36 protein-coding genes are annotated in these 42,604 nt (G+C 60.5%); 11 read left to right on the forward strand and 25 right to left on the reverse strand.

Features of this window, described 5'->3' with window-relative positions:
* Nucleotides 1–71: 71 nt before the first annotated feature.
* Nucleotides 72–812 (forward strand): YciK family oxidoreductase, encoded by a 741-nt coding sequence (locus tag DCO47_RS09520; RefSeq protein WP_116657986.1) that lies wholly within the window; start codon nucleotides 72–74, stop codon nucleotides 810–812.
* Here DCO47_RS09520 and DCO47_RS26915 read toward each other — a convergent pair.
* On the reverse strand, nucleotides 799–1,017 hold the full coding sequence (locus DCO47_RS26915) for a hypothetical protein (protein WP_133247399.1): 219 nt from the start codon (nucleotides 1,015–1,017) through the stop codon (nucleotides 799–801). The two genes, DCO47_RS09520 and DCO47_RS26915, sit on opposite strands and share 14 nt — an antisense overlap.
* A gap of 156 nt (nucleotides 1,018–1,173) precedes the next feature.
* On the opposite strand from DCO47_RS26915, the gene DCO47_RS09525 reads away from it, so the two are divergent.
* Entirely contained in the window at nucleotides 1,174–2,100 is a 927-nt protein-coding gene (locus DCO47_RS09525; RefSeq protein WP_042607945.1) for a GGDEF domain-containing protein, read from the forward strand.
* Between the two features lie 102 nt (nucleotides 2,101–2,202).
* Here the strand turns inward: DCO47_RS09525 and DCO47_RS09530 are convergent, their stop codons facing one another.
* The 7 genes from DCO47_RS09530 to DCO47_RS09565 form a co-directional block, all read right to left on the reverse strand.
* On the reverse strand, nucleotides 2,203–2,964 hold the full coding sequence (locus DCO47_RS09530; RefSeq protein ID WP_371919864.1) for a TenA family transcriptional regulator: 762 nt from the start codon (nucleotides 2,962–2,964) through the stop codon (nucleotides 2,203–2,205).
* Between the two features lie 79 nt (nucleotides 2,965–3,043).
* Entirely contained in the window at nucleotides 3,044–5,503 is a 2,460-nt protein-coding gene (locus DCO47_RS09535) for an EAL domain-containing protein (RefSeq protein WP_116657987.1), read from the reverse strand.
* A gap of 137 nt (nucleotides 5,504–5,640) precedes the next feature.
* The gene (locus tag DCO47_RS09540; protein WP_042607948.1) at nucleotides 5,641–7,458 is read right to left on the reverse strand and encodes an ABC transporter ATP-binding protein; all 1,818 of its coding nucleotides are present in this window, start codon (nucleotides 7,456–7,458) and stop codon (nucleotides 5,641–5,643) included.
* Nucleotides 7,451–8,053 carry a DsbA family protein gene (locus DCO47_RS09545; RefSeq protein WP_177434330.1) on the reverse strand — a complete coding sequence of 201 codons (603 nt, stop codon included), beginning with the start codon at nucleotides 8,051–8,053 and terminating at the stop codon, nucleotides 7,451–7,453. Before DCO47_RS09545 ends, DCO47_RS09540 begins: the two co-directional genes overlap by 8 nt.
* A gap of 35 nt (nucleotides 8,054–8,088) precedes the next feature.
* Entirely contained in the window at nucleotides 8,089–9,030 is a 942-nt protein-coding gene (locus tag DCO47_RS09550) for a rhodanese-related sulfurtransferase (protein ID WP_116657989.1), read from the reverse strand.
* A 272-nt stretch (nucleotides 9,031–9,302) separates the two neighbouring features.
* Nucleotides 9,303–9,602, reverse strand: a complete 300-nt coding sequence (locus DCO47_RS09560) for a BolA family transcriptional regulator (protein ID WP_116657991.1) — start codon at nucleotides 9,600–9,602, stop codon at nucleotides 9,303–9,305.
* A gap of 12 nt (nucleotides 9,603–9,614) precedes the next feature.
* The gene (locus tag DCO47_RS09565) at nucleotides 9,615–10,136 is read right to left on the reverse strand and encodes a DUF2059 domain-containing protein (protein ID WP_039760068.1); all 522 of its coding nucleotides are present in this window, start codon (nucleotides 10,134–10,136) and stop codon (nucleotides 9,615–9,617) included.
* A gap of 191 nt (nucleotides 10,137–10,327) precedes the next feature.
* On the opposite strand from DCO47_RS09565, the gene DCO47_RS09570 reads away from it, so the two are divergent.
* The gene (locus DCO47_RS09570) at nucleotides 10,328–11,722 is read left to right on the forward strand and encodes a class II fumarate hydratase (protein ID WP_042607951.1); all 1,395 of its coding nucleotides are present in this window, start codon (nucleotides 10,328–10,330) and stop codon (nucleotides 11,720–11,722) included.
* A gap of 104 nt (nucleotides 11,723–11,826) precedes the next feature.
* On the opposite strand, the gene DCO47_RS09575 is transcribed toward DCO47_RS09570, so the two are convergent.
* Nucleotides 11,827–12,786, reverse strand: a complete 960-nt coding sequence (locus DCO47_RS09575) for a DMT family transporter (RefSeq protein WP_083352237.1) — start codon at nucleotides 12,784–12,786, stop codon at nucleotides 11,827–11,829.
* Between the two features lie 210 nt (nucleotides 12,787–12,996).
* On the opposite strand from DCO47_RS09575, the gene DCO47_RS09580 reads away from it, so the two are divergent.
* The gene (locus DCO47_RS09580; protein ID WP_042607953.1) at nucleotides 12,997–13,197 is read left to right on the forward strand and encodes a DUF6316 family protein; all 201 of its coding nucleotides are present in this window, start codon (nucleotides 12,997–12,999) and stop codon (nucleotides 13,195–13,197) included.
* 101 nt (nucleotides 13,198–13,298) lie between these two features.
* Here the strand turns inward: DCO47_RS09580 and DCO47_RS09585 are convergent, their stop codons facing one another.
* Complete coding sequence (locus tag DCO47_RS09585) at nucleotides 13,299–14,483, reverse strand: thiolase family protein (protein WP_116657992.1); 1,185 nt, start codon at nucleotides 14,481–14,483, stop codon at nucleotides 13,299–13,301.
* Nucleotides 14,484–14,586: 103 nt separating this feature from the next.
* Complete coding sequence (gene pap, locus DCO47_RS09590) at nucleotides 14,587–16,101, reverse strand: polyphosphate:AMP phosphotransferase (RefSeq protein WP_116657993.1); 1,515 nt, start codon at nucleotides 16,099–16,101, stop codon at nucleotides 14,587–14,589.
* Between the two features lie 172 nt (nucleotides 16,102–16,273).
* Between pap and mnmC the strand changes: the two genes are divergently transcribed.
* Complete coding sequence (mnmC, locus tag DCO47_RS09595; protein ID WP_116657994.1) at nucleotides 16,274–18,253, forward strand: bifunctional tRNA (5-methylaminomethyl-2-thiouridine)(34)-methyltransferase MnmD/FAD-dependent 5-carboxymethylaminomethyl-2-thiouridine(34) oxidoreductase MnmC; 1,980 nt, start codon at nucleotides 16,274–16,276, stop codon at nucleotides 18,251–18,253.
* Nucleotides 18,254–18,256: 3 nt separating this feature from the next.
* Here the strand turns inward: mnmC and DCO47_RS09600 are convergent, their stop codons facing one another.
* On the reverse strand, nucleotides 18,257–23,080 hold the full coding sequence (locus DCO47_RS09600; protein WP_116657995.1) for an NEL-type E3 ubiquitin ligase domain-containing protein: 4,824 nt from the start codon (nucleotides 23,078–23,080) through the stop codon (nucleotides 18,257–18,259).
* 363 nt (nucleotides 23,081–23,443) lie between these two features.
* Here DCO47_RS09600 and DCO47_RS09605 point away from each other — a divergent pair, with 363 nt between their 5' ends.
* The 4 genes from DCO47_RS09605 (at nucleotide 23,444) to DCO47_RS09620 (ending at nucleotide 28,719) form a co-directional block, all read left to right on the forward strand.
* The gene (locus DCO47_RS09605) at nucleotides 23,444–25,216 is read left to right on the forward strand and encodes an N-acetylglutaminylglutamine amidotransferase (RefSeq protein WP_116657996.1); all 1,773 of its coding nucleotides are present in this window, start codon (nucleotides 23,444–23,446) and stop codon (nucleotides 25,214–25,216) included.
* A gap of 3 nt (nucleotides 25,217–25,219) precedes the next feature.
* Entirely contained in the window at nucleotides 25,220–26,968 is a 1,749-nt protein-coding gene (gene ngg, locus DCO47_RS09610) for an N-acetylglutaminylglutamine synthetase (protein WP_116657997.1), read from the forward strand.
* A 158-nt stretch (nucleotides 26,969–27,126) separates the two neighbouring features.
* On the forward strand, nucleotides 27,127–28,323 hold the full coding sequence (locus DCO47_RS09615; protein WP_042607960.1) for an osmoprotectant NAGGN system M42 family peptidase: 1,197 nt from the start codon (nucleotides 27,127–27,129) through the stop codon (nucleotides 28,321–28,323).
* A 168-nt stretch (nucleotides 28,324–28,491) separates the two neighbouring features.
* A complete protein-coding gene (locus tag DCO47_RS09620) occupies nucleotides 28,492–28,719 on the forward strand; it encodes a YheU family protein (RefSeq protein ID WP_003172962.1) in 228 nt (75 codons plus the stop codon).
* Between the two features lie 5 nt (nucleotides 28,720–28,724).
* Here the strand turns inward: DCO47_RS09620 and csrA are convergent, their stop codons facing one another.
* From csrA to DCO47_RS09635, 3 genes are all read right to left on the reverse strand, one after another.
* Nucleotides 28,725–28,910 (reverse strand): carbon storage regulator CsrA, encoded by a 186-nt coding sequence (gene csrA, locus DCO47_RS09625; RefSeq protein ID WP_024013891.1) that lies wholly within the window; start codon nucleotides 28,908–28,910, stop codon nucleotides 28,725–28,727.
* Between the two features lie 133 nt (nucleotides 28,911–29,043).
* Nucleotides 29,044–29,376: a YnfA family protein gene (locus tag DCO47_RS09630; RefSeq protein ID WP_042607961.1), complete on the reverse strand. Its 333-nt coding sequence runs from the start codon at nucleotides 29,374–29,376 to the stop codon at nucleotides 29,044–29,046.
* A 64-nt stretch (nucleotides 29,377–29,440) separates the two neighbouring features.
* The gene (locus tag DCO47_RS09635) at nucleotides 29,441–30,256 is read right to left on the reverse strand and encodes an SDR family oxidoreductase (protein WP_116657998.1); all 816 of its coding nucleotides are present in this window, start codon (nucleotides 30,254–30,256) and stop codon (nucleotides 29,441–29,443) included.
* 331 nt (nucleotides 30,257–30,587) lie between these two features.
* Between DCO47_RS09635 and DCO47_RS09640 the strand changes: the two genes are divergently transcribed.
* Entirely contained in the window at nucleotides 30,588–30,740 is a 153-nt protein-coding gene (locus tag DCO47_RS09640) for a DUF3309 family protein (RefSeq protein ID WP_003183939.1), read from the forward strand.
* Between the two features lie 72 nt (nucleotides 30,741–30,812).
* Here the strand turns inward: DCO47_RS09640 and DCO47_RS09645 are convergent, their stop codons facing one another.
* From DCO47_RS09645 to DCO47_RS09690, 10 genes are all read right to left on the reverse strand, one after another.
* Entirely contained in the window at nucleotides 30,813–32,906 is a 2,094-nt protein-coding gene (locus DCO47_RS09645) for an LTA synthase family protein (RefSeq protein ID WP_116657999.1), read from the reverse strand.
* A 314-nt stretch (nucleotides 32,907–33,220) separates the two neighbouring features.
* Nucleotides 33,221–33,826, reverse strand: coding sequence for an START domain-containing protein (locus tag DCO47_RS09650; protein WP_042610733.1), 606 nt, complete (start codon nucleotides 33,824–33,826; stop codon nucleotides 33,221–33,223).
* Nucleotides 33,827–33,866: 40 nt separating this feature from the next.
* Nucleotides 33,867–34,121 carry a YkgJ family cysteine cluster protein gene (locus DCO47_RS09655; protein WP_083352231.1) on the reverse strand — a complete coding sequence of 85 codons (255 nt, stop codon included), beginning with the start codon at nucleotides 34,119–34,121 and terminating at the stop codon, nucleotides 33,867–33,869.
* 163 nt (nucleotides 34,122–34,284) lie between these two features.
* Nucleotides 34,285–34,758, reverse strand: a complete 474-nt coding sequence (locus tag DCO47_RS09660) for a translation initiation factor 2 (RefSeq protein ID WP_116658000.1) — start codon at nucleotides 34,756–34,758, stop codon at nucleotides 34,285–34,287.
* A gap of 78 nt (nucleotides 34,759–34,836) precedes the next feature.
* Nucleotides 34,837–36,276 carry a PLP-dependent aminotransferase family protein gene (locus DCO47_RS09665; protein ID WP_024013893.1) on the reverse strand — a complete coding sequence of 480 codons (1,440 nt, stop codon included), beginning with the start codon at nucleotides 36,274–36,276 and terminating at the stop codon, nucleotides 34,837–34,839.
* 201 nt (nucleotides 36,277–36,477) lie between these two features.
* Nucleotides 36,478–37,290, reverse strand: a complete 813-nt coding sequence (locus DCO47_RS09670) for an OmpA family protein (RefSeq protein ID WP_064361482.1) — start codon at nucleotides 37,288–37,290, stop codon at nucleotides 36,478–36,480.
* The gene (locus DCO47_RS09675) at nucleotides 37,287–37,649 is read right to left on the reverse strand and encodes a DUF4398 domain-containing protein (protein WP_172667940.1); all 363 of its coding nucleotides are present in this window, start codon (nucleotides 37,647–37,649) and stop codon (nucleotides 37,287–37,289) included. The genes DCO47_RS09670 and DCO47_RS09675 overlap by 4 nt, the downstream gene beginning before the upstream one ends.
* Before the next feature lie 9 nt (nucleotides 37,650–37,658).
* Nucleotides 37,659–38,480, reverse strand: a complete 822-nt coding sequence (locus DCO47_RS09680) for an ABC transporter substrate-binding protein (RefSeq protein WP_116658001.1) — start codon at nucleotides 38,478–38,480, stop codon at nucleotides 37,659–37,661.
* Nucleotides 38,481–38,561: 81 nt separating this feature from the next.
* On the reverse strand, nucleotides 38,562–39,491 hold the full coding sequence (locus tag DCO47_RS09685; RefSeq protein WP_042610727.1) for an electron transfer flavoprotein subunit alpha/FixB family protein: 930 nt from the start codon (nucleotides 39,489–39,491) through the stop codon (nucleotides 38,562–38,564).
* 2 nt (nucleotides 39,492–39,493) lie between these two features.
* Entirely contained in the window at nucleotides 39,494–40,243 is a 750-nt protein-coding gene (locus tag DCO47_RS09690; protein WP_007908338.1) for an electron transfer flavoprotein subunit beta/FixA family protein, read from the reverse strand.
* 549 nt (nucleotides 40,244–40,792) lie between these two features.
* Here DCO47_RS09690 and DCO47_RS09695 point away from each other — a divergent pair.
* A complete protein-coding gene (locus DCO47_RS09695; protein WP_064361479.1) occupies nucleotides 40,793–42,457 on the forward strand; it encodes an electron transfer flavoprotein-ubiquinone oxidoreductase in 1,665 nt (554 codons plus the stop codon).
* Nucleotides 42,458–42,604 lie beyond the last annotated feature (147 nt).

The raw sequence follows: 42,604 nt of genomic DNA on the forward strand, positions 1-42,604 counted from the left end.
TCCTACAGGAGAATGCATACCCATGCAGGAGCTGCCGAAGGCTGCGATCTTTTAAGGACTATGAGGTTTTTATGTTTGATTACACCGCTCGCCCCGAATTGCTCAAGGACCGGGTCATCCTCGTCACGGGTGCCGGTCGTGGCATTGGCGCGGCTGCGGCGAAGACCTATGCCGCACACGGCGCCACCGTGCTGCTGCTGGGCAAGACAGAGGCCAATCTGACCGAGGTCTACGACGAGATCGAAGCGGCCGGTTATCCGCAGCCGGCGGTGATCCCGTTCAACCTTGAGACTGCCCTGCCCCATCAGTACGATGAACTGGCAGCGATGATCGAAACCGAGTTCGGCCACCTCGACGGGCTGCTGCACAACGCCTCGATCATCGGCCCACGCACGCCGATCGAGCAACTGTCCGGCGAAAACTTCATGCGCGTCATGCAGGTCAACGTCAACGCACTGTTCATGCTGACCAGCACCCTGCTGCCGCTGCTCAAGCTGTCCCAGGATGCTTCGGTGGTGTTCACCTCCAGCAGCGTCGGGCGCAAGGGCCGTGCGTATTGGGGCGCCTACGGTGTGTCGAAATTCGCCACCGAAGGCCTGATGCAAACCCTGGCCGACGAAGTCGAAGGCGTGGCGCCGGTGCGCTCCAACAGCATCAACCCCGGCGGCACCCGCACCAGCATGCGTGCGCAGGCGTACCCGGCGGAAAATCCGCTGAACAACCCGACGCCGGAAGAGATCATGCCGGTGTATCTGTACCTGATGGGTCCCGACAGCACAGGCGTCAATGGTCAGGCTTTCAACGCTCAATAACGCCATACGTCGCATTTGTTGCCGCGGCAGAATGCTGTCGCGGCAAATCATTGCCGCTCAGAAGCGTCACAAAGCCGCCAATTACCCAGCGCGGGACGCTGGCACCTTTCAGCAAGTCATTGATTGGAAAAGCTTTAAATAAAATCGAACCGAATGGCACGGGTTTCGCTCTAAATTCCCTCAAAACATGCCGTGTGATGGCCATGGGGCAACGCCGATTTCGATAGCTGACTGATCGTCCTGCGGCAGACTAAACTTACGCCAAACGTCCTACGGGACTGATGGATCAGTACGACGCGCAGCCCATAGCCGCTCTCACCCAGCCTGTAAGACAGACTTACTGCTTAGGGGCTCACGCCATATGAAATCTCCTTCCCAGACCCATGCAATTGACTTTGACAGTGCCAAATTGCAGCGCCTGGGCTTCGGTCAACTACCGGCGCTGATCGAGCGCCCGACCAGCCTGGCGCAATTGCGTCAGCAAATGAGCCTGCAACTGCAAACCAGCCTTGAGCCTCAGCGCATCCTTGGCCTCTTTTTCCGCGAAATCCAGCGCCTGGTGCCGTTGGACGCGCTGAGCTACGTGCATAAGGCCAGTGATCTGCGCCTGGAGTTCGGCGCCCGCGGCCACCATTCGGTCAGCTACACCCTGAGCCACGAAGGCGAGCACATGGGCGAGCTGGTCTTCCGCCGCAATCAGCGTTTCAACGACAAGGAACAGGGCGACCTCGAGTCGCTGCTGTCCTGCCTGCTCTATCCGATGCGCAACGCCCTGCTCTATCGCGCCGCCACCCAAAGTGCCTTGCGCGACCCGTTGACCGGCGCCGGCAATCGCGTGGCGATGGAGCAGACCTTGCAGCGCGAGATCGACATGTCGCGCCGCCATGTGCAGCCGCTATCGGTGCTGATGCTCGACATCGACCACTTCAAACGGGTCAACGACGAACACGGCCACGGCGCCGGGGATGACGTGCTCAAGGCTATCGCAGCGTCGATCAAGGCGCAGCTGCGCAACGTCGACATGGTGTTCCGTTATGGCGGCGAGGAATTTCTGATCCTGCTGTCCAACACCGGCCGTGAAGCGGCGGCGATGGTCGGCGAGCGCCTGCGCCAGGCGACGCAGTCGGAGGAATATTTCGCCGATGGCCAGTTGATCGAGATCACCGTGAGCCTGGGATGCTCGACATTGTTGCCGGGCGAATCGGCGGACAGCTTGCTGCGCCGCGCGGACAGTGCGCTCTATGTCGCAAAGCGCGAGGGGCGTAACCGGCTGGCGATGGCCGGCTAGAAATCATTGTGGGAGCGAGCCTGCTCGCGAAGAGGGAGTGTCAGACAACGATTCGTTGAATGACCCACCGCTTTCGCGAGCAGGCTCGCTCCCACAGTTCTATCAGCTCTCGGTTACGGTCCTGCGCTCGCGGTTGACCAGCAACCGCTCCGACGTTTCAAGCTGCATGCACCGTTCGAGGAACAGATACATGTAGTCGTAGCTCTTGCAGATCGCCTGCCGCAGCTCGGCCTGCAAAGCCTTGGTCGGGTTCAGGCCGGCCAGGGTGCAGATGATTTCCAGCGCTTCCCACGGATGGGCATCATCGTACTGGGCGTGCATCTTCAACCACTTCATCGCGCGCTTGCGGTCCTCTTCCGGGAACGCCGCCGCATAGACCCCGGTCGAGCAGACCACCGCTGACCACTCCCCGGTCGCGCCCTCGATCGCATAGTTGGTCGCGGCGATCGCGACGATCAGCGAATCCGCCGAGCTGGTGTGCCAGCACCAGTGACTCAGGGCGTGCAGCTCCGGTGGCACTTGCTGAGCCTGGAGATCTTCGAGGCTGACGCCATGGGCGCGGCTCCAGTGCATCCAGTAGTCGGCGTGATTGAGTTCGACGCGGATGTTGCGCATCAGCCAGCGCCGCGCCATGTCCTCGCCGGGATGGCGGGCGAAACGGGTCTTGGTGAGGTTCTGCGCCATGTACAAGGCAAACTGCTCGACCACTGGCCAGCCGCCGATCAGGTACTGGCGCATGGTTTTCGCGCTGAGTTTGTTGTCACGCATGCGCTGATAAAGTTCATGTTCGACAACCCGGCGCTTGCTCTCGCTGCAATCCTTGATGAGCTGTTGTGCCCAGGCAGGATAACTTGCAGCTTCCATGAGGGGTCCGGTTCGGTTGAATGTGTCGATCACTGTTCGGCTCCTTTTGAGTTGTGATGGCAAGGATCGGCGAGAGACTTCAACGGAACGTGCCAGGCGCTTTGAACAACAACGGCTGCGGTCTGGCAGGGCGACTTTGCAAACTGTCACAGGTAAACAACTGCGGACGCTCTATGACATAACCCTGAGCGTAATCCACACCTATTTCAAGCAATGCCTGTTCGATCTGGTTAGTTTCAACAAACTCGGCAATTGTCTGCTTACCCATAACATGGCCGATGTGATTGATCACCTCGACCATTGCCCGATTAATCGGGTCGTCCAGCATGTCCTTTACGAAACTCCCGTCGATCTTCAGGAAGTCTACAGGCAAATGTTTCAAGTAAGCGAATGAAGACATTCCGGCACAAAAGTCATCCAGGGAAAAGTGACAACCTAAGCCTTTGAGTTCATTGATAAAACGAATTGCGCTGCCAAGATTGGCGATTGCACTGGTTTCAGTAATTTCAAAACAAATCATTTCAGGCGGTATAGCGTAGTTAACAAACTGTTCGCGCAGGAAGTGCAAAAACGCGTCATCTCCGATAGTAATGCCTGACAGATTAATCGCACACATCGCTAACGGAAGTTCATGTTCCTGCTCAATACACTGAGCAATTACCTTAAACACGTTTTGAACTACCCAGCGATCTAACTGGGTCATCAAACCATAGCGCTCTGCCGCCGGAATAAAGCTGTCCGGCAAAATCATCCGTCCCGACTCATCGTGCAGACGCAGGAGGATCTCGATGTGCCCGGCCTGACCGGGTTGCGGCTTGAGCGGCGCGATCTGTTGGGCATACAGGCAGAAGCGGTTTTCCTCCAGCGCCATGTGCAGCCGTTGCACCCAGGCCATTTCACCGAAGCGCATGGACAGTTCGGAATCGTCGGCGTGGTAGACCTGCACGCGATTGCGACCCTTTTCCTTGGCCATGTAGCAGGCCATGTCCGCCGCCCGCAGCGAGGCCTCAAGGGTGGTCGGATTCTGCGCCACGTGGACCAGGCCGATACTGACCGTGGTCAGAAACGGCCGCCCTTTCCAGACAAAATGCAGGTTCTGCACGGTCTGGCGCAGGCTCTCGGCAATCTTCTCCGCCACCTCCGGCGGGCAGTTCTCCAGCAGGATGCCAAATTCGTCGCCGCCCAGCCGCGCCAGCGTGTCGCCCTCGCGCAGGCCCGATTGCAGCAGCGTGCAGATATGCCGCAACAACTCATCGCCTGCCGCATGGCCGCAGGTGTCGTTGACCAGTTTGAACTGGTCCAGGTCGAGGAACATCAGCGCATGCCGCCCGGGCTGGCGTGTCAGGTTGTGCAAGGCCTGTTCGAGGCGATATTCGAATTCGCGGCGGTTGGCCAGCCCGGTCAGCGCATCATGGGTCGCCTGCCAGGACAGATTGGCGATGTACTGCCGCTCCTGGGTCATGTCGTGCAACACCAGCACGGTGCCGCTGACATTGCCGGCATTGCGGATCGGCGCACCGACCAGGGTCACCGACAACGTGCTGCCATCCAGACGCTGAATCAATTTGGAATGCTCGCTGCCGCCGCTGAGCTGACCGCTGAGAATGTGCTCGATCAAGGTCAGCCCTTCGGTCTGGGCATTCTCGTCGAGCAGGTTGAACAGCGCCGACAGCGGCAGGCCCGCCGCCTGCTCGGCCTTCCAGTGGGTCATGGCTTCGGCGGCCGGGTTCATGTAATCGATCGCGCCGTTGACGTCGGTGGTGATCACGCCATCGCCAATCGACTGCAAGGTGATATGCGCGCGATCCTTCTCCAGTTGCAGTGCCTGGGCAAACTCATGCCGTTGTTTGAGCAGTTTGTGCGTGCGCCACAGCGCCAGCACGATCAGACCCAGCGCGGTGGCCAGGTTGGTGAACAGCAAAATCCGCATGATCACCCGCGACCCTTCGCCCAAGGCATCGCTGAAAGCCCTGGCTGCCGGGGTCACGGCATCGTTGATGGCGAAGATCTGCACTTTCCAGCGCTGCACATCGCCGGGGCTGGCCTGGTTCCGGGCAATGCCCTGATGCATCTCCTGCGCGACTTCGTGCAATCGGTCCAGATAGGCGTCGCCGAGCGTCCAGCGATCGATGGCGGTTTCGAGATAACTGAAGTGACGAAAATTGAGGTACAGCCAGATCAGGCTGGAAACGTCGTCGGGGTGATTGCCGCCCTTGAGTATGCCTTCGCGCGCGGCCTGCAGATCCGGCGGCTGACGATCCAGCGCCAAGCGCAATTCGTGCCCGCCCTGGGGCACGGCGATGGCCGTCAGGTACTTGCGGTAGATCGCCTCGTCACGGCTGTCGGCGTAGAGGTTCAAATAATAGATGGCGTCTTTCTGGCCCTTGGACCACAGGCTTTCTCCAGCCACGTAGCCACGCACGGCCGAAAGCACGTAAAGGCTCACGCCCCCGAGTAATGCCTGGAACACCACGACAGCAATAAAGGGCCAGACGATACCCAACAACCGTGGTGTTCCCAGAGTCTGCTTTTGCTTCATGAGAGTCCTTGCATGAGCACTGCCCGCTCGCCTTCCGGGCGAATTCGCTATGACGAGACTAGGTGGGGTTCTCGTTCAAGGCAAGGCGCGGCCTTACACCGCGCGCAGAACGTCTGACAGGTCGGCGAAGGTTTCGATCAGTGCTGTTGCAAGTTGCCGTAGAGCTTGGCGTACAGACCGCCGTCGGCGATCAGTTGGCGATGGTCGCCGTCCTCGGCGATCTGCCCGCCGTCGAACACCAGCACCCGGTCCGCCTGCTTAACCGCCGAAAGGCGATGGGCAATGATCAATGTGGTGCGACCGTTGAGAAATTTCGCCATCGCCTGATGCAGGTTGTACTCGGTGGCGGCGTCGAGGGCCGAGGTGGCTTCGTCGAGAATGACCACTTTCGGCTCGGCGAGGATCATCCGTGCGATCGCCAGACGTTGGCGCTGGCCGCCGGACAAACGCACGCCGGAACGACCGACGATGCTGTCGAGGCCATCTGGCAGCGCGCGGATGGTCGAGGCCATTTGCGCAATTTCCAGAGCCTGCCAGCAGGCTTCGTCGCTGCGAATCCGGCCCATGGTCAGGTTGGCGCGCACGCTGTCGTTGAACAGTGCCGGATGCTGCAGCACCACCGCGACGTTCTCGCGCACCGTCTCCAGACCGATTTCCTGCTGGGTCGACCCGCCAAAGCGAATGGTCCCGGCCGCTGGCGTGTACAAGCCCAACAGCAGCTGCACCAAAGTACTCTTGCCGCCGCCGCTGGCGCCGACAATCGCAACTTTCTCGCCGGGCAGGATCGACAGGTTCATCTGATCCAGCACCAGCTCGTCGCCATAACCGAAGCTCAGGCCTTGCACCTCGATGCCGACGGTGTCGCGGCCCTTGAACGGATCGACGCCGCCGGGATACTGCGGCTCGTCGGCGCGCGCCAGCAGTTCATTGATCCGCGCCAGTGCGCCGCCCGCCGCGTAGTAGGCGTATTGCAGGTTAAGCAACTGTTCGACCGGGCCGATCATGAACCACAGGTAACTGAACACCGCGAGCATCTGGCCGATCGACAGGTCGGAAAACAGCACGGTGAGCATCGCTGCTGCGCGGAAGATGTCGATGCCGAACTGGAACAGCAAACCACTGGCGCGATTCGAGGCGTCGGTTTTCCACTGCGAGTTGACCGCGTAGTTGCGCACTTCCTGCGCTCGCAACCCGAGGCGCCCGAGGAAATAGCCCTGGCGGTTGCCGGCGCGCACTTCCTGAATCGCATCGAGGGTTTCACTCAGCGCCTGGGTGAAGCGCGAAGTGCTGTCGTTCTCCAGTTTCTTCAGATGTTTGACACGTTTGCCCAACTGCACCGTGGCGTAGATCACCAACGGGTTGAACAGCAGAATCAGCAGCGCCAGCTTCCAGTGCATCCACATCAGGATGCTGGCGGTGCCGACCAGGGTCAGCATGGCCACAAGGAAGCGGCTAAGGGTTTCGCCGACGAATTTATCCAGCGTGTCCAGATCGGTGACCAGATGCGTCGTCACCGTACCGCTGCCAAGGCTTTCGTATTCGCCGAGTGAGATACGCTTGAGCCGTTCGATCAGACGCACGCGAATCCGGTAGACGATGTCCTTGGCCAGCCGCGCGAACAGCCGCGACTGCAAAACACCAAAACACAGGGCGCTGCAACGCAGAGTCAGGGTCACCACCAGCATCAGGCCGATATAACCCGCCGCCTGCTGCCACATGCTCGGCAGGAAATGGTTCATGACTTTCAGTGCCGCATCGCCGTGGCCGAGCAGGACTTCGTCGACCAGCAATGGCAGCAGCAACGGAATCGGCACACTGCACAACGTCGCCAGCACAGCCACGCCGTTGGCGATCCACAGGGATTTCTTGTGATGCAATGCCAGACGTCGGACTTCGGCCCAGCTCAGCCGGTCGACACGCTCTACGGCTGGCGTGTCATCGGCCCGGTCAGACACAGGCCGCGCGCTCCAGCCAGCGGCCGAGCAATGGCGACAGCTCGCTGAGCGGTTGATAGCCGTTGGTCAGCAGCGCCAGTTGACCGTTGCGCTCGGCGAGCAGGGTCGGGAATCCGGCGATGCCCAGATCCTGCACCCAGCTGAAATCGGCCTGGGTCGCCTTGTGCTGCTCGGCATGATCGAACAGCGCGGCGAATTCGATACGCGGCACACCGGCCTGCTCCGCCAGTTCGACCAGCACGCTGGCCTGAGTGACATCGCGACCTTCGGCATAGAACGCCTGCTGGATCAGCCCGACCAACGTCCACGCGCAATCCGGCGCCAGACTGCGCGCGGTCACGATGGCGCGACAGGCCGGTTCGGTGTCGTAGACAAATCCGTCAGGCAACGCGCCGTCGAATTTGAACGGCTGGCCGGTGGCCTCGGTGACCGCTTGCCAGTGCTCAAGAATGTAGCGTCGCGTGGTCGGCTCCAGCGCCGAACCGCTGCCGGTACGCAAACCGCCAACCACCAGATGCAGCTCGACCCCGGCTGCCTGCGCCTGCTCGACCAGTGACTTGGCCACCGGAGCAAATCCCCAGCACCACGAACACATCGGATCCATCACATAGAGCAGGCGCGCAGACATGGTTAAGCCTCGGTGGATGCTTGCTTATAGTTGTAGCCGATCGGGTGCGGCTGGTTGCGCGCCTTGGCCAGTTCGATCTGCTTTTGCCGATCGATGGCGCTGCGCCGGGTCTTCTCGCTGAGCTTGTCCCAGCAATGCGGGCAACTGATGCCGGCGACGTAGTGCTCGGAGGTGCGATCCTCAACGCTGACCGGTGTGCGGCAGGCATGACATTGATCGTAGTCGCCTTCCGTCAGGTCGTGACGCACGGTCACGCGGTTGTCGAAGACGAAGCAGTCGCCGCGCCACTTGGTTTCTTCCTGCGGCACCTCTTCGAGGTACTTCAGGATGCCGCCCTTGAGGTGGTAGACCTCTTCGAAACCTTCGCCGAGCATGTAGCTCGAGGCTTTTTCGCAGCGAATACCGCCGGTGCAGAACATCGCGACCTTCTTGTGCACGGCCGGGTCGAAGTGTTCCTTGATGTAGTCGGGAAACTCGCGAAAACTGGTGGTTTTCGGATCGATGGCGCCTTCGAAGGTGCCGATCGACACTTCGTAATCGTTGCGCGTGTCGATCAGCAGCACTTCCGGGTCGCTGATCAGCGCGTTCCAGTCCTGCGGCTCGACGTAGGTGCCGACCTTCTTGTTCGGGTCAACGCCTTCGACGCCGAGGGTGACGATCTCTTTCTTCAGCTTGACCTTGGTGCGGTAGAACGGCTGCTCGTCGCAGTAGGATTCCTTGTGGTCGATATCGACCATGCGCGGATCGTTCTTCAGCCAGGCGAGCAGACCATCGATACCCTCACGGCTGCCGGAAACCGTGCCGTTGATGCCTTCTTCGGCGATCAACAGGGTGCCTTTGATGCCGTTGTCGACCATCGCTTGCAGCAGGGGCTCGCGCAGGTCAACGTAATCTTCGAGGGTGACGAACTTATACAGTGCCGCCACGACAATCGGTTGTGTCATGGGTATTTCTCCAGGTGGCTACCCTCGCAAAGGGTGAACCGGATTCAAAAAAAACGCGCCGGCTAAGCGGCGCGTTGCGGATTCTAGCAAAAAACACGGTCAATTGACGGTGCACTGATATCTCTGTGGCGAGGGAGCTTGCTCCCGCTTGGCTGCGCAGCAGTCATAAAACCAGCAAGCGCATTCCTTCAGCCCGTGCACCTTTGCAGCCTCGGGAGCGCTGCGCACTCCAGCGGGAGCAAGCTCCCTCGCCACAACAGCCCTCACTATCCTCAGTTTTTGCTACCGCCAGCACAGGTCGGCGACGCCGGGGCGCCATCGAGCTCTGCCCATTCCTGCGGGGTATAGGTGTGCAGCGCCAACGCATGGAACTCGCCCATCAGCTCGCCGAGCGTGCCGTAGACTTTCTGGTGACGCTTGACCCGGTTCAGGCCTTCGAACTGCGTGCTGACAACCACAGCCTTGTAGTGGGTCTGTAACCCGCGACTGTGCATGTGGCTTTCGTCCAGCACTTGCAGGTGCTCAGGCTGTAACAAAGCCAGCGTCGATTCGATGCGTTGTTGCATGGTCATCACGAACTCCGCTTACTTCTTCTTGGCCGGCGCAGCAGCGCCTTTCGGGTCCAGCTCTTTGGTCATGTCGTCGAGCAGCTTGTTGACCACAGGCACCGCGCTTTCCAGTTTGCCCTGGGTCATCTGCGCCGACTGCTGGGTCAGCTGCGGCATTTTTTCGAGGACTTTCTTGCCCAGTGGCGACTGGTAGAAAGCCACCAGATCCTTCAGCTCGGATTCGCTGAAGTTGCTGGTGTAGAGCTTGACCATGTCCGGCTTGAGCTTGTTCCAGCCGATGGCCTGGTCCAGCGCGGCGTTGGCCTTGGCCTGGTAGGTTTCGAGAACGGCTTTCTTCGACTCCGGCGCTTTGGTCTGTTCAAAGCGCTGGGCGAACATTTGCTGCACTTGCATGTACACCGGGGTGCCCAGCTTGTCAGCGTGAGCCAGCGTCAGGAAAGCTTCGGCACTGGCGTTGTGGCTGGCGGTATCGGCAAGCACCTGGCCGCTGGCGCAAACCAGTGCAACCGCGGTACAGATGGCGCGAAGACGAGTCATCGAGTTTCCTTTAAGCAAAGCGAGGTCGAACCCCAAGGGCGACCATTCTGCGCCTAACAATCGCTGTGGCTCAACCCCCGCCCCTTGCCGCGCTTGATTGGCGGGGCTTTGCGGTCAACAATCGAGCCGATGGAACCACCCGGGCCGATGCCGGCCTAAATTGCGCCAACAGACCAACAGGAGTGTGCACGATGAGCCGTATCGAAACCGACAGCCTGGGCCAGATCGAAGTCCCGGACGACGCTTACTGGGGTGCTCAGACGCAACGCTCGCTGATCAACTTCGCCATTGGTCAGGAACGCATGCCGCTACCGGTGCTGCATGCCCTGGCGCTGATCAAGAAAGCCGCCGCGCGGGTCAACGACCGCAACGGCGATCTGCCCGCCGACATCGCCCGCCTGATCGAACAGGCCGCCGATGAAGTCCTCGCCGGCGAGCACGACGAGCAGTTTCCGCTCGTCGTCTGGCAGACCGGCAGCGGCACCCAGAGCAACATGAACGTCAACGAGGTGATTGCCGGCCGCGCCAACGAACTGGCCGGCAACCCGCGCGGCGGCAAGTCGCCGGTGCACCCGAACGATCACGTCAACCGCTCGCAAAGCTCCAACGACTGCTTCCCTACCGCCATGAGCATCGCCACCGCCAAAGCGGTGCAGGAACAGCTGCTGCCGGCGATTGCCGAGTTGTCCGGCGGCCTCGCTGAACTGGCGGCGCGCCATATGAAACTGGTGAAGACCGGGCGCACGCACATGATGGACGCGACGCCGATCACCTTCGGTCAGGAGCTGTCCGGGTTCATCGCGCAACTGGATTATGCCGAGCGCGCGATTCGTGCCGCATTGCCCGCGGTCTGCGAGCTGGCGCAGGGCGGCACTGCGGTCGGCACCGGGCTCAATTCGCCCCACGGCTTCGGTGAGGCGATTGCCGCCGAGCTCGCTGCGCTGTCCGGCTTGCCGTTCGTCACCGCGCCGAACAAATTTGCCGCGCTGGCCGGCCATGAGCCGCTGGTCACCCTGTCCGGTGCGCTGAAAACCCTCGCTGTGGCGCTGATGAAAATTGCCAACGACCTGCGTCTGCTGGGCTCGGGTCCGCGCGCGGGGTTCGCGGAAGTGAAGCTGCCGGCCAACGAACCGGGCAGCTCGATCATGCCCGGCAAGGTCAACCCGACCCAGTGCGAAGCGCTGTCGATGCTCGCCTGTCAGGTGCTCGGCAACGACGTGGCGATCGGTATTGCTGCGAGCCAGGGGCACTTGCAGTTGAACGTGTTCAAACCGGTGATCATCCACAACCTGCTGCAATCGATCCGCTTGCTCGGCGATGGCTGCAGCAACTTCCAGCAGCACTGCATCGCCGGACTCGAGCCGGATGCCGAGGCCATGGCCAAACATCTGGAACGTGGACTGATGCTGGTGACCGCGCTGAACCCGCACATCGGTTATGACAAGTCGGCGGAGATCGCCAAGAAGGCCTACAGCGAAGGGCTGACCCTGCGTGAGGCGGCGTTGCAACTGGGTTATCTGACCGATGAAGAGTTCGATGCGTGGGTGCGGCCGGAGAACATGATCGAAGCGGGCGCCAAGGGTTAGATCTGTAGCGTCTGTTAGTAAGTCATCGCGAGCAGGCTCACTCCTACAGGGGGTACGCATTTCAACTGTAGGAGTGAGCCTGCTCGCGATGAAGATGACGCGGTTTAACTGGCTGCCATCTTCAGCCGCCGCGCCCTGAGCCCGGCAATCAACGATGGCCCCAGCGCCACCAGTGCCGAACCCAGCACCACCAGCACCGCCCCGCCATAGCCCAGGGCATTGATCTGCTCGGCATGCACATACTCGGGCCAGATCCGCGCCGCAATGGCCACCGCAACAAACGTCACCAACGGCGTGATCGCCAGCGTCGCACTGACCCGCGACGCTTCCCAATGCGCCAGCGCTTCGGCGAATGCGCCGTAAGCGATCAAGGTATTCATGCAACACGCCAGCAATAGCCAGCCCTGCAGCGGGCTCAGCGCCAGCGCTTCCAGCGGATGCACCCACGGCGTCAGCAACAGCGCGCAGAACAGGTAGATCACCATCATCACCTGCAACGAATTCCACACCGTCAGCAATTGCTTCTGGCCCAGCGCGTAAAAGGTCCAGACGGTCGACGCCAGCAACACCAACAGCACGCCAGCGGTGTAATCGGACAGCGAGGTCAGCAGTTCGGCCAGGCGCTGATTGAAGAACAGACCAAAGCCTATCAGCAGCACCAGCAAGCCGATGCCCTGGCCGATGCTGAAGCGTTCCCTGAACACGAACAGGCTGGCAATCAGCAACATGATCGGGCCCATTTGCACCACCAGTTGCGCGGTGCCGGGGCTGAGCAGGTTGAGGCCCATCAGGTACAGCACGTAATTGCCGACCAGCCCCAGCACGGCCATCAGCACCAGCCAGCCGCCCTTGGGGCCGAGCACCTTGCGACTCGGCAGGCGTTTGACCGAGGCCAGATAGATGAACAGGCAGCCGCCGGACACCAACAGGCGAAACCAGGTCACCGTGACCGGGTCCATCACCAGCAGCACCTGTTTGAGCTTGATCGGCAGGATGCCCCACAGAAACGCGGTCAGCAGCGCCAGGAACAGTCCGTATACCCAGCGCCCCGATGAAATGTGCATGCGAACCCCAAAAGCCTGCTGACAAGAGCGGTCATTCTAGGCGCCCTGTCCCGTGCAACACAGGGACAGTTGCCGGCAGGCCGCGAATGAAACTGTGCAGGTCGCAGCAGTAAACCGCCGCGCCGCCGTTGATCGGCCGGACAGGCGCGCCAAGTGCTTCAGGCATAAGCTGATTGCAGACTTTTCCACACATTGATCAGGGAGACCGACATGTACGCCATGCGCGCCGAGGACAGCGCCCCCGCCACCCGTTTTCGCAGCGACCGTGTGTGTCGGGTCAATGGCGAGCTGTATTTCAGCACCCGGGAAAATACCCTTGAGGGGCCGTTTGACGGTCAGGTGATTGAGCGGGAGATTCAGGCTTATATCGCGCGGATGCAGCGGCAGGATTCCAATCGGACAACCGGTTGATGCCATCGCGAGCAGGCTCACTCCTACATTTGGAACGCGTTCCCCTGTAGGAGTGAGCCTGCTCGCGATAGCGGTTGATCAATCAACACAATCTTCAGGATTTAGCGCACCGCCTCAAACAACCCGCTCGCCCCCATCCCGCCACCCACACACATGGTGACGATGCCGTAACGCAGATTGCGCCGCTGCAACTCGCGAACCAGATGCCCGACCTGACGCGAACCGGTCATGCCGAACGGGTGGCCGATGGAAATCGAGCCGCCATTGACGTTGTACTTCTCGTTGTCGATCTCCAGCCGGTCGCGGCTGTACAGGCACTGCGAAGCGAACGCCTCGTTCAATTCCCACAGATCGATATCCGCCACTTGCAGGCCCTTGGCCTTGAGCAGTTTCGGCACCGAGAACACCGGGCCGATGCCCATTTCGTCCGGCTCGCAACCGGCCACAGTGAAACCGCGGAAAAACGCTTTGGGTTTGAGCCCCAGCTCCAGGGCTTTGTCCAGACTCATCACCAGCGTCATCGACGCACCGTCGGACAGCTGTGATGAATTGCCCGCCGTCACCGAACCGTCGTCGGCGAATACCGGCTTCAAACCGGCAAGGCTTTCGTAGGTCGTGTCCGGACGGTTGCAGTCGTCGCGCTCGACGACGCCGTCGACAATCTGCACTTCACCGCTGGTCTTGTCCTCGACGCGGTATTTCACCGCCATCGGCACGATTTCGTCATCGAACAGGCCGGCTGCTTGCGCTTGCGCCGTACGCATCTGGCTTTGCAGCGCATAACGATCCTGCGCTTCGCGGCTGACGCCGTAACGGCGCGCCACCACTTCGGCGGTCTGGCCCATGGTGTAGTAGATGCCGGGGGTCTGCTGCTTGAGCAGAGGGTTGATCAGGTGATCGGTGTTGACGCTTTTCAGGGTCAGGCTGATCGACTCGACGCCGCCGGCAACAATGATCTCGCTGCAACCGGAGGCGATCTGGTTGGCGGCGATCGCAATCGCCTGCAGGCCCGACGAGCAGAAGCGGTTGAGGGTCATGCCGGCAGTACCGGTGCCCAATCGTGAGAGCACCGCGACGTTGCGGCCGATGTTGTAGCCCTGCGCGCCTTCGTTGGAGCCGGCGCCAACGATGCAATCCTCGACGCTGGCCGGGTCGATATCGTTGCGTGTCAGCAGCGCATTGACGCAGTGGGCCGCCATGTCATCGGGGCGGGTCTGGTTGAACTTGCCGCGAAAGGATTTGGCCAGGCCGGTCCGCACGCTGTCGACGATCACCACTTCACGCATGGCATACCTCATTGTTGTTGTCGGTTGAAAGTGGACCTGAGCATAAGTCCACCTTCTTGCCGACCGCGAGGATCATTCACCCGGCGTATGCGCGGCCATCGTCTCAGTCCTTGTGCTTCCGGGCCTTCCTGTCGGATTTCTCGAACGCATCTTCCAGCGCACGGTTGATGGTGCGCAGGACTTTCACCCGTGCCCAGCGCTTGTCGTTGGCCTCGACCAGGGTCCACGGCGCGATCTCGGTGCTGGTGCGATCGACCATGTCACCGACCGCCGCACGATAGGCGTCCCATTTTTCCCGATTGCGCCAGTCGTCTTCAGTGATCTTGAAACGCTTGAAGGAAATCTCTTCGCGCTCCTGAAAGCGTTCCATCTGGGTGTCCTTGTCGATGGCCAGCCAGAACTTGACGACGATGACCCCGGCGTCGGTCAGCTGCTCCTCGAAATCATTGATCTCGCCATAGGCGCGCAACCAGTCGGCCTGGGTGCAGAAGCCTTCGACGCGCTCGACCAGCACCCGCCCATACCACGAGCGGTCGAACACGGTGAATTTGCCCCGTGCCGGAATGTGTCGCCAGAACCGCCACAGGTACGGTTGCGCGCGCTCTTCTTCGGTCGGCGCGGCAATCGGCACGATGCTGTACTGACGCGGGTCGAGCGCCGCCGCCACCCGCCGGATCGCGCCGCCCTTGCCGGCCGCGTCGTTGCCTTCGAACACCGCAATCAGCGCATGGCGACGCATGCGTTTATCGCGCATCAGCCCGGACAGGCGCGCTTGCTCGCTGATCAGTTGTTCTTCGTAGTCTTTCTTGTCCAGACGCTGTGTCAGGTCGAGGCTGTCGAGCAGGTTCAACTGATCGACCGGCGCCCCCAACGGCGCGGCGCTCACCTCACGCGGATTGACCTCGGCGCGTTTGAGCGCACTCTGCAGGCCTTCAAGGAGGATCTTGCCCACTGCCAGGCTACGGTAATTGGCGTCGGCGCCTTCAATGATGTGCCACGGCGCGTAATCGCGACTGGTGCGGCGCAACACGCGCTCGCCGTATTTGACGAACTTGTCGTAGGTCTGCGATTGCTGCCAGTCCAGCGGACTGATGCGCCAGCTGTGCAGCGGGTCGTCGGCCAGTGATTTGAGCCGCGCTTTCATCTGCTTTTTGGACAGGTGAAACCAGAACTTGAAGATCAGCGCACCTTCATCGCAGAGCATCTTTTCCAGACGCTCGGCGCCGGCAATCGCCTGATCCAGACGGGGATCCTTGAACAACCCATGAACCCTGCCCTGCAGCATCTGGCTGTACCAGTTGCCGAAGAACACCCCCATCCGCCCCTTGGCCGGCAGCATCCGCCAGTAGCGCCAGGCTGGTGGCCGCGCGAGTTCTTCATCGGTTTGCTGGTCGAAAGTGCGCACTTCGATCAGGCGCGGATCCATCCATTCATTGAGCAGTTTGACCGTCTCGCCCTTGCCCGCCCCTTCGATGCCGTTGATCAGGATGATCACCGGGAAGCGCTTCTGCTGCTGCAACTCGAACTGCGCTTCCAGCAAGGCTTCACGCAGCGCAGGGACCGCCGCCTCATAAGTGTCTTTGTCGATGGCGTGACCGATTTCAGCGGATTCAAACATGGGACGGCTCCTTCCAGGGTTCAGCAAGACTAGCGGATTGGGCACGGGCGCGGCGCAGAAATTCCCTGTGTTCAACGATTGTCCCCGAGCGGTCGATGCTGGACCTTGCGCTGGATCAGGCAGCCCTCGCGCGATCGGCTAGAATGGCCGCCTTGTGTTTGCCGAGCCTGCCATGAAAGCCGAAATACCCCACGCCCAACTCGACTGGGATGACCACGGACGCCCACGTTCGCGGGTGTTCGATGACGTGTATTTTTCCGACCAGTCGGGGCTGGAGGAAACCCGTTACGTGTTCCTCGAACAGAACCGCCTGGCCGAGCGTTTCGCTGCGCTGCCGGCCAATGGGCGCCTGGTCATTGGCGAAACCGGCTTCGGCACCGGGTTGAATTTTCTCTGTGCTTGGCAGCTGTTCGAGCAACACGCAGTGGCGGGCGCGCGCCTGCATTTTGTCAGCGTCGAGAAGTACCCGCTGGCGCCTGCGGACCTGCACCGAGCCTTGGCATTGTGGCCGGAGCTCAAGCCGTTGGCCGATCAGTTACTCAAGCACTACGTAGCGATTCATCCAGGCTTTCAGCGCATCACGCTGGCCGGAGGTCGGGTGACGCTGACCTTGCTGATTGGCGAGGCACTGGAGCAACTGCCGCAACTCGATGCGCAGATCGACGCGTGGTTTCTCGACGGTTTCGCCCCGGCGAAAAACCCCGACATGTGGACGGCTGAACTGTTCGTCGAACTGGCGCGTCTGGCCGCGCCGGGCTCGACCATCAGCACCTTTACCAGCACCGGTTGGGTGCGACGCTTGCTCAATGCTGCCGGGTTCAAGATGAAACGCACGCCGGGCATTGGCCACAAATGGGAAATCCTGCGTGGCGAGTTTCTCGGCTGGCCCGCCGAGGTGGCGGCGCCAGTGCCGGCAAAACCCTGGTTTGCCCGCCCTGCTCCGTTGCGCGGCGAACGCCGGGTGTTGGTGATCGGCGCCGGTCTCGCCGGCTGCGCAACGGCGTCGAGCCTGGCGGCACGTGGCTGGCACGTGAGTCTGCTCGAGCGTCATGCTGAGGTGGCGCAAGAAGCCTCGGGCAATCCGCAAGGCGTGCTCTATCTGAAGCTGTCCGCCCATGGCACCGCGTTGTCGCAGTTGATTGTCAGCGGCTTCGGTTACACCCGGCGACTGCTCGAAACGCTGCAGCGCAGTACTGACTGGGATGACTGCGGCGTGCTGCAATTGGCGTTCAATGCCAAGGAAGCCGAACGTCATGGGCAACTGGCGGCGGCGTTTCCCGAAGATCTTCTGCAATGGCTGGAACAGCCCGAAGCCCAGGCGCGTGCCGGTGTCGGCGTGGCCCATGGGGGTTTGTTCTATCCCGAGGGCGGTTGGGTGCATCCGCCGGCGCTGTGTCAGGCCCAGGCGATGCACGTCAACATCGAACTGCTCAGCCATCACCATGCCCTGGAGCTGCGCAAGGTCGCTGACCAGTGGCAAGCCCTCGACGGCGAACGCCTGCTCGCCAGTGCAGCGGTTGTGGTACTGGCCGGAGCCGCAGACATCAAACGCTTCGCCCAGAGCGCCGAATTGCCGCTCAAGCGCATTCGCGGACAGATCACGCGTCTGGCTGAAACCGCAGAAAGTCATGCCTTGGCGACGGTGGTGTGCGCCGAAGGCTACGTCGCCCCGGCGCGTCTGGGCGAGCACACCCTGGGCGCCAGTTTCGACTTCAACAGCGACGATCTGACGCCCACGACTGCCGAGCATCAAGGCAATCTGGCAATGCTCGAAGAGATCTCCAGCGATCTGCTGGCACGCCTGAACATCAGCGAGCAGCCGCTTGAGCACCTTGAGGGCCGCGCCGCCTTCCGCTGCACCAGCCCGGACTACCTGCCGATCGTCGGCCCGCTCGCCGATCGCGCAGCCTTTGTCCAGACCTACGCGGCCCTGAGCAAGGATGCCCGGCAAGTGCCAGACAATCCCTGCCCATGGCTCGACGGACTCTACGTCAACAGCGGCCACGGTTCTCGCGGACTGATCACCGCGCCGCTGTCCGGCGAACTGCTCGCCGCGTGGCTGGACAACGAGCCGCTGCCGTTGCCACGCAGCGTGGCCGAAGCCTGCCATCCCAACCGTTTCGCATTACGGCAGTTGATTCGCGGCAAGTGAACCTCACGTATCGGGCATCGCGCAGAGGCCGAGGTCCATCAAGCGGATCGATTCTTCGGTCAGGCGCTTGATCACGGCCTCTTGCGCCTGTTCCTTCTCAAGTTTGAGGGCATCCGCCTGACTTACATAGTCGGCACTGAGCAGTGTGTCCGCCTGCTCATCCAGCGCGCTCATTCGCGGGGCGAACGATTCATCGATCAGCGAAAATTTGCGTGTAAACGTACGCTTCAGGTAGTCGCGCCAGAACGTTTGCGCCTGGATGAATTTCAGCCACTGAGGCGAAAGTTCGGCGGTCGTGATGCGGTTTTTTGCGGTTTCCAGATCCGTTGCAGTGACGCCGCTCTGCGCATTGAACAGCATGCTTTGCGGCTGGCCGGGCAGCTCCAGCACTTTGGCCAGCCCGACGCGATACGCCAGATTGACCTCCAACGGATCCGACTTCACAGCCTTGACGGCATGTTCGCGGGCAATCGCGTTCAACCGATCCAGCCGGAACAGGCCGCGCCCCAGATTGAGCAGCGGTTTGGCCGTGACTCTGCCGCCTGCCCCCTTGGTGACCTGATCAACTTCAACGGCGACTTCCAGGTGACTGAAATTGAGCGCCGCGCTGTCAATGCAGTTGATCGGGTTGGCGGCCAGATCGAGCAACTGATCGCACAGAGCACCGTCAGCCTCCGCCGCCTTCAACACTCTCCAGACCCGTCGCTGCATGTCTGCGCTGCCCTTGGTGGCGTCGGCTGTGTCGCCCAGTTGCGCGAGCAAATGAAACAGGCCTTCGGCGCGGGTATCGTCACGAAATGCCGCCCAGATTCGCGCCTGCTCGGCCGAGTCCGCAGCGGACGTTGTGGTCAACCATAGCGATCGCGCGGTTTGCTCGTTGAGGCGGGGAATGTCATCGGCGGAATAGCCCATTCCGATACCGAAATTTTCGCGATAGTCATCGAGATGCGTTTTGCTTGTTTCGTTGAAGGGATTCAGCCCCAGGTCGAGCACGCCGGTGAATCGTCGATTTTTTTCAAACAGCCAGTCGGGCAGTTCCCTGATCTGGTTTTTGCTCAGATCCATCCATTCAATGTGCGCAGCACTGTTGAGGCCTTCGGGCAATTCCGTGATGCCTGTCTCGCGCAGCGTCAATCGACGCAGGTCGGTCATCTGACTGACATCAGGGGTAGCGCCCAACGGATTGCTGTCCAGATTCAGATACCGCACCGTCCGCAGCCGATTCAGTTTCGCCAGTGTCTGCTCGGTCAACTTCAGCTTATTGCCCGACAGACTCAACCGTTTGAGCTTGGGCATATAAGAAAGCACTTCAGGGAGCCGGGTGATTTTATTGTTGTCCAGTTCCAGCGACTCGAGCTGTTTGAAGGATTTGAGGAAGTACACGATATCGTCATCCTGCTCCATGTTTCTCATCGACAGGTGCTGGATATGGGCAAAGCTCAAACCCGTTGGCAGGGTCGGCAGTTTACCGACCCGCATGCCGTCCAGATTGAGGGCGCAGACCCGGTCGCCCTGCTCATCATTGATCCAATTGAATCGACGAAAGCCCTCCTCGATCAGTTCAGCGGCCATTTTGCGGCTGTGTCGCGCCTCTGCCCGATCACCGCCCATGGCCGCCAGGGCGACGCCATCCTCACTCCAGGTAAACAGCGCGTCGCGCAGGGTTTTCACGTCCTCGCGCAAGGCTTTGACCCGGGTTGCGCGGCTCAGCGAATCGTCGCCCAGTTCATCGAGCAATTGGCCGGCCTGGGTGTCGTCCAGGCGTGGAAACAGTTTGCGCACTTTGCGCAGCAGCTTGCGTGAATGAGCTGTCGCGGGGACCTGATCGCCTTGCACACAGGCCGGCTCGACAGCCGATGGTTCAATGCTGTGGCCGAGCAATGTCCGCGCAGTGACCTCGCGTTCGTCGAGGGCAACACTGAGCAGCTTTTTGCGTAACTGTTGCGTACTGACCTGTCCGGCGTCGGCAAATCCGAGCGCTGCCCGCTGACGTGACGGCAGCGCCTTGAGGATGGCCATGTATAACGCGCCGGGGCCGGATTTCACCTTGCCCAGGGATTTCCTGTCGCCGCCAAAGGCTTCATAGCCCTCAGTGGACTTCACCAGATAGCCGGTATTGTCGGAGGTCGCCGACGCATCGCCGACCTCTTCGAGCAACGGTCCGGTCAAGGCCTTGTCGCGTACCTGCAGACGCAGTTGAGCGTCCCATCCGCTGAGGCGCGGCAGCAATTTCACGGCCAGCTTGTCTGTGTCGGCATTGGCCAGTCGCGACCAGTGCAACCCGCTCAGCGCCCGGTCAAGCCGCACCTCGGCCACACCGGCCCGAACCCGCTGCCCCAGGCGCAATGGCACGCGCCCGGTCGAACGCAGGTGCAGGCGCTCGACACTCGGAGCGCGGTCAATCAGCCTTTGGCCAAGGCGCGCCGGAATGTCGGCGAAGACCTTGCGCAATTTGTCCAGATCCTGCGCGTCACTGTGGTCGTAGCGCTTGTACATCCGCTCGAACGCCGCGCGGTAATCCGCCTTGAGCGCAGCAGCCAGTTTTTTCGCCAGCGCAGAAGCCTGGGTGGTTTTCGCGACTTGGCCGCCGAGCATGGCCTCGACTTCATGCGGGTAAAGGCCACCGATCACGGTTTGCAGCAAGCGTCCGAGTGCCAACTGGCCTTGAGTGACCGGCACTTCCAGGGTTTCGTCGAGCGTGCTGTTTGCAGGATAAGTGCTGTCGACGTCGCCTTCATGACCGGCGACCTTGATGTAGCGGTCAGTCGGCCAGCCCGGCAGTTGCGTCAAGGCATGCATCTGTTCCTCGACAGGTTGCCCGGAGTGAAACTCGCCATTGGCCAGCTCCGTCGTCAGCTCCCGCAGCTGCCGCCCGATGCGCACGCGCTCGACGGTATCGCGCAGGCGTACCGGCAACTTCAGATTGTCATTGAACGTGTCGAGCAGGGTCTGCTGCGAGGTGTCGCTCAGCCGGCGCAGCATGTCCAGATCACTGTCGGCAAATTCGCTCAACTGCGGATCGATGCGCTTGAGCGTGTAGGCGGAACTGCCCCATTCTTCGGGCTCCTCGGCAGGGAGCCGCCAGCCGCCTTCGACGTGGCGGATCAGTTCGGGGGCATAGGCTTGTGCGCGGCCGGCGTGTTCCAGGCGCCAGCGCTGGGTGTCGGTATCAAAGTTGCCGGCCAACAGGCGGTGCTCGAGGCGGCCGATGGTCTTGCTGCCAATCTGGTAGAACTCCTTGGAGCCGGCATCGATGGTGAATCCGGCCGGCAGAGAATGCTCGTACGGGCTCAAATCAGCCTTCCACAGGCGTGGCTTGCCGGCCTGACCGAGAATCGCGGTGAACTGCGCGAAGAACTGCGGATGCGCGCGCAGCAGCTTTGTGCCCAGGGTGCCCAGCGCTTTTTGACCGCCGGCAAAGACGCCCATCAATGCGACGTTCTCGACCACGCTGAGCAGATGTGACAGCGCCTGTTGATGATCACCGCGACGCCAGTCCTCGACGCCTTCATACACTTCACCGAGCAATTGCCCGACCGCGACGCCCATCATCAATTGCCCCAGGACCGGCACGAACAGCCCGGCCACCGACGCCACGCTCACCCCGCGCTGAACGAAATCCAACAGACGTTTCTGCCGCGCCGCTTCATCGATATCAGCCGTCGGCACCGCCAGTTTGCGCGCGTCGATCTGCAGCTTGCCGACATGGCTCTGCACCATGAAATCGAAGAGCGGCACGTTGATCGGCCACTGTTCGACCAACCCCAGATCAGGTTTTTCGGCAAGCGACTTGAAGAAGTCGGCCTTGTCATCTTCATCGAGGCTGCCGGCGAAATACCCCTGATATTCGGTGCTCTTGAGTTGTTGCGCGAGGTAGCGCTTGAACGCGTTGAAACTCGGATATTCATACACCGCTCGCTCGGGCTCGCCGGGCATGTACACCATGCATCCGTCCTCAGGGTGTTGCTGCACGGAGCGTTTGGAAAACACGACCACGCCCCACACGCAACTGTCGAGGATTTTGATGCCCTGCATGATCATCGGGTCTTTGCCGTAGCGCAGGTTTTGCGCCGACGCCACGCCCTCGGCCACCATCAGATCCTGCAGCATGCGCAGACCTGCCGTAGTGATATCGCCCTTGAGCGCGGCCAGATGGGCGTCCAGTTCCAGCAGCGATTGCTTCAATGCGGCGATATCGTGGGTCATGGCACTGGTCGCGACGACTTTGCCGCTGTCATCACGCAGACCGAACACCTGCTGCAGATGCTCCTGGTACTTCTTGCCCAGATCCAGCTTGCGGCAAAACGCTGCGAACGCTGCCGGCGTCAGATCTTTCACGCCAGCGGGCGCACTTTTGATGCGCACCAGACTGCCGGCGGGGAAACCGTCGGCCAGTTCCTCGTCTTCGGTGAAATTCTGCATGGCTGCTTGCAACAGGGTCTGGGTTGCGTGTCTGACCAGGTCGATACCGGCCTGATCCGTCGCCGTCGCATCGCAGCCGCAATCGACGCCCGGCAGACTGAGCACATCCTCGCCTGCGTCATAGACCGCTGGCCATTTCGCGCTCAGCGCCGCGTCGAGTTCGCTGATGCAGAAGCTGTGCAAGGGTTTGAGCCGGGTCAATTGCTTATCGACCTTGAGTTGCAGGGTGTGCAGCTCACGATTGATTTCGTCCAGCTTGACCAGCGTGGCCGTGGACGCCTTGAGCAAATACGCCGGCAAGCGTTTTTCCAGGACTTCAGCGGTGTCGAGGTCGCCTGTAGCGTCGTACAGGGTGCTCAGGACCGAGGCCTGAATCGGTGGATTTGTCTTGTCTTGGGTGGGCATGGCAATAGTCCTTTATTGCGATTTGAACCCTCGACCCTAGCGGTGCCGGACGGCCAATAACAGTCCAAATTCCTGGGCCGAATCCGCGCAGATCCACCGTGTTTTTGTATGGAAAAAATAGCCCTGCACCACCCGCGCGGAACGTCGACGCCCAGCGGGGGCTTATGCACAAAAAGTGTAAAGGCACGCAGGCAAATCCGGCGCTCGATCGGCGCTGATAGCGTGACGACAGGAGGCAGCGCGGCCGACTTATAACTTATCGATCTAAAACTCCACATACCGAGACAGGTCAGTTTCTGAGTACCCGCACTTTCCGCGTGGTACGGCTTGACCTTCCCCAACGGAAAAACCGGTAAGGACTTTATGTGCGGATTAGCTGGCGAGTTACGTTTTGATCAACAACCTGCAGACCTTGCAGCGATCGAGAGAATCACCCATCACCTGGCCCCTCGCGGCCCTGACGCGTGGGGCTTCCATGCCCAAGGGCCGATTGCCCTGGGCCATCGACGCCTGAAAATCATGGACCTGTCGGACGGCTCGGCACAGCCGATGATCGACAGCCAGTTAGGCCTGTCCCTGGCCTTCAACGGCGCGATCTACAACTTCCCGGAATTGCGCGAAGAGCTCGAAGGGCTGGGTTATGCCTTCTATTCCGGTGGCGACACCGAAGTGCTGCTCAAGGGTTATCACGCCTGGGGCGAGGCGCTGCTGCCGAAACTCAACGGCATGTTCGCCTTTGCCATTTGGGAGCGCGATGCCCAGCGCCTGTTCATCGCCCGTGACCGTCTCGGCGTGAAGCCGTTGTACCTGTCGCGCACCGGTCAGCGCTTGCGCTTTGCCTCGGCACTGCCAGCCCTGCTCAAGGGCGGCGATATCAACCCGATCCTCGATCCGGTGGCGCTCAACCACTACCTGAATTTCCACGCAGTCGTGCCTGCGCCGCGCACATTGCTGGCCGGCATCGAAAAACTGCCGCCGGCCACCTGGATGCGCGTTGAAGCCGATGGCCGCACCGAACAGAAGACCTGGTGGACCCTGCCCTACGGCCCGCATGAGGATGAGAAAAACCTCAACCTCGAAGACTGGGTCGATCGCGTTCTCGACAGCACCCGTGAAGCGGTGGCAATTCGTCAGCGTGCGGCGGTTGATGTCGGTGTGTTGCTCTCGGGTGGTGTCGATTCGAGCATGCTCGTCGGCCTGTTGCGCGAAGTCGGTGTAGAGAATCTCTCGACCTTCTCCATCGGGTTTCAGGACGCCGGCGGCGAACGCGGCGACGAATTCCAGTACTCGGACCTGATCGCCAAGCACTACGGCACCCGCCACCACCAATTGCGCATCGACGAGAAAGAAATCATCGAGCAACTGCCCGCCGCGTTCCGCGCGATGAGCGAGCCGATGGTCAGCCACGATTGCATTGCCTTCTACCTGTTGTCCCGGGAAGTGGCCAAGCACTGCAAAGTGGTGCAGAGCGGCCAGGGTGCCGACGAGTTGTTTGCCGGCTATCACTGGTATCCGCAAGTCGACGGCGCGGCCGATCCTTACGCGGCTTACCGCGATGCGTTTTTCGACCGCAGCTATGACGACTATGCCGCAACCGTGCAGCCGAAATGGCTGGTCGATCACGACGCAGCAGGCGACTTCGTCAAAGAGCATTTTGCCCAGCCTGGCGCTGCTGCCGCGGTGGACAAAGCCTTGCGTCTGGACAGCACGGTGATGCTGGTCGATGACCCGGTCAAACGCGTCGACAACATGACCATGGCCTGGGGCCTGGAAGCGCGTACGCCGTTCCTCGACTATCGACTGGTCGAACTGTCGGCCCGCGTGCCCGGCAAATTCAAGCTCCCCGATGGCGGCAAACAAGTGCTCAAGGAGGCCGCGCGTCGGGTCATTCCAAGCGAAGTGATCGACCGCAAGAAAGGCTATTTCCCGGTGCCGGGCCTCAAGCATCTGCAGGGAGACACGCTCAATTGGGTGCGCGAGCTGCTGCTCGATCCGAGTCAGGATCGTGGCCTGTTCAACCCGACCATGCTCGACAAGCTTTTGACTGATCCACAAGGCCAGCTGACCCCGTTGCGCGGTTCGAAATTGTGGCAACTGGCGGCCCTGAACCTGTGGCTCAGTGAACAAGGAATCTGATTGATGAAACCCCATGCCACGTCCATCAACCAACGTCTATTGCGTGGTCAGGCCCCTTCGTATGAACGTTTGCAGGCGCGCCTGGCCGAAGACGGCAGCGAACCTGCCACCGCCCCGATTGCCGTGCATTGCGGTTGGGGCAGGCTGCTGATCGGTCACACCTTTCCCGACCCGGCGTCACTGGCGCAGGAACTGCTCAACGAGCAGCCCGGCGAGCGCGACATCGCCCTGTACGTCGCCGCACCGCAGCAGATTCTCGGCCTCGAGCCGACTCAGCTGTTTCTCGATCCATCCGACACCCTGCGCCTGTGGTTCAGCGATTATCGTCAGGCGACACGGGTGTTTCGCGGCTTCCGCATTCGTCGTGCGCAGAGCGAAACCGACTGGCAGGGCATTAACCGTTTGTATCAGGCGCGTGGCATGTTGCCGATCGATCCGGAGCTGCTCACCCCGCATCATCAGGGCGGCCCGGTGTACTGGCTGGCGGAAGACGAGGACAGCGGCGCGGTGATCGGCAGTGTCATGGGTCTCAATCATGAGAAAGCCTTCAACGACCCGGAAAACGGCAGCAGCCTTTGGTGCCTGGCGGTCGATCCGCATTGCTCGCGTCCGGGCGTCGGTGAAGTGCTGGTGCGGCACCTGGTCGAGCACTTCATGAGTCGCGGCCTGGCCTACCTGGACCTGTCGGTACTGCATGACAACCGTCAGGCGAAAAGTCTTTACGCCAAACTGGGCTTCCGCAACCTGCCGACCTTCGCCATCAAGCGCAAGAACGGTATCAACCAGCCGCTGTTTCTCGGTCCGGGGCCGGAGGCGAATTTCAATCCTTACGCACGGATCATTGTCGAAGAAGCGCATCGGCGCGGTATCGATGTGCAAGTGGATGACGCCGACGCCGGGCTGTTTACCCTCAGCCATGGCGGCCGCCGCGTGCGCTGCCGCGAGTCGCTGAGTGACCTGACCAGCGCGATCAGCATGACCCTGTGCCAGGACAAAAGCCTGACCCATAAAGTGCTTAAGGCCGCAGGCCTGAAACTGCCGGCCCAGCAACTGGCGGGCAATGCCGACGATAATCTGGCCTTTCTCGATGAGCATCAGCGTGTAGTGGTCAAACCTCTCGACGGCGAACAGGGCCACGGCGTGGCTGTGGATCTGCGCACCATTGAAGAAGTGCAGAAGGCCATCGAAACCGCCAAGCAGTTCGACAGTCGCGTGCTGCTGGAAAGCTTCCATGAAGGCCTTGATCTACGGATTGTGGTGATCGGTTTCGAAGTGGTTGCGGCAGCGATTCGCCGTCCGGCGGAAGTGGTTGGCGATGGTCAGCATTCGATCGGTGCGCTGATCGAAGCGCAAAGCCGCCGTCGGCAAGCGGCCACCAGTGGCGAAAGCAAGATTCCCCTGGACCACGAAACCCAACGCACGCTGCACGCCGCCGGCTATGACTACAGCAGCATTCTGCCGGCCGGCGAGCATCTGTTCGTGCGGCGCACGGCCAATCTGCACACCGGCGGGACGCTGGAAGACGTGACGGCGATTCTTCATCCGACCCTGGTCGACGCGGCGGTGCGTGCGGCGCGAGCGCTGGACATTCCGATGGTCGGCCTCGATCTCATGGTGCCGGCGGCGGATCAGCCCGAGTACGTTTTCATCGAAGCCAACGAACGTGCCGGCCTGGCCAACCATGAACCGCAGCCGACGGCGGAGCGCTTTGTCGATCTGTTGTTTCCGCACAGTCAGCCGGCTGCCTCTTGAACCTTCATTGTTCCGGCTGACGCCTTCGCGAGCAGGCTCGCTCCCACATTTGGAATGCGTTTCCCCGTGGGAGCGAGCCTGCTCGCGAAGAGGCCCGAACGTCATCACAAATTTCTCTCATCGAAACCATCGGTGTGCTCAACCCATCAGGAGTTTCCATGACCAAGACCCCACACATCCCTGAACCGGATCTGGCTTACCTGCAAAAAGTCCTGCTGGAAATGCTCGCCATTCCCAGCCCCACCGGCTTCACCGACACGATCGTGCGCTACGTTGCCGAACGTCTTGAAGAACTGGGCATTCCGTTCGAAATGACCCGGCGCGGCACCATTCGCGCGACGTTGAAAGGTAAAAAGAGCAGTCCTGACCGCGCGGTATCTGCGCACCTGGACACCATCGGTGCCGCCGTCCGTGCGGTGAAAGACAACGGTCGCCTGACGCTCGCCCCGGTCGGTTGCTGGTCAAGCCGCTTTGCCGAGGGCAGCCGGGTCAGCCTGTTTACCGACACCGGCGTGATTCGCGGCAGCGTGCTGCCGCTGATGGCTTCCGGGCATGCATTCAACACTCAGGTCGATGAAATGCCGATCAGCTGGGATCACGTCGAACTGCGTCTGGACGCCTACTGCACGACCAAGGCCGATTGCGAATCCCTGGGCATTCATGTCGGTGACGTGGTGGCGTTCGACCCGCTGCCGGAGTTCACCGAAAGCGGCCATATCAGCGCGCGCCACCTCGACGACAAGGCCGGCGTTGCCGCACTGCTCGCCGCACTGAAGGCGATTGTCGACAGCGGCCAGGAACTGAACATCGATTGTCATCCGCTGTTCACCATCACCGAGGAAACCGGCAGCGGCGCGGCGGCGGCATTACCGTGGGACGTCAGCGAATTTGTCGGCATCGACATTGCGCCGGTCGCGCCGGGCCAGCATTCCAGCGAACACGCGGTGAGCGTGGCGATGCAGGATTCCGGTGGCCCATATGACTATCACTTGTCCCGGCATCTGTTGCGCCTGGCCGATGAACACGAACTGCCGGTGCGCCGCGACATGTTCCGCTATTACTTCAGCGATGCGCACTCGGCGGTCACCGCCGGCCACGACATCCGCACCGCCCTGCTCGCTTTCGGCTGCGATGCCACGCATGGTTACGAACGCACGCACATCGACAGCCTGGCGGCGCTCAGCCGTTTGCTCGGCGCGTACATTCTGAGCCCGCCGGTCTTCGCCAGCGATGCGGCGCCGGCCAATGCCTCCCTGGACCGCTTCAGCCACCAGATCGAACATGACACGCAGATGGAAAGCGAGACCCGGGTGCCGCCGGTGGACAGTCTGGTTGGGCAGCGTTCCGACAGTTGAATCTTCGGTGATCACATAAACGTCTTCGCGAGCAGGCTCGCTCCCACAGGGATCGCATCAAATGTGGGACTGAGCCTGCTCGCGATGGCGCCGGTCGAGGCACTACAAAAACTGGCAGGCAAAACCCAATCCCCGTAGCATCCCGACATTGATTTGACCGAGGTGCCCATGCTCATTCCCCACGACGCGCTTGAAGTCGACACCCTCACCCGCCTGATCGAGGATTTCGTCACCCGCGATGGTACCGACAATGGCGATGACACCCCGCTGGAAACCCGCGTACTGCGCGTGCGCCAGGCATTGACCAAAGGCCAGGCGCTGATCGTGTTCGACCCGGAAAGCGAACAGTGCCAGTTGATGCTCAAGCACGACGTACCCAAGCATCTGTTCGACTGAAATCGTCAGCCAGCCTTCGCGGCAGCCTCCTTGCGCTTGATCCGGTCATAGACCTCGGCGCGGTGCACATGGACTTTCTTCGGCGCCTCGACGCCGAAGCGCACGCTGGAGCCATTCACCGACAGAACACGCAGGGTGATGTCGTCACCGATTGAAATCAACTCACCGACCACACGGCTGAGTACAAGCATGGGATTCATCCTTCAGGACTGGCAAACCCTGAAGATGCGCGGCTTACAGCGGCTCCACAATGCATGACGAGCAAATCAGTCTTGCCCTACAGCCTTCCACGCCCGCAGCCGTCAGACGCTTCGCACAAAGGTATCAGGCGGCGGAAAAGCGCGGCCCCAACAGAATGACACTCGCACCGACCACGCACAGCGCCATGCCGATCCAGTCCGAGCCCAGCGGGCGCACCCGTTCGACGACCGCGAGCCAGCCGATCGAAGCGACGATGTAGATCCCGCCGTACGCGGCATAGGCGCGCCCGGCGTAGGCCGCTTCAACACGGGTGAGCAACAGTGCGAACAGGGTCAGGCTAAGTAACGCGGGAATCACCCACAACGCACTTTTGCCCTGGCGCAGCCACAAATAGAAAGCAAAACACCCGGCGATTTCAAACAGCGCCGCCAGGAAGAACCACAGGTAATTAAGCATGGAATGCGTCTCGACAGGGTGACCATGGCGGCCACCCTAACCACGCGGCGGGCAACGAACAAGATCACGCGTTGTTTTGTCGGGCCTTGGCGCGCATTTTCTCCGCCATCGAAGTCATCTCGTTGTAGAGCAGTTGCGGATTTTTCTGTTTCAGCGCCCAGGCCATGCGCCCTTGTTCGTGGGGCAGAATCATGAACTCGCCAGCGGCGACTTGCTGATAGATGTATTCCGCAATATCGGCTGCACTGATCGGCGAACTTTCCAGCAACTTGCCGACCTGCGCTTTCATTGCCGGGGTCGGGCCGCGGAAGGAATCGAGCAAGTTGGTCTGGAAGAACGATGGGCAGACCACGTGCACCGCCACTTCCTGCTGCGCCAGTTCGATCAGCAGGCTTTCCGACAATGCCACCACACCCGCCTTGGCGACGTTGTAGTTGCTCATCGCCGGACCTTGCATCAGCGCGGCCATGGAGGCGATGTTGATGATCTTGCCCTTGCTCTGTTCCAGCAGCGGCAGGAACGCCTTGCAGCCTTTGACCACGCCCATCAGGTTGATCGCGATTTGCCAGTCCCAGTCTTCCAGGGACAGTTCGCTGAAGAACCCACCCGAGGCGACCCCGGCATTGTTGACGATGATGTCGATGCCGCCGAACTTCTCTTCACAGGCTTGGGCGAATGCGGTCAGCTGGCTGTAATCACGCACATCGCAGCGCTGGATGAAACCGTCGCCGCCCGCCTCGCGCACCCGTTTGAGGGTCTCCTGCAGGCCGGGTTCACTGACATCGGACAAGGCCAGCCGCCAGCCTTCACGGGCCCAGCGCAGCGCGATTTCGCGACCCAGGCCGGAGCCTGCACCAGTGATCATCATGCGATTTTGCATAGCGGACAGCCTTGTTGTTCCGGGAGAGATGCGCCGAGTGTAGCGAAGGAACTGCGTCCGCCCACGCTCCATCCAGTTGCTGAATGGAGGATCAAAAGATTGCTGCCCCCGCCAACTTCGCCATCCAATCCTGTAGGAGCTGACGATTGCAACGAGGCTGCGTTCTTTTCGCTGGAAAGGAAATAACAGAGCAATCCAAATACATTAAAAAAACATTGAATTTTTTTTCATTCGCGCAAGTCGGAACATGTAAGCCGGCTGGAATTTAGTTGCTATCCAGCTGCCCACTGAGCGTCAAGACTCTTCCAGACTCTGAACAAGGAAATCACCCATGGGCACAATTCTAATCATCATCCTGATCCTGTTGCTGATCGGTGGTCTGCCGGTCTTCCCGCACTCCAGAAGTTGGGGTTATGGCCCGTCGGGCATTATCGGCGTGGTGTTGGTCGTGCTGCTGGTGCTGTTGTTACTCGGCAAGATATGACGATTTGAAGCTGTAAAAAAAGAGGCCCTTTTTCAAGGGCCTCTTTTTTATTGCGTGGACTTCAACGAGTCATCAATCCGGCTTGCCGTGAATCACACCGGCGGTGTTATCGAGCAGGCTTTTGGTCGCGGTTTGCAGGAACGCCTCGAGTTTGAGTTTGAGTTCGGCAGTACGCGGCGCATTTGGCACAACTTCGGCGTGCGGAGTGGCACCGAGCTGGTATTGCCAGATTTTCGGGCCCATGTCCTTGTCGCGCGGCAGCACCAGAATCTGGTCAGCGGTGACGATGGCGGTGGTCTGCTCGCTGCCCGATGGCTTGATCACACCGAAACCGGTGTCGCCCTGCGGCAGGTTGAGCAGGTCACGGCCCCAGCACTGGTGACGCACTTCACCACCTAGACGGCCCATGATGGTCGGCACGATGTCGATCTGCGTGCCCACGGTATGGTCACGGGCACCGAACTTCTGCTGAATGCCCGGGGCGATCATCAGCATCGGCACGTTGAAGCGGCCCAGGTCCATTTCAGTGATCTGGCGCTCGTTGCCGAAGCCGTGGTCGCCGACGATGACGAACAGGGTTTCGTTGAAGTACTTCTCTTTGCGCGCCTTCTCGAAGAACTGGCCGAGCGCCCAGTCGGAGTAACGCATGGCGGTCAGGTGTTCGTTGAGGCTGCCACGGTCAGTCACGCGCTCGACCGGCAACGGTGTCGGCAAGGCGTACGGCGTGTGGTTGGACAGGGTTTGCAGCAGGGCGTAGAACGGCTTGCCGTTTTCCCGCGCCTTGAGCTCCTGCAGGCCACGATCGAACATGTCCTGGTCGGACACGCCCCAGGTCGGATCGGAGAACACCGGATTGACGAAATCGTTACGGCCAACGAAGTTGGTCATGCCCTGGTTGCTGAAGAAGCCCGACTGGTTGTCCCAGGCGAAGTCGCCGTTGTAGACGTACACGTCGTCGTAGTCGCGGGCACTGAGCACCTGCGGCAGGCCGGACAGCTTGTGGCTGCCTTCCGGGGTCTGCATCAGGTATTCGAAGCCGGGCAGGTTCGGGAAGCAGGCCATGGTCGCAAACATGCCCTGGTGGGTGTGCGTACCGTTGGAGAAGAAACGGTCGAACAGCAGGCCTTCCTTGGACAGCTTGTCCAGGTAAGGGGTGATGTTGCCCGGAGCACCCAGGGCGCCAACCGAGTGACCGGCCATGCTTTCCATCAGGATCACGACAACGTTCTTGATCGGCAGGGTCTTGTCGGCTGGCGGCATGTAATCACGGCGCACGGCGGCAATATCGGCGTCGACCAGTTTGTCGTCAGGCATCAGCAGCATGTCACGCACGATTTTCTGCGCCTGTTCCTGCGGCAGCGTGGCTTTCCAGATGTTGTCGCGATCTTCGCCCATGCGCGACTTGGCGGCCTCGATCAGCGACAGCGTGGCATTGAGACCGAGCTGGTTGGCGAAGTTGGAATCAGTGGTGTACACGTCACCCCAGCGCATTGGCGGGCCTTGACGCAGGGTGCCACGGGCGGCAACCACGCAGATCAGCAGGCAGACCACAAACACCGCCAGGCGGGTGTACCACGGCGCAACCTGACGGGAGCTGACGCTGCCGCCGCTGAACGGCCCACGCGGGCGGGTGGCGCGGTCGGCGCCTTTGAATGCCAAGGTCAGAATGACCGTGCCGATGACCCACGCCAGCAGGTAGCGCACCACCGGGAAACCGTACCAGAGCATGCTCATCACGGTTTTCGGATCTTCTCTCACATATTGGAACACCAGACCGTTGAGGCGCTGGTGAAACTCGCGGTAGAAGTCCATCTCCATCAGGCCGAGGAACAGCGCGATGCTCGAGGCGATGGTCAGCCACAGGCGAAAGAAGCCGCGCGCGGCCATGGCCCGGGCGCTGAACAGCGCCAGCACCAGCGGAATGCACAGGTACACCACCAGGCGCAGGTCGAAACGCAGACCGTTGACGAACGCTTCGAGGAAGGTCGCGGCCGGGGTGTCGAGGATCATCTCGCGGTTGTAGACCAGCAGCGCGAGGCGCAGCGCGGAAAACATGACCATCATGACCAGTGCGCACAGCAGCGTGTAGGCCAGATGCGATTTGACGGTCGGTTGCAGCAGGCGAGCAGAAGATCGCTGCTGATTCAGGGCGTCCGGGTTTGCCATGTCGTTTTAGGACCCATTGGAAGTTGAAGTTGCAAAAATACAGCGGCGCCAGGCCCTCTATTGGTCATTCCAGACCCCGGGGCGTGCGCGGTGCGCAAATGTTGCACGATCGTTCACACCATTGCCATTGATTACTGCCCTGCTCTTCGAGACTTTCATTCAAAGGGCTGACAGCGCTGTTGCAGGCATTAAGTGCGGGCGAATTGTCTTGAAGGCTTTGTGAAAATTTCGTGCAACGCATATCTGGAAATACAATTTAGAGACAAAACAAAACGCCCCGAACCGGTCGGGGCGTTTTGCTTAGAGCGCGAAGATTATTTCTCGGCGCGTTCTTTCAGCGCTTTCAGCGTATTGAATGGCGCATCGACGACGAACTTGTTGGCAACCATCGCCGGTACGCTGCCACCTGGCTCGGTGTGTACTTGATAGGTCACTTCGACCTGATCGCCTTTAGGCACGAACTTCCAGAAGCCTTTGACTTGCTGAACCCGTACGAAGCCTTTTTCTTCCGGCAGATAGGTCGGCACGCCTTCCAGATTCCGCGTCAGGCTGCCATCGGCACCTTCAACAGTGGTGATCTTCAACACCGAATCACGCGGGGTCACCGGCCATGGTGTATTGAATTGCGAATAGGTCCAGCTCAGATCGCCTTCATGCTTGAGCAGTTTCTGGCTCTTGCACTCGTGAATCCAGGCGCAGGCGCCGGAGACGTCTTCCTGCAAGGCGCGCAGTTTGGCGATGGTGGTCTTCATCAGCGCGACGCCCTGATAGGACTTGTAGTCCGAACCGGGTATTTCACTCAGGGAAACCTTGATACCGTCTTCGTTCTTGGCGACTTTCCAGTCTTCCGCCTGGGCGACCGAAGTAGCAAGTACGGCAGTCAGACCACACAACACAGCGATACGATGAAGCGAACCCATAGTGTTATTCCTTATTGTTGAAGTTCCGTTGGTGAACACATCACGCCGCCGTGATCTGCTCCCACCAGCCGATCAATCTGATCGCTTCTTCCGAGCTGCTGCCGCAGACCTCGACATCCGCAGCGAAACCCGAGCACACAGGCGGACGTTCCGGACGGCCGAAAATGCTGCACAGGTTATCGACCGACAGTTGCACGCAACGTTCGCCGGCGGGCTTGCCTTGGGGCATGCCGGGGATCGGTGAACTGATGGAGGGGGCAATGCAGCAAGCGCCACAGCCTTCGCGGCATTTCATGACGTACAGATCCTCGGGACGGGCGATGTGTAAAGAGACGGGGAACAGAGTAACCGCTAAAACGGCTGTTTCAAATTGCTGGAAGCGGGTTTTCAACGATAAGTAAAAGTGACCGGGCAGTCTCCGACGAAGCGTCTGGTCTGCGCATCAGAGATGACCCGTTCTATTGTTTGAATTCAAAATCCAGCGCGGCGCCTTCCACATCGCGTCGCGCTTCATTGCGCAGTTGCAACTGCATTTCGTTGCTGAGCAAGCGGCCGTTGAGCTGGAAACCGGCGTCCTTCTCACCGAACATCTGCGGCAGGATCGCCTCGCGCTTGGGCAGCTCCACCGTGCCCTTGGGCTTCAACTCTTCAACCATATCCTTGGGCAGGCTGAGATCGAGTTTTGCCGGCGGCAATTTGGTCTTCGCCACTTCGCTGGCGGATTTCGATTTCGAGGCAACCGGGCGGCGCTTCTTCACTGTGGCGTTTTTTTTGGCCTGGGCTTTTTTTGCTGGAGCCGCGGTTTTCACGGTTTTGTTCGTCGTACTCGTCGCTGCCGGTTTTTCCTGGGCTGCGGCCGCCATGACCCCCGGCGCCTGACCGATCATCAGCCAACCCAACAATACCCACGAGGCAGGAACAATGGCTTTCATGGACCCAACGAACTAACGGCAGAGGGCCACATGCTCGCCTGTTGTGCGTCACATGACAAGCATCACCTGCCCCCTCGTTCAGAAACCGCCAGCGGTTTCCTGACACAGTTGCGTCGCCAGCAGACCCAGCGTCATCAGTGCCCGCTCTGCCTCGCGATTCCACGGAATGCCGCAATTGAGGCGGATACAGTGGTTGAACTGCTCGGTGTTACTGAAGATCAGCCCCGGCGCGATGCTGATGCCTTGTTGCAGCGCGCGGACATGCAATTCCTGGGTGTTGACCCGTCCCGGCAAGCTCACCCAGAGGATGAAACCGCCGGTGGGCCGGGACATTTGCGTGCCCTCGGGGAAGTGCTGCTGCACCGCCAGCTGGAACGCGCTGAGGTTTTTTCGGTATTCCTGGCGGATGTACCGTAAATGCCGGTCATAACCGCCGTTTTCCAGATAGGCGGCGATCGCCATTTGCGTAACGCTGCACGCCGAATGGGTGCTGAAGGTTTGCAGTCGCTGGATTTCCTGCTGGTACTTGCCAGCGATCATCCAGCCGATGCGCACACCTGGCGACAAGGTTTTGGAGAAGCTCGAGCAGTAGATCACCCGATCCAGCCGGTCATAGGCTTTCAGCGCTTTGGTGCGGCCTTGCTCGAACATCAGTTCGCCGTAGATATCGTCTTCGACAATCTGAATGTCGAAATCCGAGGCCAGGCGCAGCAACTGTTTCTGCCGCTCTTCCGGCATGGTTCCGCCGAGCGGATTACTCAATCGCGTGGTCAGCACCAGTGCCTTGATCGACCATTGGTTGGCGGCCAGTTGCAAGGCTTCCAGGCTCATGCCGGTGGCGGGATCACTGGGGATTTCGATGACTTTCAGGCCGAGCAGATCAGCCAGTTGCAGCAGGCCGTAATAGGTGGGTGATTCCGCAGCGATCAGATCGCCCGGCCGGGTCAGCACGCGCAATGACATCTGCAGGGCATCGACACAGCCGTGGGTGATCACCACTTCCGACGGATCGACCACCACGCCGGCGTCACGCATGCGGATCGCGACCTGCCGGCGCAGCGGTTCGAAACCGGGGCTGAACATGTAGCTGAACGCCCGCGGACTGTGGAATCGGGTGACCTTGGCGAGCTGCTGATGCAGTGCCCGCACCGGTAAATAATCGACACTCGGTACCGCAGCACCCAGGGGAAACACACCTTCGCGGCGGGACTCGACCAGCACCTGTTGAATGATGCTGCTGCGCGTGACCAGCCCCGGCCGCTCGACCCGAGCGATGTCCGGGGTCGGCGCGGTCAGCGCGGGGGTCTGGTGCACGTAATAACCCGATTGCGGACGCGCGCGGATCAGGCCCTGGTCTTCGAGGTTGGCATACGCCTGCAACACCGTCGCGTGGCTGACATTGAGCTGCGAACTCATCTTGCGCACCGAAGGCACGCGCTCGCCGGGTTGATAGACACCACGGCGGATGTCCTCGGCCAGTTGCTGAGCAATACGTTGGTAGAGCAAGAGATTGGTCATGACGCAGCACTCGATTTCACGGGCGTTTTATTCTTGTGTGAAACAATACCGGAACAGTTTAGAAGTGTACTGGGACAGTTGCCAGATTACTCGACCGTACAGTGCGGTGTCTGCCCCATCTGTACGGTTTTGCGCGGCAATCGACAGACGTAAAAAAGCCCAGCACTGCATGACAGGCCGGGCTTCCCAGAGACGCAACCCTCAGCGGGCGGCGCCGAGCTGGCCTTTTTCGTCGGAGAAAACAATTTCCACCCGGCGGTTCTGTGCCCTGCCGCGCTCGGAAGCGTTGGCGTCGACCGGGAACTGGTCGCCGTACCCTTCGACCTGAATGCGTTTTTCATCGACACCCAGATCGACCAGCACGTCAGCCACCGATTGCGCGCGGTCGCGGGACAGTTTGAGGTTTTCCTGCTTGCCGCCCGTGCTGTCGGTATAGCCCTCGATGCGCACCACGCGCTTGGGGTTCAGTTGCAGGAACTGAACGATCTTCAACACGACACGGTTGGCGGAGTTTTTCAGTTCCGCTTCGCCGGTGTCGAACAACACATCACCGAGAGTCATCACCAGACCACGATCGGTCTGCGTGGTGGCCAGCGCCACGATCTGTTCCTCCAGCCACTTGCCTTGCTGCTGCACGCTGAGCAGTTTCGACTCGCGCAGGGCCAGTTGCAGGCGCTGCCGCTCCAGTTCGAGCCTGGCCGCCTGCTCCTCGTTGAGTGCCTGGTTGGTGTGCTCGCGAGCGATTTCGCTGTAGCGCTGGCTCAGGTAGGCGTAATGCACAACGTCAGCGCCGCTGCCCCAATAAGTCGACAGACGATCGGCGCGGGCCAGGGATTCACCGGCGCGGATCACGTCTTTCGGCGCAATCCGCAGCACGTTGGAATCTTCCTTGACCTTCTGGAAATCAGCCCCGGCCTGTTGCAGCGCCGCCTCGCTGTGCTGGCCGGCGCAGCCGTAAAGGCTCGCGCACCCGGCGAGCAGCAGAATGCCAATAGCGTTGGATCTGAGGCTCATTGCGCTTCCCCCAGTTGCAGCTGCTTGCGCAGGCGGACAATGCGGGTATTGAGCACATTGAGTTGCTCTTCGCTTTTTTTCGTCAGCACCTTGGCTTCGGCCAGACGTGCATCCAGTTCGGCCTGCTCGGCACGCATGCGCGCATTGCGATAGGACTCGTCCGCCATGTTGCCTTTGGCGCGGTTGTACTTGGTTTCGGCCAGTTGCATTTCCGGCACTTCGTCAGCGGTGGCGCCGACTGCCTTGGCCTGCACGATGGCCTGTTCGGTCAAACGCATTTGTTCACTGGGTGCCGGATCGGTTGCGCACCCGGCCAGGGCCAGAACGGCCACAGCCGCGAAAAGAGGTCGAATACTCACTAAGAATCCCTACTGTTTTGGGGCACTGACAGGTTGTGGCGGCTGTTGCTGTTGCGCCTTCCAGCGCTCGATGTTGCGTTGCAGCGCGGCTTCCGTCAGTCCGGACGCGGGCAATTCTGTCATCTTTTTGGCGAGCTGTCCGCGCAACCACGGATCGTTGCAGGCCGAGTTATGGGAAACCGCGAGGAACAGCCCCGGACGATCAATGGGTTGCTCGAACGCCAACAGATCGCTGGTCATGCCCAATGTCTGCGCGGCGGCCAGGCCTGAGTAACGTCCGGCGAGGACATATTCCACCTCGCCCAGCAGAAGTTTCTGTAGGGCCTGGGTAAGGTTGGCTGTCCGCGTCAGAGTCAGATTCTGTTCGGCGAAAGTGCCGAATGCCTGGGTCATCCGAGACTTTTCCGACACCGCGCCGGTATGGCCTTTCAGATCGACCGCCTCGGCATAGGTCAGCGTCGAGCCTTTGCGCGTCCACACCAGATAGTCGTTTTCCAGCAGTGGCGGATGAATGTAGTCGAGGTTTTCCAGCTCATTCACGGTCAGCGGTGCGTCGGCGAGCATGTCCATGCGCCCGCTGCGCACTTCGTCGAGCGCTTGCGAGCGTTTACCGGCATACAGCAGGTCGACTTTGATGCCGAGGTCCTTGGCCACTTGCTGCAACAGATCGGCACTGGCACCGATCAAGCGCTTGGGGTTTTGCGGGTCCTGCCACAGGTACGGCGGCGCATCCGGGCTACCGGTGACGACCAGGCGCTCGCACTTGCCAGCGGCCGTGGCCAGACCTGGCAACAGCATCAATCCCAACAACCATCCGCAGCGCAGATCCATGGCAAACCGTTCCCCACTCAAATCCGAGACAAAAAAAAGCCCGACCAACAGGCCGGGCTCTTTATAAGTGAAGCCGCCGGATTAGACCAGCTTCTCCAGCTCAGGTACTGCTTCGAACAGATCAGCCACCAGACCGTAATCGGCCACCTGGAAGATCGGCGCTTCTTCGTCCTTGTTGATCGCAACGATCACTTTGGAGTCTTTCATACCGGCCAGATGCTGGATCGCGCCGGAGATACCGACGGCGATGTACAGCTGCGGCGCAACGATCTTGCCGGTCTGACCGACCTGCATGTCGTTCGGTACGAAACCTGCGTCGACCGCGGCGCGGGAAGCGCCAACAGCTGCGCCGAGCTTGTCGGCCAGAGCGTACAGGTGTTTGAAGTTGTCGCCATTCTGCATGCCGCGACCGCCGGAAACGACGATCTTCGCAGCGGTCAGCTCAGGACGATCGGACTTGGCCAGCTCTTCGCTGACGAAGCTCGACGTACCGGCGTCGTGGGCAGCCCCAACCGCTTCAACGGCAGCCGAACCACCTTCAGCGGCAACCGGGTCGAAACCGGTGGCACGCACGGTGATCACTTTGATCGCAGCAGTCGATTGCACGGTAGCGATGGCGTTACCGGCATAGATCGGACGCTTGAAGGTGTCAGCGCTTTCGACCGAGATGATCTCGGAGATCTGGTCAACGTCCAGCGCAGCAGCAACGCGCGGCAGGATGTTTTTGCCGTTGGAGGTCGCGGCAGCCAGGATGTGGCTGTAGCCAGCGCCGAGTTCGGCTACCAGCGGCGCGATGTTTTCCGGCAGCTGATGCGCATAGGCGGCGTTGTCAGCGTTGAGGACTTTGCTCACGCCAGCGATTTTCGCCGCGGCTTCGGCGACCGGGCCAGCGCCCTGACCTGCCACCAGAACGTGGATGTCGCCGCCGATTTTGGCAGCGGCGGCCACGGTGTTCAGTGTGGCCGGGGCCAGCACTTTGTTGTCGTGTTCAGCGATTACCAAGATAGTCATTTTTAGATTACCTTCGCTTCGTTTTTCAGTTTCTCGACCAGTTCAGCCACCGACTTGACCTTGATGCCTGCGCTGCGTGCTGCCGGCGCTTCGACTTTCAGAGTCTTGTTGGTGGAGGCGGTGGAAACGCCCAAAGCGTCCGGAGTCAGCACTTCGAGAGGCTTCTTCTTGGCTTTCATGATGTTTGGCAGAGACGCATAGCGCGGCTCGTTCAAACGCAGATCGGTGGTGACGATGGCCGGCAGTTTCAGCGAAACGGTCTGCGCGCCGCCGTCGATCTCGCGGGTCACGGCAACGCTGTCGCCGGAGACTTCGACTTTCGAAGCGAACGTGCCCTGACCGTAGCCGCTCAGTGCAGCGAGCATCTGACCGGTCTGGTTGTTGTCGCTGTCGATCGCCTGTTTGCCAAGGATCACCAGCTGAGGCTGTTCCTTGTCGACGACGGCCTTGAGCAGCTTGGCCACGGCCAGCGAAGTCAGGTCTTCAGCGGATTCGACGAGGATCGCGCGGTCGGCACCCAGAGCCAGTGCGGTACGCAGCTGCTCCTGAGCGGTGGTCGGGCCGATCGAGACGACGACGATTTCAGTCGCAACGCCCTTCTCTTTCAGGCGAACGGCTTCTTCCACGGCGATCTCGCAGAATGGGTTCATCGACATCTTGACGTTGGCGAGGTCGACGCCGGAATTGTCCGCCTTGACGCGGACCTTGACGTTGTAATCCACAACGCGTTTGACAGCTACAAGAACCTTCATGGATTCCTCGTTACTCTCCGGTGAAAAGAAAGTCGCCTAGGCGAACCTGGCGGATGATGCTCATCGGGCGACAAGGGCACCTCTAAAAACGCCGGCTTGAATGTGAGGTGATTCACTTGGCGAGGGTGATGACCGTTCGTCAGGGGTGACTGCCGGGTCATTCATTCCCACGCTGTGTAAACTGCGCGCCGGACTTGCGCTGCGCATCACCGTCTACTGCCTGTGCCCTGTCTTTAGAGGTGCTCTTGAAACCGCCAGTCTGCCTACGGCGAGCGCAAAACCGCCCGTATCTTGACCGGAACGCCCATTCTGGTCAATACGCCAAAATGCCCTGTCATAAGCCGCGCTTCTTTGATTTATCAGGGCTGGAGGCGATTCAAACAAACGTTTGTATTGGACGCTAGGAGTGGTGTAGATATAATGCGCCGCCTAGAGAGAAAGGTAGATTCGCCAATATTCCCTTTGACGTTAACGTAAAGGCAATACGGAAGCGACATCAAACCTCCAAATCAGAAAAAAAACTGTTGAGCCTTGAGTAGGAGATAGCCTGTGGAACGCGAATACATGGAATTCGACGTCGTCATCGTCGGTGCCGGCCCCGCTGGTCTGTCCGCCGCCTGCCGCTTGAAGCAGAAGGCCGCTGACGCCGGTAAGGAAATCAGCGTCTGCGTGGTCGAAAAAGGCTCCGAAGTCGGCGCGCACATCCTCTCCGGTGCGGTGTTCGAACCGCGCGCACTGAACGAACTGTTCCCGGACTGGAAAGCACTCGGCGCACCGCTGAACACGCCAGTCACGCGCGATGACATTTTCGTGCTGAAAAACGCCGACAGCGCGCAGAAGATCCCCGACTTCTTTGTGCCCAAGACCATGCACAACGAAGGCAACTACATTATCTCCCTCGGCAACCTGTGCCGCTGGCTGGCTCAACAGGCCGAAAACCTCGGTGTGGAAATCTACCCGGGCTTCGCCGCTCAGGAAGCGCTGATTGATGAAAACGGCGTGGTGCGCGGGATCATCACCGGTGATCTGGGCGTCGATCGCGAAGGCCATCCGAAAGAAGGCCTGTACACCCCGGGCATGGAATTGCGTGGCAAATACACGCTGTTCGCCGAAGGCTGCCGTGGCCACATCGGCAAGCAACTGATCAAGCGCTACAACCTCGACAGCGATGCGGACGTTCAGCATTACGGCATCGGTCTGAAGGAAATCTGGGAAATCGACCCGGCCAAGCATCAGCCAGGCCTGGTGGTGCACACCGCCGGCTGGCCGCTGGACATCATGGGCACCGAGAACACCGGCGGCTCGTTCCTCTATCACCTGGAAAACAATCAGGTAGTGGTCGGTCTGATCGTCGACCTGTCCTACAGCAACACTTACCTGTCGCCATTCGACGAATTCCAGCGCCTCAAGCATCACCCGGTGCTCAAGCAATACCTGGAAGGCGGCAAGCGCGTCAGCTACGGCGCCCGCGCCATCGCCAAGGGCGGCCTGAACTCGCTGCCGAAAATGGTCTTCAAGGGCGGCGCGCTGATCGGTTGCGACCTCGGCACCCTGAACTTCGCCAAGATCAAAGGCAGCCACACCGCGATGAAGTCCGGCATGCTCGCGGCTGAATCGGTGGCAGATGCGCTGTTCGCCGAGCAGGATTGCACGGTCGAACTGACGACTTATGTCGACGCGTTCAAGAACAGCTGGCTGCACGAAGAACTGTTCGCCAGCCGCAACTTCGGCGCGGCGATTCACAAGTACGGCGCGATCATCGGCGGCGGCTTCAACTGGCTGGACCAGAACATCTTCGGCGGCAAACTGCCGTTCACCCTGCGCGACACCAAGCCGGATTACGCCTGCCTCAAGCTCGCGGCCGACTGCAAGAAGATCGACTATCCGAAACCCGACGGCAAACTGAGTTTCGACAAACTCAGCTCGGTGTTCATCTCCGGTACCAACCACGAAGAAGAACAGCCGTGCCACTTGAAGCTGACCGACCCGAGCATCCCGATCAGCAAGAACCTGCCGCTGTACGACGAACCGGCGCAGCGCTACTGCCCGGCCGGCGTATACGAAGTGATCACCAAGGAAGACGGCGAGAAGCGCTTCCAGATCAACGCCCAGAACTGCGTGCACTGCAAGACCTGTGACATCAAGGACCCTGCGCAGAACATCACCTGGGTGGCGCCGGAAGGTGCCGGCGGCCCGACTTATCCGAACATGTAAGTCGACGCGCTGAACAACAAGGCTCCCGAAATGGGGGCCTTTTTGTTGCCCAAAATTCCTGCAACACCGCCGAACCAATGTAGGAGTGAGCCTGCTCGCGATAGCGGTGCTTCAGTCAGCATCATCGTCAACTGATACACCGCTATC

The sequence above is a fragment of the Pseudomonas sp. NDM genome, assembly GCF_003105095.1.
In the GTDB taxonomy this organism is placed as follows: domain Bacteria; phylum Pseudomonadota; class Gammaproteobacteria; order Pseudomonadales; family Pseudomonadaceae; genus Aquipseudomonas; species Aquipseudomonas moraviensis_A.

Excerpts from the sequence above, each read along its gene's own strand:
- DCO47_RS09520 (WP_116657986.1), top strand. The coding sequence starts at position 72 with ATGTTTGATTACACCGCTCGCCCCGAATTGCTCAAGGACCGGGTCATC.
- DCO47_RS26915 (WP_133247399.1), bottom strand. The coding sequence starts at position 1,017 with ATGGCCATCACACGGCATGTTTTGAGGGAATTTAGAGCGAAACCCGTG.
- DCO47_RS09525 (WP_042607945.1), top strand. The coding sequence starts at position 1,174 with ATGAAATCTCCTTCCCAGACCCATGCAATTGACTTTGACAGTGCCAAA.
- DCO47_RS09530 (WP_371919864.1), bottom strand. The coding sequence starts at position 2,964 with ATGGAAGCTGCAAGTTATCCTGCCTGGGCACAACAGCTCATCAAGGAT.
- DCO47_RS09535 (WP_116657987.1), bottom strand. The coding sequence starts at position 5,503 with ATGAAGCAAAAGCAGACTCTGGGAACACCACGGTTGTTGGGTATCGTC.
- DCO47_RS09545 (WP_177434330.1), bottom strand. The coding sequence starts at position 8,053 with ATGTGTTCGTGGTGCTGGGGATTTGCTCCGGTGGCCAAGTCACTGGTC.
- DCO47_RS09550 (WP_116657989.1), bottom strand. The coding sequence starts at position 9,030 with ATGACACAACCGATTGTCGTGGCGGCACTGTATAAGTTCGTCACCCTC.
- DCO47_RS09560 (WP_116657991.1), bottom strand. The coding sequence starts at position 9,602 with ATGACCATGCAACAACGCATCGAATCGACGCTGGCTTTGTTACAGCCT.
- DCO47_RS09565 (WP_039760068.1), bottom strand. The coding sequence starts at position 10,136 with ATGACTCGTCTTCGCGCCATCTGTACCGCGGTTGCACTGGTTTGCGCC.
- DCO47_RS09570 (WP_042607951.1), top strand. The coding sequence starts at position 10,328 with ATGAGCCGTATCGAAACCGACAGCCTGGGCCAGATCGAAGTCCCGGAC.
- DCO47_RS09575 (WP_083352237.1), bottom strand. The coding sequence starts at position 12,786 with ATGCACATTTCATCGGGGCGCTGGGTATACGGACTGTTCCTGGCGCTG.
- DCO47_RS09580 (WP_042607953.1), top strand. The coding sequence starts at position 12,997 with ATGTACGCCATGCGCGCCGAGGACAGCGCCCCCGCCACCCGTTTTCGC.
- DCO47_RS09585 (WP_116657992.1), bottom strand. The coding sequence starts at position 14,483 with ATGCGTGAAGTGGTGATCGTCGACAGCGTGCGGACCGGCCTGGCCAAA.
- pap (WP_116657993.1), bottom strand. The coding sequence starts at position 16,101 with ATGTTTGAATCCGCTGAAATCGGTCACGCCATCGACAAAGACACTTAT.
- mnmC (WP_116657994.1), top strand. The coding sequence starts at position 16,274 with ATGAAAGCCGAAATACCCCACGCCCAACTCGACTGGGATGACCACGGA.
- DCO47_RS09600 (WP_116657995.1), bottom strand. The coding sequence starts at position 23,080 with ATGCCCACCCAAGACAAGACAAATCCACCGATTCAGGCCTCGGTCCTG.
- DCO47_RS09605 (WP_116657996.1), top strand. The coding sequence starts at position 23,444 with ATGTGCGGATTAGCTGGCGAGTTACGTTTTGATCAACAACCTGCAGAC.
- ngg (WP_116657997.1), top strand. The coding sequence starts at position 25,220 with ATGAAACCCCATGCCACGTCCATCAACCAACGTCTATTGCGTGGTCAG.
- DCO47_RS09615 (WP_042607960.1), top strand. The coding sequence starts at position 27,127 with ATGACCAAGACCCCACACATCCCTGAACCGGATCTGGCTTACCTGCAA.
- DCO47_RS09620 (WP_003172962.1), top strand. The coding sequence starts at position 28,492 with ATGCTCATTCCCCACGACGCGCTTGAAGTCGACACCCTCACCCGCCTG.
- csrA (WP_024013891.1), bottom strand. The coding sequence starts at position 28,910 with ATGCTTGTACTCAGCCGTGTGGTCGGTGAGTTGATTTCAATCGGTGAC.
- DCO47_RS09630 (WP_042607961.1), bottom strand. The coding sequence starts at position 29,376 with ATGCTTAATTACCTGTGGTTCTTCCTGGCGGCGCTGTTTGAAATCGCC.
- DCO47_RS09635 (WP_116657998.1), bottom strand. The coding sequence starts at position 30,256 with ATGCAAAATCGCATGATGATCACTGGTGCAGGCTCCGGCCTGGGTCGC.
- DCO47_RS09640 (WP_003183939.1), top strand. The coding sequence starts at position 30,588 with ATGGGCACAATTCTAATCATCATCCTGATCCTGTTGCTGATCGGTGGT.
- DCO47_RS09645 (WP_116657999.1), bottom strand. The coding sequence starts at position 32,906 with ATGGCAAACCCGGACGCCCTGAATCAGCAGCGATCTTCTGCTCGCCTG.
- DCO47_RS09650 (WP_042610733.1), bottom strand. The coding sequence starts at position 33,826 with ATGGGTTCGCTTCATCGTATCGCTGTGTTGTGTGGTCTGACTGCCGTA.
- DCO47_RS09655 (WP_083352231.1), bottom strand. The coding sequence starts at position 34,121 with ATGAAATGCCGCGAAGGCTGTGGCGCTTGCTGCATTGCCCCCTCCATC.
- DCO47_RS09660 (WP_116658000.1), bottom strand. The coding sequence starts at position 34,758 with ATGAAAGCCATTGTTCCTGCCTCGTGGGTATTGTTGGGTTGGCTGATG.
- DCO47_RS09665 (WP_024013893.1), bottom strand. The coding sequence starts at position 36,276 with ATGACCAATCTCTTGCTCTACCAACGTATTGCTCAGCAACTGGCCGAG.
- DCO47_RS09670 (WP_064361482.1), bottom strand. The coding sequence starts at position 37,290 with ATGAGCCTCAGATCCAACGCTATTGGCATTCTGCTGCTCGCCGGGTGC.
- DCO47_RS09680 (WP_116658001.1), bottom strand. The coding sequence starts at position 38,480 with ATGGATCTGCGCTGCGGATGGTTGTTGGGATTGATGCTGTTGCCAGGT.
- DCO47_RS09685 (WP_042610727.1), bottom strand. The coding sequence starts at position 39,491 with ATGACTATCTTGGTAATCGCTGAACACGACAACAAAGTGCTGGCCCCG.
- DCO47_RS09690 (WP_007908338.1), bottom strand. The coding sequence starts at position 40,243 with ATGAAGGTTCTTGTAGCTGTCAAACGCGTTGTGGATTACAACGTCAAG.